Below are 57,671 nucleotides of genomic sequence, written 5' to 3'. Positions count from 1 at the left end.
AGTCGTACGTGGCCGGGTTCAGGGCCGTGCCCAGGAGCGGGGAGGTTTCGGGGTGGTCGGTGCCGCACCGGCAGACACCCCGGGAGGGCCGGTTGTGGACCGGGCCGAACGAGGGGGCGGTGAGCGTCGCGAACACCTTGGGGTGCGTGCGCACCGTGACCGGGGTGCCCTTGCTGATGTCGCCGGTGAGTCCGGCGCGGATGAGGTGGAAGGTGTCTCCGGCGTAGGTCCAGGCGCAGGAGGGGCAGCGGGAGGCGCGTCGGTTGCCGCAGGCGACACGGAGGCGTCCGCCGGGTTCGCCCTGGGTGCTGTAGGAATAGAGCACCTGCCCGGTCCGGGTGTCGCGGGTGGTGGTCATGCCTTGCAGGTGGATGGGGTCGGAGCAGCCGCCGGTGCGGCGGACCTGTTCCTGCCAGCGGTCGAAGCCGGGGGCGTTGGCGACGCGTAAGAGGTCGGCCAGGGTCACGGGGTCGACCCCGACCGAGGCAGCCGCAGGAGCGACCTCGGCCGGGGCGACGGGGAAGACGGTCACCGGCTGGCCTCTTTCGGGTAGCCGTGCCCGATGGGCGGGTAGAGGCCCCGGACCTTCAGGTCTTCCTCGGCGTAGTGGGCGTCATCGACCACGGTGAAGAACTCGGTGTAGGGGCGGACGTCGTGAGCGTCGAGGTACATGCCGATCTCCTCGGCCCGCTTCTCGTCCGCCCACTCGGCCGCGTGCAGGGCGTCGTCCGGGAAGCTCACGCGGCCACCGCCACGGAACCGGAGACCAGGGCGGACAGGCGCTCGATGTGCGCGGCGTGCCGGGCCTTGCCCCGAACGCTGATGTCCTCGGACTTGAGGGAGGCGGCCGTGTACTCCATGAGGCCGGAGCCCCCGCAGTCCACGCAGAAGAGGGAAGGCGATTCCTGCCCGGCCCAGCCGGTACCGGTGCAGGAGTCGCAGTCGTCCCAAGCGTTCTTGGACAGGAAGTGCAGGCACTCGGCCGGGTCCAGGCACTGCGTCTCGCAGCAGGCCGGGCAGGAACGGACCCTGAGCACCCGGGCCACAGCCGGACCGACCGGCTCAGGGACGGACAGGGACACGGAGACGTTCACGGACTGCGAAGCGATGGGCGATGCAGGCATGATGGAAGCTCCCTCAGGGGATAGGGAGCGGCGCACTTGCTTGGCGGTAGGGGCGCCGCTCCTGCCATGTCTGGGACCACTCCTCCTCGTACTGCCTGTCTGGAGGAGTGACGCTCTGATGGTTACCCAGGGACCTGGCGCCGTCAACCCTTCTCGTCTAACTTGTATGGAGGAGTTGGAGCAGAGGAGACAATCGTGCCTAGAGGGATGACCAAGGCGCAGGAGATCGCGAGCGACATCCGAACCCGCATCGAGTCGGGGGATCTCGCCCCTGGAGCCGTACTACCGAGCGAGTCTCAACTCATCAACGAGTACGGGTACAGCCGGGAGACGGTGCGCGCCGGCGTCCGCGCCCTGATCGAAGAAGGGCTCGTGGTAACCGGATGGGGCCAAGGGAAATTCGTCCGCGAAGAATACCCGCCGGTCCTCTGGAACTGGTCAACGCTGGAAAGCCGAAGTCGGCACGAGAATGCCGTGGAGGGGAAAACGGCAGGCGATCAATGGGCAAGCGCTATTACCGAAGAAGGAAAGACTCCCCGCCAGGAAATTAGCGTATCAATCGTCGAACCACCGAAACGCGTACGCGAACTTCTGACACTTCCGCCGGGGAGCCTGACGGTGGCACGCAAGCGAATTAGGTATGTGGACAATCGACCATACGCACTTGCGGACTCATACTTTCCCCAAGACCTGGTGAAGAACACACCATTGATGGAACCTCGGGACGTCGCGGCCCCCGGAGGCGTACTAGCTTCCGTCGGCTTGGTTCAGGTGAAGTATAGAGACGAGATTTCTGTTCGAATGCCGACGCTCAAAGAAGCATCAGACCTGAACCTTCCGACCGCGACTCCAGTGGCCGAGCACATGCGAACGGGCTACGGAGAGGACGGAACGGCCCTGCGCTGCATGGTTACCATCCTTCCCGGAGACAGGCACAAGATTCTCTATGAAGTTGACACAGACTGAGCATCTGCGCCCAGCGGGCGCGCATGACGTGGATGCCCTCCTAGCCCTCCGGCTTGAAGCTGAGAAATGGCTGCCTCTCACAGGAACTGATCAATGGTCTGATTCCGAAACAGGAGAATTGGCAATCGAAAAATGGCGCCAAAGTATCGACGACGGCAGGACTTGGGTGGTCGTTGAGGGCGGGGCCACCCTAGCTACAATCAGTCGAGGATCCGCCGATAGAGACTTTTGGCGAGAAAAAGACGAGCCGGAGAGTGGATTTTACCTCTATAAGTTGATCGTGTCTCGTGCGGCAGCAGGCAGGAGTCTGGGGGTAAGGCTAATCGATTGGGCCTCAAGTGTTGCGGAGTGTGAAGCACGCCAGTGGGTTCGGATTGACGTTTGGCGCACCAATCATCGGTTGCATGAATATTACGAGTCCCTTGGCTTTCGACACGTCCGGACTGAATCTCCAGCTCACCGGAAGTCCGGATGGATGGCGCAGCGGCCAGCCAGCGCCCGCTCTCTGCCAGGCGATCCGATCCTCACCCGCGCCCAGGCCCTGAGCCCTGGCAAGCAGCGCTAACGCGTCGAACCGTCGATTCAGCTAGGCCCGTTACGGGTTTCTCTACCTCATCAAGGCACCCGGCTGCGCTCCGCTCCGCCGGGCGCGCTTCCCGGCTCTGGCTGCGCCCGCGCTCCTGCCTTCGGCCCGCTCGGCGCTGCCGCCGCCGACGCGCGCCCGCTGTGTAGGCCCGAGGGGCATGAGACGAGAACCAAGCCCGCGGCTTCAAGACGATGCCTCCGGCGGGGGCGCTCCGGCACCGGGATGGACGGGGCGCCGTTCGCGAGTGCCGGCCGGAGCGTGGCGAGCGTCGTGGGGCTCCCATCCCGACCACCTTCGACCCAGGCAGAGCCGAGCAGTCGCGGCCCAGGGCGTCAAGGTCGTTCGTACAGTGGCGCGCTCCACCTTGACGCCCTGAACCACGCCCGCTCCACGGTGTGTGGGCCGAAGGCGGACGGGATGGGAGCTGGGGTGAGTGGTGGGTTGAGGGTGCCGCGCAATCCCTCAAAAGCAGATGCCCCCGACCAATGATCAGGGGCAAGGTCGCTCGCTGCTTGGCTTTCGCAATCTCGACCTACAGCCGCGCCTTTCAGCACGCCAGCCGGTCACCCGGCTGGGGTGACCTGATTTACCAGGCCTTCCTGCTTCACAGCCTTAGCCTTGCCCGCCGTAGCGTCCAAGGACTTACAAAGACTCCACAGGCCGTTTAATGTCTCCCCTTCGCCAGGGTGGACGCTTGCCACCCTACACACTGGGCCGTCGCTGGGCCGCCCGACGATGCTCAGGGATGACAGACGCCGACAACCACCAACAACTCCACACCAGGTCAAAGCGTTGATCGCTTACGTGAAGGCAGGTCAGGAAACTGCCGTGTCAATTCCAGCGCTACTGACGGGAGCGCCGCGCCCGGACCGGGCCGGAACGGCGTTCGAGGGGCGTGCCGCACCACCGCACGCCCCTCGAACGTCTCTCACCACCCCTTGTTGCCGCCCCGTATCGGTGCGACTCTGAGAGTCCCCCCACTTGTGAACTTGTGAATCGGCTCACGTGGCCGCTTCACGAAGGAGGTGGCTCCCCCATGCTCGTCCGAGACGCCATGAGCACGCTGGTCCTCACCATCGGCCCGGCCCACACCCTGCGCCACGCCGCCCGGCTGATGTCGGCGCGCCGGATCGGAGCCGCCGTGGTGCACGATCCCGACACCTGCGGCCTCGGCATCCTCACCGAGCGCGACATCCTCGACGCGGTCGGATCGGGTCAGGACCCCGATACGGAGACCGCCTCCGCCCACACCACCACCGAGGTGGTCTTCGCCGCCCCCACCTGGACCCTGGAGGAGGCGGCGGAGGCCATGACGCACGGCGGCTTCCGGCATCTGATCGTGCTGGACGGCGACGGACCGGTCGGCATCGTCTCGGTGCGCGACATCATCCGCTGCTGGACGCCGGCCCGGCGCCGTCCGGTGGAGCTGGCGGGCTGAGACCCGCTCCGGTCAGCCGCGCCGCTCGCGGACGGCGGCCTCCAGCCGCTTGCCGAAATCGGCGTCGGCCCGGCGGAAGTTGCCGATCGCGCGCTCGGCGATGTCGTCGCGCGAGACCTTGGCGATGAAGCCCGCGAGGTTGTCGATCAGCCGGCCCTTCTCGTCCTCGGAGTAGAGCCGGTAGAGGTTCCCGGCCTGCACGAAGTCGTCGTCCTCGGCGTGCGACGGGGCCTCGTGGGTGCCGGTGCCGCCCGTGACCGCGGTGGACTCCCACAGCGGACGGCCGGTCTGGGCCGGTCCGCCGAAGCTGTTCGGCTCGTAGTTCTTCGCTCCCGCGTGACGGCCGTCGTAGAGGTATCCGTCCCGGCTGTTGGTCCGGGCCTCGGCGGCGTGCGGGCGGTTGACCGGCAGGTGGTCGGCGTTGATGCCGACGCGGTAGCGGTGCGCGTCGCCGTACGCGAAGAGACGGCCCTGGAGCATCTTGTCCGGGGACGGGCCGATGCCGGGCACGAAGTGCGCCGGGCTGAAGACCGACTGCTCGACCTCGGCGAAGACGTTCTCGGGGTTGCGGTTGAGCTCCAGCTTCCCGATCTCGATCGGCGGGTAGTCCGCGTGCGGCCACACCTTGGTGAGGTCGAACGGGTTGAAGCGGTACGTCGCCGCCTCGGCCGCCGGCATGATCTGGACCTGCACGGTCCAGGACGGGAAGTCGCCGCGCTCGATCGCCTCGCGCAGATCCCGCTGGTGGCTGTCCGGGTCCTCGCCGGCGAGCTTGTTCGCCTCGTCCTGGGTGAGGTTCTTGATGCCCTGGTCGGTCTTGAAGTGGTACTTGACCCAGAAGACCTCGCCGGCCTCGTTGTTCCACTGGTAGGTGTGCGAGCCGTAGCCGTTCATGTGGCGCAGCGTCGCCGGAATGCCCCGGTCGCCGAAGAGCCAGGTCACCTGGTGGGTCGACTCGGGCGAGAGCCCCCAGAAGTCCCAGACGTTGTCCGCCTCCTGGGAGCCGGTGTACGGGTCGCGCTTCTGGGTGTGGATGAAGTCGGGGAACTTGATGGCGTCCTTGATGAAGAACACCGGGGTGTTGTTGCCGACGAGGTCGTAGTTGCCGTCCTCGGTGTAGAACTTCAGCGCGAAGCCGCGCGGGTCGCGCACCGCGTCGGCGGAGCCCAGGTTGCCCGCGACGGTGGAGAACCGCAGGAAGGTCTCGGTCCGCTTGCCGACCTCAGAGAGGAACCTCGCCCGGGTCCACCGCGAGACGTCGCGGGTCAGCGTGAACGTGCCGTACGCGCCGGCGCCGCGGGCGTGCACCACGCGCTCCGGGATGCGCTCCCGGTTGAAGTGGGCGAGCTTCTCCATCAGCGACTGGTCCTGGACGAGGACCGGGCCGCCGGCACCGGCGGTCTCGCTGTTCTGGTTGTCGGCCACCGGTGCGCCGGCCTCCGTGGTGAGCGGTCCCTGTGTCACGTGCGCCTCCTGCGTCGATCCCGCGCCCCGCCGGTCTCCCGCGATGCGGTCGTGGCGTGCGCGGCCTGTCCCTGCCTTCTGCGAAATCGATCCTACATTGGACTAAGTCCAAGTCAATCTGAGGTCCAAAGTCACACCAGTTCAGAACCTGGTCCACACCACTGTTAGGCTGGTGGGCATGAGTGACCTCCTTGAGCGACTGCGCGGACGCGGCTGGCGCATGACGGCGCAGCGGCGCGTCGTGGCCGAGGTCCTCGACGGGGACCATGTGCACCTGACGGCCGACGAGGTCCACGCCCGCGCCGTCGCCCGACTGCCCGAGATCTCCCGCGCCACCGTCTACAACACGCTGGGCGAGATGGTGACCCTCGGCGAGGTCGTCGAGGTCACCACCGACCGCCGGGCCAAGCGCTACGACCCGAACGCCCACCGCCCCCACCACCACCTGGTGTGCGGCCGGTGCGGCGCGATCCGGGACGTGCACCCCGCAGGCGACCCGCTGGCCGATCTGCCGGACGGCGAGCGCTTCGGCTTCACCGTCTCCGGCGTCGAGGTGACGTACCGGGGCATCTGCCCGAGCTGCGCCGCGACCGGCTGAACCACCCCGCTCACCGACGCCCCCGCCGGCCTTCCGGCGGGGGCGTCGCACGTCCGCCCGGACCTGGGGCGTGTTGCGAGAGTCCCGCCCGCTCGGCGGCGTCCGGCAAGCACGCTCGCCACCGAGCCCGCCCTACGAGCGGACGGCGCCACTTCCAGAACACGCCCTCGCGCCTCCGGCGATCCGGCGCGCACCCCCTTCCCGAATCTGACGGTCCGTCATATCGTCGTCGGCGATCACGGCCGCCCCCGGGACGGCCGGGCACCTCGACCCGTACGAGGAGAGACCTGTGGGAGACCCGCACCCGAACCCACCCCCGTCAGCCGCACCTTCCACCGCCCCCAAGCTGCGCGCCCGCGCCCTGTCCCGCTCCTTCGGACGCGGCAGCCGCGCGCTGGCCGCCCTCGGCCCCGTCGACCTCGACGTCGCACCCGGCGAGTTCACCTGCCTCGTCGGCCCCTCCGGCTGCGGCAAGTCCACCCTGCTGAGAATCGCCGCCGGACTGCTGCGCCCCAGCGCCGGCGAGCTGTCGATCCGTACGGCCTCACCGCGTCCGGCGGCGATGATCTTCCAGGACTACGGGATCCACGACTGGAAGACCGTCCTGGCCAATGTCCGCTTCGGCCTCGACGTCCAGCGTGTGCCCCGCCGCGAGGCCGACGGCCGGGCCCGCGACTGGCTGGCCCGGCTGGGACTGGCCGACTTCGCCGATGCCTACCCGGCCGAACTCTCCGGAGGGATGCGCCAGCGGGTGGCGATCGCCCGCGCGCTCGCCGTGGAGCCCGAACTGCTGCTGATGGACGAGCCCTTCGCCGCGCTCGACGCCCAGCTGCGCACGATCCTCCAGGACGAACTGCTGGAGCTCACCCAGACCACCCGCACCACCACGCTCTTCATCACCCACAGCCTGGAGGAGGCCCTGGTGCTCGGCGACCGGGTGCTGGTGATGTCCGCCCGGCCGGGGCGGATCATCGCCGAACGCCGGCCGCCGTTCGCCCGGCCGCGCACCGGTGCCGTCCGCTCCGCGCCCGAGTTCACCGCGCTCAAGAGCGAACTGTGGGAGCTGCTGCGCGGCGAGGTCACCACCGGGGCGGTGCGGGCATGAGCGCCACGGTGAAGTCCGCCCCCGGCGACGAACAGCTCCTGGTCCGCCGCCCCGGCCCCCGGGAGCTGCATCCCGTACGCACCCATCGCAGGCGCCGCACCCTGGAGGTGGCGCTCGCCATCGCCGTGCCGCTGGCGCTCGTCCTGCTCTGGCAGTTGGCCGCCGCCCGGTCCTGGATCGACGCGCGCGTCTACCCGGCGCCCTCCACCATCCTCGCGGACGGCTGGGACCGCGCGGGCGACGGCGAGCTGTGGCCCGATGTCCGGGCCACCCTCAAGCGGGTCCTCGCCGGATACGCCGTCGGGACCGTCGCCGGTTACGCCCTCGGGCTGCTGATGGGCTCGCTCGCCCTGGTCAGAGCCGCCCTGGAACCGCTGCTCGACGCCCTCTACGTGGTCCCGAAGCTGGCCCTGCTGCCGGTGTTCCTCAATATGTTCGGTCTGGGCGAGGGGCCGCAGATCGCTCTGGTCGCCGCCACTGTCTTCTTCTTCGTCTGGATCTCGACGATGGCGGCCGTCCTCGCCGTCCCGTCCGGCCACCGGGACGCGGGGCAGGTGTTCGGCGCCTCGCCCTGGCAGATGTTCCGGCACATCCTGCTGCCCGCCTCGCTCCCGGCCGTCCTGGTCGGCGCCCGTATCGCCGCCGGGGTCGCGGTCCTCGTCATCGTCGCCTCCGAGCAGATCGCGGCGGCCGACGGACTGGGGCACCTGATCTTCGACTCGCGTGCCCTGTTCCGCAACGACGTGATGTTCGTCGGCATCGTCTGCGTCGCCGTGCTCGGCGTCGTCTTCTCCGAAGTGGTGCGGATCGCGGGCCGGGTGCTCACCCCGTGGGCCCCGCGCGACCGCGGCCGCGGCCAGTCGTGAACGGCTCCACCCGCTCCCCGTACGGAGGCACTGTGCGCATACGTCCTTCCCTCGGTCGTGTGGTGAAAGTCCCGCCTGCTCGGCGGCGTCTGGCACGCACGCTCGCGGCGTTGTCGGGATCACCCCGATACATCCAGTATCGGGTCGACCCTCCGCCTTGCGATCGCACGCACCGGACGCCGCCGAGCCCGCCCTACGGGCGGACGGCGCTACTTTCACCACACGCCCTCGCCCGCACCGCGCTGCTCGTCGCGGTGTCCCTGCTCGGCGCGGCCGCCTGCGCCGCGAACGACCCCGCGGACGGTGCCGCCCCAGCCGCGTCGCCCCGCACCGTGACGCCCGTGGCCGGCTGCTCCGCCACGGGCTGGACCGATCCCGCCGACCTCTCCCCCACCCGGGCACCGGCCCGCTGCGAGAAGGGCGCGCCCGCCGCCCGGCCACTGGCGAAGAAGCGGAAGATCACCGTGGCCACCGGCACGCTGAGCGCCGAGTACGTGGCGCCCCTCCAGGTCGCGGTCGCCAAGGGCGAGTTCGCGAAGGAGGGGCTGGACGTCGAGCTGAAGGTGCTGCCCACCCCGGACGCCCTTCCGCTGCTCGCCAAGGGCGATGTGGACGCCCAGTGGGCCGCCCCCGAGGCCGCCGTGATGAACGGCATCAACGGCGGCTTCGCGATCGCCTGGGTCGCCGGCAACTTCTCCCCCGACCCGGGCTCCAGGAGCGGACTGTGGGTGCGCCTCAAGGACGGCGAGAGCGCCGCCCACGTGGACATGGCGGGACGGAAGCTCGGCACGATGATCGGCAAGGGCTCCGTGATCGCGTACGCCATGGACACCTCTCTCAAGAAGCACGGCGGCGGCCTGGACCGGATCAGCTTCCAGCAGTTGGGCTCCGCCGATGTGCTCACCGCACTGCGCAACGGCGGGGTGGACTCGGCCTGGCTGCTCGATCCGGTCTGGCGGAAGGTCGACGGCGACAAGCGGTACGCCTTCCTCGGCGGCCAGCCGCTCGGCGAACCGCTGGGGGGTCTGCTGTTCGGCCCGAACCTCCTGCACAAGGACCCGGACGCCGGCGTCGCCTTCCTCCGCGCCTACATCCGCACGGTGAACACCTACTTCGCCGGTGACTACAAGTCCAGCCCCGCCTTCGTCACCGAACTGGCCCGGCTGATGAAGATCGACGAGGCCACCCTGAAGTCCACCCCGTCCCTGCGGATGGACTGGGAGATCCGCAAGGGGACGACGGACCGGCTCCAGCGGGCGTACGCCGACGCGGGCGTCTCCGAGGGCGCGCCCGTACCGGAGGACAGGGCCGTGAACCGGTCCCTGTACGAGGAGGCGGTCGGCCACCGGCCCTGACCGGCTGCCGGCACGCGGACACGCACAGAGGGCCGGGTCCCTTTCAGGACCCGGCCCTCTGTCTTCAGTAGCGGGGACAGGATTTGAACCTGCGACCTCTGGGTTATGAGCCCAGCGAGCTACCGAGCTGCTCCACCCCGCGTCGGTGAACCCAACAGTACGTGACGCCCCGGACCAGCGCAAATTCCTTTACGTGGGCCGGTCCGGGGCCCGCACGGAGAGGGGTCCCGGACGGGCCCTCAAGCGGTCAGCTCCTGGTGCAGCGCCTCGCGCAGCCGTGCCGCGCGCTCGGCGACCTCGGCCGGGCCCAGCTCGACGGCGCGCGCGCACCACCGCTGGCCCTCGGCCAGCTCGCCCCGCCGCGCGGCCAGCAGGGCCAGTCGCAGCGCTGCCCGGCCGTGGCCGTCGGCGGCGGCCCGGCTCCACCAGAGCGCGGCCTCGCGCTCGCTGCCCTCGCGGGCGAGGAGCAGTCCGAGGTTGAAGGCTCCGTTGCGGCTGCCCGCCTCGGCGGCCTCCCGGTACCAGCGGCCGGCGCTCTCCACGTCCCCGCGCGCGGCGGCGAGCATGCCGACGCGGACCTGGGCGCGGCGGTGCCCCTGCTCGGCCGCGCGCTCGTACCACTCCTCGCACTCGCTCTTCTGCGGCATCGGCTCACCGAGGACGGGCGGGCCGGGCGGGGGCTGCCGGGCGTCGAGCAGCCCGGCCAGCCGGAAGGCGGCCTCGGCGCTGCCGCCCCCGGCCGCGCAGCGCAGATGACGCTCGGCCTCGCGCTCCTCGCCGTGGTGCAGCAGGGCCATGCCGACCTGGAGCGCGGCCTCGGTGTGCCCGGCCGCGGCGGCACGCTCGTACCAGAGCAGCGCCGTACGGTCCTCGTCGCGTCCGGCGTGCAGGATGCCGAGGTTGAAGGCGGCGTCGACGCTGCCCGCCTCGGCCGCCTTGGAGAACCAGGGTTCGGCCCCGGTCGCGTCCCCGGCCTGGAGCAGGAGCACGGCCAGCGCGTTGGCGGCCTCGCGGTGGCCGGCGTACGCGGCACGGCGGTACCACTGCTCGGCCTGGGGCGTGCGGTCCTGGGCGGCGCAGAGCAGGCCGAGGTTGTACGCGCCGTTGACGTCGCCGGCATCCATCGCCGCGCGGTACCAGCGCTCGGCGGTCTGCTGTTCGCCGCGGGCCGCGTGCAGCGCGCCGAGGGCGTTGGCGGCGTTGCCGTCGCCGTCCTGGGCGGCGCGCAGCCACCACACGGCGGCGCTCTCGGTGTCTCCCGCGTCCCGCAGCAGGAAGGCCAGCGCACAGGCGGCACGGGCCTCCCCGGCCTTGGCGGCCATCAGATACCAGCGGCCGGCCTCCTTGGGCTCGGCGCGCTGTTCGAGGATGGCGCCCAGGTGCAGGGCGGCGCGGCGGTGGCCCCGCGCGGCGGCCTGCCGGTACCACTGCTCGGCCTCCCCCACGCGTCCCGCTTCGGGCCCGGCGACCGGGCCGTCGTCGCGGCGCGCGGCGGAGCGCTCGCGGCCGCCGCGCGGTCCGAGGCCGGGGCCGAAGGCGTCGTCGGTGGCTCCGCGCTCCAGCAGCCGGGCGAGCCGGTAGGCGGCCTCGCGGTGACCCTGCTCGGCGGCAGCGCGCAGCCAGCGCTCCGCGCCCACGTCGCTACGGTGTTCCAGCAGGTCGGCGAGGGCGTACGCCCCGAGCGCGTGGCCCTGCTCGGCGGACTGGCGCAGCCAGTACTCGGCGGCCGGTTCGTCCCCGCGTTCACGGTAGTGGCGGCCCAGCGCGTGCGCGGCGGCGGCGGAACCGGCGACGGCGGCGATCCGCCACCAGCCGGCCGCCTCGTCCGGATAGCCGCGCTGGTGCAGCAGGACGCCCAGGTTGTTGGCGGCGGCGCGGTCTCCGTCGGCGGTGGCCGCGCGCAGATAGGGTTCGGCGCCGCTCAGGTCCCCGCGGCGCAGCAGCAGTGCGCCGAGCACGCTCATGGACGTGGTGTCCCCGGCGTCGGCGGCACGGCGGTGGCGCGCCTCGTTCTCGGCGCTGTCCTCGCTCGCCCCGCCGTCCGCGCGATCGGCGTCCTCCACGGCGTCGGCGGTCGGGGCGGTGGTGGCACTCTCTGTGGTCGCGGCACTCTCCGCGGTCTCGGCGGTCTCGGTGCGGTCGTCGGTCTCGGAGGCTTCGATGTGGTCGTTGTACTGCGTGGCGGCAACGGCAAACCGCGCATCCGCCACCTTTTCCGCCGGATGGACGTGCTTTTGCACAAACCGCCCTGTCTCCAACAGAGTTGCCCTGTCCCCCATAAATACCATCGTCCCACCACCTGCAACCCGCGTACACCTGGTATAGCGCGGCGCGTGAGGTCACTTCAGCGTTTTGTCGACATGCCCACAGGGAGACAAGTCAAACACGCTCGTGCCCAACTGGCGTCACATGAACCGCACTTCACGCAGACTGCACACAAAAGTCACCACGACATGACGAAGGCCCGGATCCCCTGGAGGATCCGGGCCTTCGTCATTCAGTAGCGGGGACAGGATTTGAACCTGCGACCTCTGGGTTATGAGCCCAGCGAGCTACCGAGCTGCTCCACCCCGCGTCGTTGTGTTCAAACCGTATCACGACGCGGAGGTGGAGCCTCACCGGGTTTTCAGCCGCCGCTGTCGGCGCTCGCCGAGGCGGCCGGCTTCTTCGGCGTGTCCGCGGCCCCCTGCGCACCGGCCTTGGGCTGCGCGGCGGCCGCCCTCTGCAGTGCGTCCTGGAGGTCGTCCTGGGCCTTGCCGTAGGCCGCCCAGTCCTGCTTCTTCAGGGCCGCCTCGCCCTCGGAGTAGGCCTTCTGCGCGTCGGCGATGGCCTTCTTCAGGGCGGTGTCCCCGGTGGCCGGGGGCTGCGTGGTGTCATTGGGCGGCCGCGTGGTGTCACCCGGCGGCTCGCCCGTGTCGGAGCCCTCCACCCCGAAGACCGCGTTGAGCGCCTCCCCGAGGCTGTTCTCGAAGACGATCTTCGAACCGTAGGAGGCGGCCACCTTGCGCAGCAACGGGTAGTTCTGCGTGCCACCGCGCGTGTACACCGGCTCGATGTACAGGAAGCCCCCTTCGAGCGGCACCGTGAGCAGGTTGCCGTACTCGATGTCGGAGTCGGTGCCCTTCAGGTTCCTCACGAACTCGGCGACGTCGTCGTTGCCGTTGAGCTCACTCTGTACCTGACCCGGGCCCTTCACCGTGGAGGTGACTCTGAGCAGTCTGATCGTGCCGTAGTCCTTGCTGGCGGCATCCGCGTCCACCGCCATGAACGCCCCCAGGTCGGGCCGCCCCTTCGGGGTGAACGTCGTCGTCAGCGAGAACTTCTGATCCGTCTGGTCCGGCATCTTGATGCTCAGGTAGTACGGCGGAACGGAGCCCGACTCCTTGTTGGTCGGGTCGTCCGGCACCTGCCAGGCGTCACTGCCGCTGTAGAACTGCGCGGGGCTGGTGACGTGGTAGCGGGTGAGCAGTTCGCGCTGCACCTTGAACAGGTCCTGCGGGTAGCGCAGGTGGTCCATGAGGTCCTGCGGAATGTCCGCCTTGGGCTTCACGGTGCCCGGGAAGGCCTTGCGCCAGGTCTTGAGGACCGGGTCCTCGGTGTCCCACTCGTAGAGCGTGACCTTGCCGTCGTACGCGTCGACGGTGGCCTTCACCGAGTTGCGGATGTAGTTGACCTGGTTCTGCTGGGCGACGACCGCGCGCTGGTTGGTGGTCAGCGAGTCGGCCGTGGTGTCACCGAGCGTGGTGCGCGAGGCGTACGGGTAGCCGTTGGTCGTGGTGTAGGCGTCGACCACCCACTGGATGCGGTGGTTCACCACGGCCGGGTAGGCGTCGCCGTCGATGGTCAGCCACGGGGCGACCGCCTCGACGCGCTCCTTGGGCGTGCGGTTGTAGAGGATCCGCGAACCGTCGCCGATGGCTCCCGAGTACAGGATCTGCGGCTCGCTGAAGGCCACCGCGTAGGCGGCGCGGTTGAACGCGTTGGAGAGGCTGACGCCGCTCTTGCCCTGGTAGCTGGTGGTCTTCTCGCCGTCGTCCTCGTAGTCGAGCTCCTTCTGGGGCCCGCCGACGATGGAGTACTGCTCGGTCTTCTCGCCGTAGTAGATCTCCTGCTGGTACTCGCCCAGCTCACCGGTGGTCGGCAGACCGGACTCGGTGAAGTCGGGCGAACCCGTCGGGTTCTTGCCCGTGGAGGTTCCCTTGGCGGCGATGGCGCCGTAGCCGTGGGTGTAGGTGAAGTGGTCGTTGATCCAGTTGCGCTTGGGGATGCCCTGGAGGTTGAGCTCGCGCAGACCGATGACCGTGTCCTGCTCCCGGCCGTTCTCGTCCTTGTACCGGTCGACGTCCAGCGTCTTGGGGAACTGGTAGTAGTTCCTCTTCTGCTGGAGCTGCTGGAAGGCCGGGGAGACGACGTTCGGGTCCATGACCCGGTAGCTGGCGGCGCTGTCCGCGCTCGCGCGGAGCTTCGCCTCGTCGTCGGTGGTGGACTTGCCGGAGTAGTCCGTGACCTTGGCGTCGTCGATGGCGTACGCCTGGCGCGTGGCCTCGATGTTCTTCCGGATGAACGGGGCTTCCTTGGCCTGCTCGTTCGGCTGGACCTGGAACTTCTGGACGATCGCCGGGTAGAGCCCGCCGATCAGGATCGCGGACAGGACCATCAGTCCGAAGCCGATCACCGGAAGCTGCCAGGTGCGGCGCCAGAGCGTCGCGAAGAACAGCACCGCGCAGATCGCGGCGATGCAGAACAGGATCGTCTTCGCCGGCAGGTACGCGTTGGCGTCGACGTAGCGCAGACCCGTCCAGTTGTCCGTGGCCTTGAAGTCACTGGACTTCACGGCCAGGCCGTAGCGGTCGAGCCAGTAGGCCACCGCCTTCAGCGAGACGAAGATCCCGAGCAGCACCGAGAGGTGACCGGTGGCCGCTCCCGTGGCCCGCGCGCCGGGGCTGGTGATGCGCAGCCCGCCGTACAGGTAGTGGGTCAGCGCGGCGGCGATCAGCGAGAGCACCGTGGCCGCGAAACCGAAGCCCAGCAGGAAGCGGTACCAGGGCAGGTCGAAGGCGTAGAAGGAGACGTCCAGGTGGAACTGGGGGTCCTTCTGGCCGAACGACACGCCGTTCACGTACAGCAGCCATGTGCGCCACTGGCCGGAGGCGGAGGCTCCGGCGATCAGACCGACGAGCGCGGTGATCGCGAGCAGCACCCACTTCTTGTACGGGGCGAGCGTCATCCGGTAGCGGTCCAGGCTCTGCTGCTCCAGGGACATCGCGCTCAGCGGCGGCCGGAGCCGGTGCGCCAGCCAGATGTTCACGCCGATGGCCAGGGCCATCAGGAGTCCGAAGACGAGGAACAGCCCGATCTTGGTCCACAGGGTGGTGGTGAAGACGGACGAATACGCGACCGACCTGTACCAGAGCCAGTCCGTCCAGAACCCGGCGAACATGACGAACGCCATGGCGAGAATCGCCAGGACGCCCAGTGTCATGAGCAGGGTTCGGGCGCGCCGGGACGGGCGGCCGACTCTGATCCGTGGCCCGGTCGGGCCTCCGCCGCGGTCCGGCATCTGGAAAGCCAACGTGCGCACCTCGAAGTTCGCGGTCGTGTGGAGCGGGCCCAGCGATCGTAGAGCCCACCTATGCAACTTACTGACGCTTTACCTAGTTCCCGTTCCCGGGGCGGAAGGAGGCAGGATGTTGCCCATGTCCAACGTTTCCCCCTCGGGCCCCCCGATGGCAGCCAGTCCGCTGACCGTCGCCGTGCTCGAAATCGACGAGTACATCTCCACGCTCGGCTGGGATCAGCCCGCCCGGCTGTTCGCCCTGGTCGACACCGCTCAGCTGCGGGTCCAGGAGCCGGGCCTGGCCGCCCAGCTCGGGCTCGACGGCGACACGACGAACGCTTCCGCCCTCACCCCCATCGAGCAGGAGGAGCTGCCCGCCGGTACGGCGCTGGACGAGTTCCTCGCCACGATCGCCTGGCCGGACGCGGTCGTCGGCTGTGCGATGACGGTGGAGCGGCTGATGCTGCCGCCGTCCGCCGAGGCCTCCGTGCCGGACGACCTCGACGATGCCCGGCTGACCGCGTGGGTGGCCCGCCATCCGGACCGTCAGGAGGTCCGGATGACCGTGGCGGTGCTCCGCGACGGCGCCCGTGAGTCGGCCGTGCGGCTGCGCGAGAAGGACTCGCCGAACGAGGTGCTGACCGGCGCGGGCCTGGTCCCGGGGCTGGCCGAGGCACTGGCCGCCACCTTCGAGTCCTGACCCGTCCCGTCCCCGCCGCGCGGGGGCGCGGTCAGCCCGCCGAGCAACTCGGCAGGCCGTCCGTGTCCCCGGTGCGGATCAGGTCCAGCGACTTCTTGGCGTCGTCGATGGTCTTGACCTTGACCAGGGTGAGCCCGTCGGGGGTGTCGGAGGCGGCCGCCTCGCAGTTCTCGTCGGGGGTGAGGAAGTAGCGGGCGCCCGCGTCCCGCGCGCCGACGAGCTTCATGTTGATCCCGCCGATCGGGCCGACCTTGCCCTTGTCGTCGATCGTGCCGGTGCCGGCGACGAACTTGCCGCCGGTCAGCTGTCCCGGGGTCAGTTTGTCGACGATCCCGAGGGAGAACATCAGGCCGGCACTGGGGCCGCCGACGTCGGCGAGCTTGATGTCGATCCTGAACGGGAAGGTGTGGTCGGTCCCCGCCTGGATGCCGACGATCGCCCGGTTCTCCTTGGGGGCCTTCTCCGTGGTGATGACGACCTTCTCGGTGCCCTCGGGCTCCTTGCCGGCCTTCTCGGCCGCCGCCGCGGTCTTGGCCGGGACGATGGTGAAGGTGACGTCCTGACCGGGCTGGTGGCGGGTGACGAGCTTCGCCACGTCCTCGGGCTGCTCGACGGCCGTGCCGTCGACGTTCCTGATCACATCGCCCGCGTGCAGTCTGCCCTGCGCGGGGCTGTCCTTGATGACGCTGGAGACCACGACCCGGGACTTCACCGGGATGCCGAGTTCGGTGAGGGCCGCGACCTTGGCGCTCTCCTGGGACTGGCTGAACTCCTCGGCGTTCTCCTGCGTCGACTGCTCCTCGGTCTTGCCGTTCGGGTAGAGCGTGTCGTGCGGGACCACGACGCTGTCGTGGGCCAGCCATCCGTAGACGGCCTCGACGAGGTTCATGTGGTAGTCGGCGCCCGTGACCCTGACCGTCGTCATGTTGAGGTTGCCGGAGGTCTCGTAGGTCTTGTGGCCGGTGATCTGCAGCACGGGTTCACCGTCGACGTCGCCGAGCGTGTTCACGGTCGGTCCGGGGGACATCTCCGAGTACGGAACCTTGATCAGCACGCCCGCACAGAGGAGCGCGATGAGGATCAGGGTGGAGGCGAGCATCGTCGCGGTGCGGCGTGGCATGGAACGACAGTACGGGAAGGGCCCGCCCGTGCACCGTCGGGGCCGGTCCGTACGGGAAGCGGCGGCCGCGGCCGGCGAGGGCGCGGTACTGCCGCGACGGCGGACAAACGAATCGCTGATTGGCGACTGCGTACGCCGAGGATGGCGTCAGACGTTCGATATCTGCTCGACAGGCTCGGAACCGGAGTGCGACTTCTCCATCGCCTCGCGGAACCGGGCATAACCGGCGAGTTCGGTGACATCGCCGGTCGTACGATTACGGGCAGCCCAGCTCCCCCATATCGCGGCACCGAACGCAGCGAAAAGCGGAATCAACAACCAGGCGAGTGCTGCCATCACGACCTCCCTACCCCATGAGCGACCGCAACTGAACGATCAGCAGATTAACCATCTGCAGGACCAACGCTCACGGCAGGGGGGCGGTTACGCAAATCGGGGTGGCCGCCGCCCCGCACGGCCGGCGATCAGCAGGCGCCGACCCACTCCTCGGTGCCGTCCGAGAAGCGCTGGTGCTTCCAGATGGGGACCTCGTGCTTGAGGTCGTCGATGAGTCTGCGGCAGGCCTCGAAGGCCTCCGCGCGGTGCGGGCAGGAGACCGCCACGACGACCGCGAGATCGCCCACCGCCAGTTCACCCACCCGGTGGACCGCGGCCATCGCCCGGACCGGGAAGTCGGCGGCGACCTTCTCCGCCACCCGGCGCATCTCGTCCCGGGCCGAGGGGTGGCACGAATAGCCCAGCGCCCCGACGTCCTGGCCGCCGTCGTGATTGCGCACGGTGCCGACGAAGAGCGCCATGCCGCCGGCGGCGTCGTCCCCGACGGCCCGGAAGACCTCGTCGACGGAGAGCGGGGTGTCGCGGATCTCCAGCAGCCGGATCGGGTCCTGTGCCGCGTGCTCGCCGGGATGGTCATGCGTGGGTGCCATGGAGTCCATCGTGCCGTACGCCTCGGACAACGCGGAATAGCGCTTTCGCCCGGCGGGCCGCCCTCCGCCTTGGAGCCTCCTACAGCTCCCGCGGAGGGCCCCGGCCGCTCGCGGCTCCCCCTGCGGGGAGCGCGCCTCAGATGCGCCGGCGGGCCTTGCGGGCGCGGCGCACCAGGGCCGCGGTGCCGAGCAGGGCCACGGTCGCGCCTGCGGCTCCGGCCGCGGTGGCGTCCTTGCGGCCGAGACGGCGGCCGGCGACGGTGTGGCGGCCCTCGACCTCTTCGAGGAGCGCGGCCAGCACCTCCTCGTTCGTCCAGGCCGGGCGCCAGCCCACGTCGTGCAGCCTGCTGACGCTGACCACCCAGGGATGCATGGTGTAGGCGAGGTCGCCCGCCGGGGACGGGGTCAGACCGATCCGGTGCAGCCGGGCGGCCGCGCCCAGCGCGACGGCGGAGGGCAGCTCCATGCGGCGGACGCCGCTGATCTCCTCGACCTCCTCCTGTTCGAGCCAGCCGTCGCAGCCCACGGCGAACTCCCCGTCGATCTTCTCCAGGGCGGCGTACTCCAGCGCCGTGACCAGATCGTCCACATGGCAGAACTGCCAGGTGGGACGCGATCCGGCGACGACCAGGAGGCGCGGGGACTCGAAGTAGCGGGTCAGCGCCGTGTCCGTGCCGCCGACCAGGACCGTGGGGCGGACCACGGTGACCTGGAGGCCTGGGTGGGCGCGGGGGGCGCGGCGGCCGAGCCGTTCGATCTCCAGCAGGTCGCCGACGCCGGTCGCCTCGGCGGTGGCCCGCAGCTCGGCGTCCTCGGCGAGGGGCACGTCGTTGTCGGGCAGGGCCCCGTAGACCATCGCCGAGGTGCACAGCACGACGCGGTGGACACCGGCGGCGGCCGCCGCCGTCAGCACGGTCTGGGTGCCGCGCACGTTGTAGGCGGTGCGGGCGGCGGGGTCGGTCTCCAGGTCCAGATCGAGCGCCAGGTGCACGACGACGTCGGCGCCGCGCAGCTTCTCCGCGATGGCGGGATCGCGCACGTCGAGGATGTGCCAGGTCGCGTCGGAGACCTCGCCGCGCCGCTCGTCGATGGCGACGACCTGCTTGATCTCCTCGGAGGCCGCGAGGCGGGCGGTGAGCAGCTCACCGACACCCGTCGCGGCTCCGGTGACGGCCACGACCGGGCCGCGGCTTCTGGACCGGTGGGAGGCGGACTTCTTCTCGGGCTCGTCCTCGTAGGGGGAAGTGGGCAGGTTTCGCGCTGCGCGAACCTGTGGATCTGGGGAACTCACCGGGCGTCTCCAGCGGTTGTCTTCAGTACGTACCCGAAGGACGCGTGCGTACCAGGTGGCGTCCATCCTGCCGCAGCCCGGGAGCAGGCGGAGCACTGAGGCCCCGAGCGGACTTGGTGTCTACGCTGGATGGTGATGTCGGGCAGTCGCCGTCGGTGAGAACCGACGGCCCTACGAGCCGAGGAAACCCGTGAGTGACACCCCATTCGGATTCGGCCTTCCGCCGGAGGAGCCGGACGACGGCGACAAGGGCAAGAAGAACGACCCCACCGGAGGTGGGCAGGGTTCGGGCGGTCCGGCGAACCCGTTCGGTTTCGGCCCCGGCACGGGCGGTGACAACCCCTTCGCCGCCATGTTCGGCTCGATGAATCCGAACGACCTGGGCGCGGCCTTCCAGCAGCTCGGCCAGATGCTGAGCTACGAGGGCGGTCCCGTGAACTGGGACATGGCCAAGCAGATCGCGCGCCAGACGGTCTCCCAGGGCACCTCCGACGGCACCAAGGACGCGAGCGTCGGCCCGTCGGAGCGTGCCTCCGTCGACGAGGCGCTGCGGCTGGCCGATCTCTGGCTGGACGGGGTCACCTCGATGCCCTCCGGCGCGGTGTCGACGGTGGCGTGGAGCCGTGCGGAGTGGGTGGAGGCGTCCCTGCCCGCGTGGCAGAAGCTCGTCGACCCGGTCGCCGAGCGGGTGGGCCTCGCCATGGGCGATGTGCTGCCCGAGGAGATGCAGGCGATGGCGGGGCCGCTGATCGGCATGATGCGCTCGATGGGCGGGGCCATGTTCGGCCAGCAGATCGGGCAGGCCGTCGGCGTGCTGGCGGGCGAGGTGGTCGGTTCGACGGACATCGGGCTGCCGCTCGGCCCGGCCGGCAAGGCCGCGCTGCTTCCGCTGAACGTCGAGCGCTTCGGCAAGGACCTGAGCGTGCCGCAGGACGAGGTGCGGCTGTACCTGGCCCTGCGCGAGGCGGCCCATCAGCGGCTCTTCGCCCATGTGCCGTGGCTGCGCTCGCATCTCTTCGGTGCGGTCGAGGGGTACGCGCGCGGCATCAAGGTCGACACGAGCAAGCTGGAGGACGTGGTCGGCCAGTTCGACCCCTCGCAGCCGGAGCAGTTGCAGGAGGCGCTCCAGCAGGGCATGTTCCAGCCGGAGGACACCCCCGAGCAGAAGGCCGCGCTGGCCCGTCTGGAGACGGCGCTCGCGCTGGTGGAGGGCTGGGTGGACGCGGTGGTGCACGAGGCCGCGAAGTCCCGGCTGACCTCGGCGGACGCGCTGCGCGAGACGATGCGCAGGCGTCGTGCCTCCGGCGGTCCGGCCGAGCAGACCTTCGCCACGCTGATCGGCCTCCAGCTGCGGCCGAGGCGGCTGCGGGACGCCTCGCGGCTCTGGGCCTCGCTCACGGACGCGCGCGGGCTCGACGGGCGCGACGCGCTGTGGGAGCACCCCGACATGCTGCCCACCGCCCACGACCTGGACGACCCGGACGGCTTCGTCCACCACGAACAGATGGACTTCTCCGAGCTGGACAAGATGCTCGGCGAGGCGGCGAGCGGATCGGGCGGGACCGCGGCCGGTTCCCCCGAGGACGCCCCCGGCCCGGCCGAGACCGGCGGCGAGGACCACGGCAAGGGCAAGGACGACACCGACAAGTGAGCCTGTACGACGAAGCCGTCCTCGTACTGAAGGGGTACGGGACCGGGGCGGACGCCGCCCAGGAGGAGCTGCGCCTGGCCTATCTGGACCATCTGGCGCGCCATCCCGACGGCATGTGGAAGGCCTGCGGGGCCGGGCACCTGACGGCCAGCGCCCTGGTCGTCGACCCGGAGCGCGGCAAGGTGCTGCTCACGCTGCACCGGAAGCTGAGGATGTGGCTGCAGATGGGCGGCCACTGCGAGCCCGGTGACGCCACGCCGGCCGCGGCCGCGCTGCGGGAGGCCTCGGAGGAGTCCGGTGTCCCGGGGCTGACCCTGCTCGACGGCGGTCCGGTGGTCCTGGACCGCCATCCGATCCCGGCACCGTGCCACTGGCATCTGGACGTGCAGTACGCGGCGCTGGCGCCGTCGGGTGCGACCGAGCAAATCAGTGACGAGTCGCTGGACCTGCGCTGGTTCGGCTACGACGAGGTCGCCGCCGTGGCGGACGCCTCGGTGGTCCGGCTCGTGGAACGGACGCGTGCGCTGCTGGACGGCGCCCGGTAGGACCGGCACCTCGGACACGGGTAAGGGGCGGTCTCTTGGGAGACCGCCCCTTACCGTCCACCGCCGTGCGCCCGGCTCACCCGTCGCACACGGGGGCGGGTGGTTCAGTTCCAGGCGTTGCCCTGGTTCTGCGCGTGGGCACCCTGCTGGCCCACGCCGTACTGGGCACGCAGGCCCTGTCCGATCTGGGCGCTCTGCGGAGGCAGCACCTCGCTCGGCTGCACCAGGGCGTAGCCCTGTCCGAGGAAGCTCAGCTCCCAGCCCTCGCCCGTGTTGCCGCGGCGGCGGAACACGCCCGAGGAGTGCGTCTGGGCCTGCATCTGCACCCGCAGCGAGCTGGACCAGGCGACGATCGCGTCGGCGTCGGCGTTGACGTACTTGTCCGGCGTCACCTGCATCATCAGCGGCTGGCCGGAGGTCATCAGCGCGACCTTGCCGGTGCCGGAGATGTTGAGCTGGTACTTGCCGGTGCCGGAGATGCCGTACTGGCTGTCCACCGCGATGACCTCGAAGTGCAGCGACGAGTCGAGCGCGAGGACGTAGGCGCTGTCGACGGTCAGACCGTCGTGGTCGACGTCCACCACGTGGACGTGCTGCGCGAGGTTGGCGAAGAAGACGGTGCCCTGGCCGGAGCAGCGCATCAGGTCCAGGCCCTCACCGGTGCTCGCGCGGGCCCGGCGCTGGCCGTGCGACTGGTACTCGCCGTCGAACTCCATCAGCCCCTGGTAGGCGACCATGGCCCCCTTGCGAGCGAGGACGTCGTCCTGGCCGGTGAGCGCGACCCTGAGGAGCTGCGGGTTCTGAACGGTGTACCGCTCCTGGGACTGCTGTTCCGTGTAGCCGAAAAGCGAACTCTGCATGGTGGTGTTCTCCCTCCCCGTCAGTTCCGGACGCGCAGCCGGTCGGTGCTGTCCTCGCTCGGCTGGACGACGACGATCCCCTGGCCGGAGAAGGCCATCTGGAACGCCTCGCCGCTGCCCCGCCCGATGAGGGAGGACGCCTTGAAGCTGCGCTTTCCCTTCACCTTCAGGTTCGGGGACCAGGCGACGAGGGCGTCCGGGTCGACATACGTCTCGTCCTCGCCGCGCCCGCAGTCGACGACGATCGGCGTGCCGCGCGAGGTGATGGCGACCCAGCCGCTGCCGGAGATGCACACGTTCCACAGGCCCTGGCCGGCGAACTTGGCGAGCCCCTTGACCCGCTCGACGCCCCAGGTGAGGCTCGCGTCGAAGGCGAGGACGTTGGTGCCGTTGACCGAGAGCGATTCGTTGTTGAGGTGGACGACGACGATGTCGGCGCCGTAGTCGGCGAGGTAGAGCAGTCCGTCGCCGGTGCACTTCATGAGCGGCATGCCCTCGCCGGTGATCCACTGGGAGGCGATCTGGCGGACGGCCGGCGGGTTGGGCTCGTACTGGATGAAGCCCTCGTACGCGACCATCGAACCGGTGCGCGCGAAGAGGTCCTGGCCGGTCGCCATGGCGACCTTCAGCATCGAATGGCCGTGGTTCTCCATCCGGGCCGTGACGGGGGTCGGGGCGTAGCCCGCGAGTTGCTGGTTCATGACGGGCTCCCTCAGACCTCGTAGGGCTGGACGACGATGAAGTTGCCGGGGGCACCCCGGAACTGGAGGTTCACGGTCTCGCCGCTGTGGCCGGGGTAGGCGTTGCGGCGCAGCCGGACCTGGCTGGAGATGATCACCTGGGAGGCCGAGGACCACGCCACCACGGCGTTGCAGTCGGCGAAGGTGGTCGGGGTGACGGGCAGGACCACCGGGGTGCCGTGGGTCTTGACGACGATGGTGCCGCTGCCCTGGAACTGCATGGTGAACAGGGCGCCGCCGGGGATGCCGTGGCCCTCGATCCTGCGGACCTCGTACTGGAGCGACTCGTCGAAGGCGAGGACGTTCTCCGCGGAGACGCAGATGCCGTCGCCCTGGAGCTCGATGGAGTGCAGATGCGAGGCGTCCTCGGCGAGGAAGACCTGGCCGCGGCCGGTACAGCGCATCAGCTGCATCTCCTGGCCGGTGGCGTTGCCGACGATCCGGCCCGCGAAGCCCGCGCCCTTGTAGGAGAAGTCGACCTTGCCCTGGTACATCACCATGCTGCCCTGGCGGGCCAGCACCCCGGCGCCGCCGACGGTGAGGTCGACGCGCATGAGCTTCTGGTTCTGCGGGGTCCAGCGCTGACCGGTCGGGGTCTCCTTGTACGGCTGGAGCGCGGCGACCAGTCCGGCGCCGGTCTGCGGCACCCCTTGCGGCATGCCCATCGGGGGCATCCCCTGAGGGGGCATGCCCTGCGGCGGCATGCCGAGCGGCTGCTGGCCGTACGGAGCCGGGGCCGGCTGGCCGTACGGAGCGGGGGCGGGCTGGCCGAAGGCGGCGGGCGCCTGCGGCGGGACCTGCCCGAACTGCTGCGGAGGCTGCTGTCCGTACGGGGCGGGCGGCGGCGGGGGCGGGACGCTGCCGCCCTGCGGGGCCAGGGGCGCCGCGATCGTCGGCGCCGCGTGCATCGGCTGCTGCGCGGGCGCCGGGGCGGCCGGGGCCGCGGGGGCACCGAAGGACGGAGCGGGCTGCGGGGCCTGCGGCGCGGCGGGCGCCGGGGCGGCCGGGGCACCGAACGCGGGCGGCGCCGCGGCCTGCGCGGGCGGGGCGAACCCCGGGGCGGCGGACTGCGGCTGCGGGGCGGCGGGGGCCTCCTCCTCGGCGACCTCGCCGCCGAAGTTCTTCAGGAGGGCCTCGAGACCGCCGTCGAAGCCCTGGCCGACGGCGGCGAACCGCCAGACGTCCTTGAGATAGAAGTCACCCAGCATCACCGCGCGCTCGGTGGTGAACTCCGCGCCGGTGAACGCGTACCGCACCACTTCCTCGCCGCCCGCCACGATCCGGATGTACCCGGGCCCGACCTGCGACATCTGCCCGGCGCCGTCCACCGTCGCGGTGAAGGAGAGCTTGTGGATGTTCGCCGGAATGCGGTCCAGCGTGACGCGGAAGGACTCCGTGTCACCGGCCTGGGCGCCGAGCAGCTGAATGGACTCCTCGGGCGATTTCGGCTGGTTGAAGAAGATGAAATAACGGTCGTCGGACAGCTGCTCATTGGCGTCCAGGCCGAAGCAGCTGATGTCGAAGGACAGCCCCGGGCCGGCGATCTGCACCCCTACGTACAGGTCCGTCCCCGGTGTCAGATCACTGATCTTGGCCTTGTGGCCGCGTTGGAATTCCCTGGCCATGCGTAACGACCGTCCCCCATCCGGAAGGTGAATGCGTCGCGCCAGGCTAACCGCAAACTCGGGCACCGGACCAAGCCGGTACCGACCCGGTACAGAATCGCGAACGTCACTCGCCGCGCGCGGCGGGCAGGTGGGGCAGCCGTTCGGCCGCCACGACCCCTTCCAGATAGCCCCGCGCCCGCTCGGTGCGGGGATAGGCGTCGAGCAGCCGCCAGAACCGCGGGCCGTGCCCGGGAACCAGCAGATGCGCCAGCTCGTGGACGAGGACGTAGTCGACGACGTACTCCGGCATGCCCTGCAGCCGGTGCGAGAGGCGGATGCTGCCCTCGGCGGGGGTGCACGAGCCCCAGCGGGTGTTCTGATTGGTGACCCAGCGCACCGACACGGGCCGGGCACGGCCGTCGAAGTACTGGGCGGACAGCCGCTCCGCGCGCTCGGCCAGCTCGGTGTCACCGAGGATGCGCTTGTTCTCCTGGGCGGCGAGCTTGTCGAGCATCACGCTCACCCAGCGCTGCTCCTCGGCCTCGGACATCCGGGCCGGGATCAGCACGATCGTGCGGTCGCCCTCCCGGTACGCGGAGACCGTTCTGCTGCGGCGGGTGCTCCTGCGGACCTCGACCGCGCTCGTCGCCGACGCACGGGGCTGGTGGTCGGCCGCGCTGCGCCGGTGGGTTCCGGCGCGGCGCGCGGAAGTCTCCCCGAAGCCGGGTGACGGGTCGGCGGGCACGCCTCGACGTTACCCGCTGTACGTGGGGGAAGTCCCGCCTCCGGGACGGTTCGCCCATGATCCGTCCCGAGCCTTGCACCATTTGAACGACTAATACCCCTCGCCTGTGGACAACTTTTCCCGCGCTTCCCCGGTCCGTCGCATTCTGGCAATGGATCTCGCACAGCCGCACAGACCGGGGGAAGCCGTGCATCCGATGTTGAAACCCGCATTGCGTCGCGCCTGGCGCGGCAACGGAACCGTGCAATTCGGCGTGACACCCGCGCACGCCGTGAAGGTCGGCCCGATGGACGGGGCGACGGGCTGTTTCCTGGAACTTCTCGACGGAACGCGCGGCATGCCGCTGCTGCGCGAGGAGGCCAGAGCGCTCGACCTGAGCGATCACCATGTGGACACGCTGGTGGGACGGCTGTCGGAAGCGGGGCTCGTCGACGATGTGCGGGCGGGTGGTCCGGACGCCGAGGCCCTGCGGGCACGGGCCGACGCGCTGGAGCGCCGGCGGCCCGACCTCGCCTCGCTCTCCGTCGTCCATCCCGAACCGGGCGGTGCGATGCGCCGCCTCGCCGCCCGCCGCTCCATGCGGGTCCAGGTCCGGGGCGCGGGCCGGGTCGGTGCCACGCTCGCGGCGGTGCTGTCGGGAGCCGGGGTCGGCCGGGTCGAGGTCATGGACGGCGGATGCGCGGAGCCACAGGACGTGGCGCCCGGCGGGCTGCCGCCCTCGGCGGTCGGAGAGCGCCGTGACGCGGCGGCGGGCCGGCTCGTCCGCCGCTCCTCCCCCGGACCGTCACCCCGCTCCGGGGGCCGGGGCGCCTGCCGGCGGAGCGGTGAGCCGGGGCTGTCGCTGATCGTCGTCGCTCCGCGTGACGGTTTCACGGCGTACGTCCCCGATCCGGGCACCGCCGAGCCGTGGATCGCCTCCGGCACCCCGCATCTCTATGCCGGGGTCGTGGAGGCGACCGGGTTCGTCGGTCCGCTGGTGCTGCCGGGCGGCACGGCCTGTGCGGGCTGCCTCGACCGGGGACGTCGCGAGCGGGATCCGCAGTGGCCCCGGATGGTGGCCCAGTGGCGGTCCGGCCGGCGCTCCACCGTTCAGGCCTGCGATCTCGCCCTGGCGACGGCGGTGGCGGGGCTGGCCGCGGCGCATGCCCTGGCCTTCCTCGACGGAGAGCTGCCGGGCAGCACGGGGGCACGCTGGGAGGCGGCGCTGCCGCTGTTGGACTGGCGGCGGGAACGGATCGCGGCGCACCTCGACTGTTCCTGTGGCGCGGGTGGGCACACTGAGGGGGTGCGCACCTCCGGCGCCGGCGCGGCGCACGACACAATGGCCGGGTAACCGCCGCACGCAGCGCGGCAGTCTGGGAATTGGAGGGGCACATGTCTGATCTTCCCCGGAAGGCGGTCACCCGTACCGCCAAACTGGCCGCGCTGCCCTTGGGTTTCGCCGGCCGTGCCACGTGGGGGCTGGGCAGGCGCATCGGAGGGAAGTCGGCGGAGCTGGTGGCCCGCGAGGTCCAGCAGCGCACGGCCGATCAGCTCTTCAAGGTGCTGGGCGAGTTGAAGGGCGGGGCGATGAAGCTCGGCCAGGCGCTGTCCGTCTTCGAGTCGGCGCTGCCCGAGGAGGTCGCCGGACCGTACCGGGCGGCTCTGACCAAACTCCAGGAGGCCGCGCCCCCGTTGCCGGCGGCCACGGTCCACGCGGTGCTGGAGGAACGGCTCGGGGAGGGGTGGCGGGAGCTGTTCCTGGAGTTCGACGACAGGCCGTCGGCCGCCGCCTCGATCGGCCAGGTGCACCGGGCGGTGTGGCACGACGGCCGCCACGTCGCGGTGAAGGTGCAGTATCCGGGCGCCGGGGAGGCGTTGCTCTCCGATCTGACCCAGCTGAGCCGGTTCGCCCGGCTGCTCGGCCCGCTGGTTCCGGGCATGGACATCAAGCCGCTCATCACGGAGCTGCGTGACCGGGTGTCCGAGGAGCTGGACTACGAGCAGGAGGCGCGCTCGCAGCGGGAGCACGCCGAGGAGTTCGCGGACGATCCCGATGTGGTGGTCCCCGGGGTGGTCCACCAGGGCGAGCAGGTGCTGGTCACCGAGTGGGTCGAGGGAGTGCCGCTGGCCGAGGTGATCAGCGGGGGAACCCGCGAGCAGCGGGACCGGGCCGGGCAGTTGCTCGCCCGGTTCCTGTTCTCGGGCCCGGCGCGCACCGGGCTGCTGCACGCGGACCCGCACCCGGGGAACTTCCGGCTGCTGCCTCCGGCCGGTGACGAGGGCGCGGACCCCCAGGACGGGATGGACGGCTGGCGGCTGGGGGTGCTGGACTTCGGGACGGTGGACCGGCTGCCCGGCGGACTGCCGCGGCCCATCGGGGACTCCTTGCGGCTGACGCTCGGGGGTGACGCCGTCGCGGTGTACGAGATGCTGCGCGCGGAGGGGTTCGTCAAGGACTCCATCGACCTCGATCCCGACGCGGTGCTCGACTATCTCCTTCCGATCATCGAGCCGGCCGAGGTGGAGGAGTTCACCTTCACCCGGGGGTGGATGCGCAGCCAGGCCGCGCGCATAGCGGACCCGCGCTCGCCCGCCCATCAGCTGGGCAAGCAGTTGAACCTGCCGCCCTCCTATCTGCTGATACACCGGGTGACGCTGAGCACGATCGGGGTGCTGTGCCAGTTGGGCGCCACGGTCCGGCTGCGCGACGAACTGGAGTCCTGGCTCCCGGGGTTCGTCCTGCCGGAGGACGAAACCGCCGAGGGAACCGCTGCGGAAATCGCCACCCAAACCGCCGCCGAGTCCTCCGACGAGCCCGACACCGAACCCGACACGGAGCCGGCCGTCGCGGGCACCGAACCGGAGACGAAGGCGGGGCTGGCTCCGGCCTCGGCGGACAGGGTGTGAGTGGACTCCGGCGGGGTGTCCCGGCGGGCTCCGGACGTCATCACCAGGTCGAGTCGAGGCGGCCCTCGACCGCTCTGATGTGGGCGCGGGAGCACACCTCGCAGAAGTAGCGGCGGCTGCCGTTCTCCACGGAGAAGAGCCAGGTCGGGGGCGGGGTGCCGTTCTCGGCGCGAGCGCCGCACAGCGCACACACGATGGCGTCGGGACCGGCCTCTCCGGGGTGCTGGTGCTCGTCCATCTCGCGACGATAACGCCGTCCTCGCGCTCCCGCCTCCAGAGCGGCCGGCTCCTTGGCCCCCGCTCCCGCCCGCCTCCACCGGGCATCGAGTCCCCGACGAGCGAGGGGCCTGGCGGACCGGCCCCGCGCACACGACCGCGGGGCCGGTCCGAGCGGACCGGCCCCGCGGTAGGGGTACTGCGGTGGGTGGTGGTGCGGGCCGGGGCACGGAGAGCGGCCGTGCCCCGGCGGGTACTGCGGGTGTGCGGTCCTGCTCGGGTCAGTGCATGACCGCCATGGCGAGCGCGCGGCGGGCGCGCATCGAGGCGCGCTCGGCCCGGCGCTGCATGCGGCGGGCGGCCACCAGGCGCAGGGCCTGGCGCTCCGACTCCGCTTCGCGCAGGCGGTCGTGCATATGGGCACGAGCCAGGGCTTCTGGGATGAGTTGCATCTCACGGGTCCTGTTCTGACGCGAGTCGTTCGCGCCGATGATGGTGACGTCCGGTGTCGCGGAGCCGACGGGCTCACTGGTGGGGAGAGTCATTGCTGCCTGGTTTCGGGGGTCGTGGGTGAGGGGACGGTCGATGGTTCCGATGCGCTTCAGGTGCTTGGGGGCCGGAACCCCCAGGTCGGCGGTCACGCCGCGACCGGGTTCTTGCGCGGACGGCCACGGGGCCGCTTGCGGGCGACGACGACGCCCTGGATGAAGAGCTCACCGCCCCAGACGCCCCAGGGCTCGCGGCGCTCCTTGGCGCCGGCGAGGCAGGCCTCGACGAGCGGACAGGTCCGGCAGAGGGACTTGGCGTACTCGACGTCGGCCGGCGACTCGGCGAAGAAGACCTCCGGGTCGTAGGAGCGGCAGGGGACGGGTACGCCGAGGTTCTCGATGGCGTCGTCGAGCGCGGTGAGCGCGGTGAGGGGGATCAAGGCGGAGTCCTCCGTGGAGCCGGGCGGGGGGATCGTGTCGGAAGGCGGTACGGACGGGGCGTGCGCTTCGAGTTGCACGGTGGTGGTGTCCTCGTCTGGTCGTTTCCGGCGTGTTGGCCGGGGGGCGGCTGGTACCAGGTCCTGCTTGTTCCGAGGCTCCTTCGTGCTGTCTCGTCCGTTCGGACAAAACAAAAGGGCCGCGGATCCCGAGTGGGGTTCCGCGGCCCTGAAGGCGCCGGCCTGATCGTCGATCAGACTGGATCACTCCAGGGTTCAGGCCCACGGAAGGCCCACATCGTGTGGTGGTGCGTCATCTTCTGACCGGCTTCGGCTCCCGCTTCCGCACCGACGGCGGTAAAGGCATAGGCCTGGGCCTGTCCCTTCACTACTGCTGCTGCCGGTGCCTGGGCCGGTCGCTCATTGCGCTCCCGCACGGGAAGGCTCGACAGAGACAGCGGACCGAAGGCAGGAATGCCGGACAGACCGGTGCCGCGCAGCGAGACATCCTTGGAGCAGGCGAGGCCGAGCGAGCAGGCGGAGACGACCGAGAGATCGGTCATTTTGTTGGTCTCGATGATGCTGATCACTTCAATCGCCTCCTCTCGGCGTCTCGGGGGACCGGGTGAACCGGTCCTGCGTATTCGGATAAGTACAGCACAGGATCCGGGCTTCAGAGAAGCCGCTGTTCCCGTGGTTAAGAACCTATGGTGATGACTGGGGCGGGCGCAAACTATTTTTCCGACGAGTTTTTCTCACTCCTCGCCGTCATCCTCCTCGGACCGATCGAACCCGTCTCCACCTGCGCAGATGTCCAGCACGGCGGCGCCGAACCGGCCCAGCTTCCGCGCGCCGACCCCGGAGATCCCGGCCAGCTCGCCCTCGGTGCCGGGCACGGCCTCCGCGATGGCCATCAGGGTCTTGTCGGTGAACACGCAGTAGGCGGGCTGGCCGATCTCGCCGGCGCGGACGGCGCGCCAGTCCCGCAGCCGCTCGTACAGCGCCTCGTCCATGTCGGACGGGCAGTCGTCGCAGCGCATCAGCTTCATCTCACCGGCGTCGGTCAGGGTCCTGCCGCAGACCCGGCACCGCGCGGGCCCGCGCTGCCGGCGCCGGGCCGCACCGGCCGGGCGCTCGACGCCCCCGCCGCCGACGGCTGCGGCGCGGCCGCCGGGGGCCGTCGAACCGGGGCGCAGCCCGTTCAGGAACCGGCTGGGGCGACGGCTCGCCCGGCCGCCGGGCGAGCGGGCCAGCGACCAGGACAGGCCGAGGTGGAGACGGGCCCGGGTGACGCCGACGTAGAGGAGCCGGCGCTCCTCCTCGATCTGCTCGTCCGTCCTGGCGTAGGTGATCGGCATCATGCCCTCGGTGAGCCCGACCAGGAACACGGCGTCCCACTCCAGGCCCTTGGCCGAGTGCAGGGAGGCCAGGGTGACGCCCTGGACGGTGGGGGCGTGCTGGGCCGCGGCCCGTGCGTCGAGTTCGGCGACAAGGTCGGAGAGGGTGGCTCCGGGCCTGGCCCGTTCGAAGTCCTCGGCAAGCCGGACCAGGGCGGCCAGGGACTCCCAGCGGTCACGCACCGCTCCCGATCCGGCGGGCGGCTCGGCGCTCCAGCCCAGGGCCGAGAGCACGGCGCGCACCTCGGAGGGCAGCCCCTCGGCGTCGTCCAGCAGGGAGTCGTTGGAACCGGCGCGTGCCGCGCCGCGCAGGGCCACTCCCGCCTCGCGCACCTCGGCGCGTTCGAAGAACCGCTCCGCGCCCCGGAGCTGGTAGGGCACGCCGGCGTCCGCGAGGGCCTGCTCGTAGACCTCGGACTGCGCGTTGACCCGGAAGAGCACGGCGATCTCGCCGGCCGGGACGCCGGCGGCGATCAGATCGCGGATGCGGCGGGCGGTGCCCTCGGCCTCGGCGGGCTCGTCCGCGTACTCCACGTAGGAGGGCTCGGGGCCGGGCTCGCGCTGCGAGACCAGGGCGAGGCGGTGCTCGGCGGCCCGGCCGCTGGCCTGGGAGAGCAGTCCGTTGGCCAGGTGGACGACCTGCGGGGTGGAGCGGTAGTCCCGGACGAGCTTGACGACGGTGGCCCCGGGGTGGCGGGTGCGGAAGTTCAGCAGGTGGTCCGGGGTGGCTCCGGTGAAGGAGTAGATCGTCTGGCTGGCGTCGCCGACGACGCAGAGGCTGTCCCGGTCACCGAGCCAGAGGTCCAGGAGCCGCTGCTGGAGCGGGCTGACGTCCTGGTACTCGTCGACCACGAAGTGCTGGTACTGGCGGCGGACGTGGTCGGCGATGTCGTGGCGGTCCTGGAGGACGGCGACGGTGAGGAGCAGGACGTCCTCGAAGTCGATCACCGAGCGGTCGCGCTTCAGCTGCTCGTACATCGCGTAGACCTGGGAGATCTCGGCGGGGTCGCGCGGGGCCTCGCGCTGGGACTTGGCGACGACGGCCGGGTAGTCGGCGGGGACGGTCTGGGTGACCTTGGCCCATTCGATCTCGCCGGTGACATCGCGCAGCTCGGTGCGGTCGAGGCGGATGCGGCAGCGGGTGGCGGCCTCGGCGACGAGCTGGACCTTGCGCTCCAGCAGCCGGGGCAGGTCGCCGCCGACTGCTTTCGGCCAGAAGTACTGGAGCTGGCGGAGGGCCGCGGAGTGGAACGTGCGGGCCTGGACGCCCTCCGCGCCGAGTTGGCGGAGGCGTCCGCGCATCTCCCCGGCGGCGCGGTTGGTGAACGTGACGGCCAGCACGCTGGTCGGCTGGAGGATCCCGGCCCGCACCCCGTAGGCGATGCGGTGCGTGATCGCCCGGGTCTTGCCCGTACCGGCTCCGGCCAGCACGCAGACCGGTCCCTGGAGAGCCACGGCGACCTCGCGCTGCTCGGGGTCGAGCCCGTCCAGGACGGCGTCGGCGGAGTCGGGGACCTGAGGGAAGAGGGTGGAATGCGTTGCTGATGTCACCCCGCCATGCTGCCAGGTCGTGAGGGCCGGGAGCGGGGTCTGTCCACAGGGGTGCCGTATTAGTAGGACCGGCGCGGGTCCCGGGAGGGGCGTTCCGGCACGGCGTAATCCCGGACACCCGGGGGCGGTCGCGGGAATGGTGGCCAGGTCACGTACGTTCCCCTTCCGTGCGGCAACGCGCGCCCCGGCGGTCCGGACGTGAGGGATCGGACAGTGACGGGGCGTGGCGGGGTGCCGGAACCGTATGAGACAGAGGAGCGCGAAGACATGCCGGGCACTGTGACGATGTACAGCACCACGTGGTGCGGCTACTGCCGTCGGCTCAAGGGCCAGATGGACCGCGAGGGCATCGCGTACACCGAGGTCAACATCGAGCTGGACCCGGAGTCGGCGGCCTTCGTCGAGAAGGCGAATGGCGGAAACCAGACGGTTCCGACCGTGCTCTTCCCGGACGGTTCGACCCTGACGAACCCCTCGCTGGCCCAGGTCAAGCAGAAGATCGGCGCCTGATCCGACCGTCCGGTCCGGTGCCGTCCGCGGAGCCGGACCACGACCGCCCGCCGTTTCCCGTCCGCAAGGGCGGGAAACGGCGGGCGGATGCGTTCGTGCCCGTACCGGGAGCCGGTCAGCTCGCGCGGACCGGCTTCGGGAGCGGCTTGCCGTACCAGCTCTCGATCAGGCGGGAGGCGATCGAGATGCCGAACGGGGGCAGAATCTCGCCCGATTCGAAGGCGGCGGTCAGTTCCTCGCGGGAGAACCAGCGGGCCTCCTCGATCTCCTCGCCGTCGACGTTGATCTCGAAGGTCTCGGCCCGCGCCATGAAGCCGAGCATCAGGCTGGAGGGGAAGGGCCAGGGCTGGCTGGCCAGGTACTCGACCTCGCCGACCGTGATGCCCGCCTCCTCGAACACCTCGCGGGCCACGGACTGCTCGATGGACTCACCGGGCTCGACGAATCCGGCCAGGGTGGAGAAGCGGCCCTCGGGCCAGTGCACCTGGCGGCCGAGCAGCGCGCGGTCCTGGTCGTCGGTGACGAGCATGATGACCGCCGGGTCGGTGCGGGGGTAGTGCTCGGCGCCGCAGGCGGGGCAGCGGCGGATGTGGCCGGCGGCCGCGATCACCGTGCGCTCGCCGCAGCGCGAGCAGAAGCGGTGCAGCCGCTGCCAGTTCTCCAGCGCCACCGCGTGCACCATCAGTCCGGCGTCGCGGGGGCCGAGGAGCAGTCCGGCCTCGCGCAGACCGGCCGGGCGGGCCGACTGGTCCATGCGGCCGGGCAGCGAGTCCTTCTGGAGCGCGAAGTAGCTGACCCCGTCCGCGTCCGTACCGAGGAAGTAGCGGTGGGTCTCGGTGACCGGGGCCTCGAAGGCCGGGGTCATCACGAGTTCGGTGCCGTCCTCCGTGTCGTCGATCAGCGCCTGCCCTCCGGAGACGACGAAGACCCGGGTCGTCGGGTGGCTCCACGCGGCGGCCAGCCAGGCCTCGTCGAGGCGGTGGTGCGCGGCGCGGTCGATGCCGCTCGGCGCGGTCAGGCCGATGGGACGGTCCGTGGTGGCGTTGTCGAAGGTGCTCACAGGTGCTTCCTACTCCCCCGGGATGGATCGGGTGTTCAGGATTCAGCGGAGTGCGGCCGCCAGTTCGCCCCAGAGATGGGCGGTGGTCTCCACACCCTTGAACAGGAGGTCCAGTTCGACCTTCTCGTCGGGGGCGTGCCAGCCGTCGGACGGTACGGAGATGCCCAGGAAGAGGACGGGGGCGCCGAGCACGTCCTGGAGGTCCGCCGCGGGTCCCGAGCCTCCTTCGCGGGTGAAGAGGATCTTCCGGCCGAAGGCCCGGCCCATGGCGCGGGCCACGGCCTGCAGGGCGGGGTGGTCCAGCGGTGTGAGGCAGGGCCGGGTGGCCGGGAGGAAGGTGATGGTCCGGCTGATTCCCGCGGGGACGCGGGACTCGGCCCAGGCGCGGACGGCCCGCTGGACGTGGTCGGGGTCCTGGCCGGCGACCAGCCGGAAGCTGATCTTCACGCGGGCGGCGGAGGGGATGATGGTCTTGCTGCCGGCGCCCTGGTAGCCGCCGCCGATGCCGTTGACCTCGGCGGTGGGGCGGGCCCAGATGCGCTCCAGCGTGGAGTATCCGGCCTCGCCCGACGCGGCACCGGACCGGGCGGTGCGCAGCCAGGTCGCCTCGTCGAAGGGCAGCTCGGCGAAGAGGGCGCGTTCGGTTTCGGTCAGCTCGGCCACCCCGTCGTAGAAACCGGGGACCGCGACCCGTCCGTCGGCGTCGTGGAGCGCGGCGACCAGCCGGGCGATCTCGGTGGCCGGGTTGGGGACGGCTCCGCCGAAGGATCCGGAGTGGATGTCCTGGTCCGGTCCGCGCAGCTCGATCTCGCACTCGGCGAGGCCGCGCATGCCGGTGCAGACGGTCGGCGTGGTCTCGTCCCACATGCCGGTGTCGGAGACGATCACGGCGTCCGCGGCGAGGCGGCCGGCCCGCTGCTCGACCAGGGCCCGGAAGTGCGGGGAACCGGACTCCTCCTCGCCCTCGACAAGGAGCTTGAGGTGGACGGCGGGGGTGGTGCGGCCGGTGGTGGCGAGATGGGCGCGGACGCCCAGCGTGTGGAAGAACACCTGCCCCTTGTCGTCGGCCGCGCCCCGTCCGTACATCCGTCCGTCGCGGATCACCGGCTCGAAGGGGTCGGTGCTCCAGCCGTCCTCGCGGGCGGCGGGCTGGACGTCGTGGTGTCCGTACACGAGGACCGTGGGGGCGTCCGGGTCGTCGGAGGGCCACTCGGCGAACACGGCGGGCGCGCCGTCGGTCTCCCAGACCTCGGCGACCGGGAAGCCGGTCTCCTTCAGCTTGGCGGACAGCCACTCGGCGCTGCGCCGTACGTCCCCGTCGTGCTCCGGCTGGGCGGATACGGAGGGGATGCGCAGCCACTCGGCGAGGTCGTCGAGGAAGGCCGCGCGGTGCTGCTCGGTGTACGTACGGACGGCGTTGTCCGGGGTGTCGCTCATGACCTTCAGCTTATCGGGCCGCGGGCGGTGGCTCGTCCAAGAGGATCCGCTCCAGCTCCGGCCGGCCCGGGAGCCGGGCCGGCCGGACGCACTCGCCGGTGCGGACGAAGACGAAGGTGGCGGTGACGTCGGTGAGCGGCAGACCGTGCAGTTCGGCCCAGGCCAGCCGGTAGACGGCGAGCTGGAGCGGGTCGGCGGTGAGGGTGCGGCTGGTCTTCCAGTCGACGATCTCGTACGTGTCGCCCGTGCGGTACACGGCGTCGATACGGCCCCGGATCACCCGGCCGGCCAGGGTGATCTGGAACGGGGTCTCCACGCGGTACGGGGTGCGCCGGGCGTACGGGGTGCGCTCGAAGGCCTCCTTCAGTTCGGCGAGATCGCGCTCGTCGGCGATGTCGGTGTCGTTCTCGTCGCCCCCGGGCAGTTCGTCGGGGCCGAGCAGGGGCAGCGGCAGCTCCTCGAAGCGGGACTCGACCCAGGCGTGGAAGCGGGTGCCGCGGCGGGCGGCGGGCTGCGGGGGCCGGGGCATGGGCCGGGCCAGCTCCTGCGCGAAGCCGGCCGGGTCGTCGGCCAGGCGCAGCAGCTGGGTGGCGGAGAGCGAGGCCGGTACGAGGACGTCGCGCACGGTGGCGCGGGCGCGGCGCAGCTCTCCGGCGAGGGCGTCGAGGTCACGGTCCCAGGAGGCCAGGGTGCGGGCCTCCTCCGGGGTGAGCCGGCCGTGCGCCCGCTCGGGGGCGCGGGCCGCGGGGACGTGCGGGAGGTCCGTCCGGACGGGGGCGGGAGGGGCGACCGGCCGGGGGGCGGGGGCGTCGTCGGGGCCGGGTCCCTCGTCGGGGAGGGATGCCCCGCCGGGAAGGGACGCGGTGCCGGGGACGGGGACGTTCCCGTCGTACGCCGGCACGGTGGCGGGCCGCTCCCCGTCCGGGAACGGCCCGTCGTCCGGGAACGGCTCGTCCTCGGGGAACGGTTCCTCGTCCGGGAACGGGGCCCCGTCCGCGAAGAGGCTGTCGTCCGCCCAGGGCTCCTCGGGGACGGCCTCGCCCGGAAGCGCGTCCGGGCCGCCGGACTCCAGGGCGGTGAGATGGGCCATGACCAGGTCGGCGGCGGCGCGGCGGCGGGCGAGCGCGGTGCCGTCCAGGGGCAGCGGCCAGGCGTGGTCGGCGGCGGCCCCGTCCAGGGACGGGTTCTCGGCGTCCTCGGCGGGCTCGTCCGCCCATGCCTCGATCTCGCCGTGGCCGGCGGCGCAGTGGTCGTACAGGGCGTGCAGGAAGGCGGAGGGGCCGCGCGGCTTCTTCTGGTCGGGGCCCCACCAGTGGCCGGAGCCGAGGAGCAGGCTCCGGGGACGGGTGAAGGTGACGTAGCCGAGGCGCAGCTCCTCGGTGTTCTGGTGGCCCTTCATCTCCTCCTTGAAGGCCTTGAGCCCGCGGGCGTCGAAGGTGTCCAGGGCGGGGAGGGTGGCGGTGTCGCCGCGCAGGGCGTGCGGGAGTACCTGGGGCTGGGTGGTCCAGGCCTCGCGGGCCCTGCTGCTGGGGAACTGGCCGGTGACCAGGCCGGGCACGGCCACCACGTCCCATTCCAGGCCCTTGGATTTGTGGGCGGTGAGGACCTTGACGGTGTTCTCGCCGCCGGGCAGCGCGTTGTCGAGGCCCTTCTCGTACTGGACGGCGGTGCGCAGGAAGGCGAGGAAGGCCAGCAGGGTGGCCTCGCCGTCGACGGCGGCGAAGCGGGCGGCGACGTCGAGGAAGTTGGCCAGGGTCTCGCGGCGGCGGGCTGCCAGGGCCTGCGGGGAGGCGGACAGCTCGACCTCCAGGCCGGTGGCGGCCAGCACCCGGTGCAGCACGTCCATCAGCGGGTCGGCGAGCGAGCGGCGCAGCTCGCGCAGTTCGGCGGCGAGCCGGGCGAAGCGGACGCGGGCCTCGGCGGAGAAGGGCAGCCGGTCGTCCTCGCCGCCGGAGTCGAGGAAGGTGTCCAGGGCGTCGGCCAGCGAGATGACCTCGGCCGGGTCGACGCCCTCGACGGCCTCGGCGAGCCTGCGGTCGGGGTCGGCGTCCTCGCCGTGGGCGGCCCGGTGGACGAGGAGGCGGGCGCGGCGGCCGAGGAGGGCCAGGTCGCGCGGGCCGATCCGCCAGCGGGGGCCGGTGAGCAGCCGGACCAGGGAGGCGTTGGCCCCCGGGTCCTGGAGGACCTCGCAGACGGCGACGAGGTCGGCGACCTCGGGCAGGTGGAGCAGTCCGGACAGGCCGACGACCTCGACCGGGACGTCGCGGGCGACCAGCGCGGCCTGGATCTGCGGGAAGTCCCCGGCGGTGCGGCACAGGACGGCGATCTCGCCGGGCGCGGTGCCGGTGCGCACCAGATGGGCGATCGAGTCCGCGAGCCAGGCGATCTCCTCGGCGTGGGTGGGCAGCAGGGCGCAGCGGACCAGGCCGTCGTGCTCGGCCCCGGGGGCGGGGCGCAGGGCCTCGACGCCCTCGTGCATGGCGCGCAGCGGGGCGGCGAGCCCGTTGGCGAGGTGCAGCAGGCGGCCGCCGCTGCGGCGGTTCTCGCTGAGGGAGTACCGGGCGGCAGGGGTGCCGTCGGCGTGCGGGAAGTGGCGGGGGAAGTCGTCGAGGTTGGCGACGGAGGCGCCGCGCCAGCCGTAGATGGCCTGGCAGGGGTCGCCGACGGCGGTGACGGCGTGGCCGGTGGGGACGCCGTCGGGGCCGCTGCCGAAGAGGGCGGAGAGCAGGAGCCGCTGGGCGACGGAGGTGTCCTGGTACTCGTCGAGCAGGACCACCCGGTACTCCTCGCGCAGGAGGGCGCCGACCTCGGGGCGGGTGAGGGCCAGCTCGGCGGAGAGGGCGATCTGGTCGCCGAAGTCGAGGAGGTCGCGGGCGCGCTTGGCGTCCCGGTAGCGGCGGGTGAGCGCGAGCAGCTCCCGGCGGGCCCCGGCGGTCTCCGGGATCTTCCGCAGGTCGGCGTTGGTGAGCCGGGCGCTCTCCAGGGTGTGCAGCAGCCCGGTGTCGTACGCGGCGAGCTGTTCGGGGCGTACGAGGTGTTCGGCCAGCTCGGCGTCGAGGGCCAGCACATCGCTGACGAGCGTGGGGAACGACCTGGTCAGGGCGGGGTACGGGCCGGGGGCCTCGCGCAGCACGCGGGCGGCGAGCTGGTAGCGGGTGGCGTCGGCGAGGAGGCGGGTGGTGGGTTCCAGCCCGATCCTCAGCCCGTGGTCGGTGAGCAGCTTCCCGGCGAAGGCGTGGTACGTGGAGATGCCGGGCTCGCCCGGGGGGTCGTCCGGGTCGAGGGTGTCGGGGTCGGTGACCCCGGCGGCGAGCAGGGCCCTGCGGACGCGCTCGGCCAGCTCGCCGGCCGCCTTGTTGGTGAAGGTGAGGCCGAGGACCTGCTCGGGGGCGACCTGCCCGGTCCCGACGAGCCACACCACGCGCGCCGCCATCACCGTGGTCTTGCCGGACCCGGCGCCGGCGACGATCACCTGGGGGGCGGGCGGCGCGACGATGCACGCGGTCTGCTCCGGGGTGAAGGGGATCCCCAGGAGCTCCTTGAGCTGCTCGGGATCGGTGAGGCGAGGGGACACTCCACCGAGGCTAACCGGCCCCACCGACAACCTCCGCCCCCGCTCACCGTCTACATTGACTGCCTGTCGCATCAACAGCCTTATGAGGACGGTCATATGAGCGCCGACGCACCCGCCCCGGACGCCGCGGAACTCCGGGAGCGCATCGACACGACGAAGGCGCACCCGGCACGGGTCTACGACGTCTTCCTCGGCGGCAAGGACAACTATCCGGCGGACCGGGAAGCCGCGGCCATGGCGCTGCGCGCCAATCCGCGCGGATACCTCACGGTGCGGCACAACCGGGACTTCATGCGGCGGGCGGTGACCCTGGCGACCGAGGCCGGGGTGCGGCAGTTCCTGGACGTCGGCACGGGGCTCCCCACGCAGCAGAACGTGCACCAGATCGCCCAGGCGATCGCCCCGGACGCGCGGGTGGTGTACGTGGACAACGACCCGGTCGTCCTCGTCCACGCGCAGGCCCTGCTGACCAGCGGTCCGCAGGGGCGCACCGACTACATCGAGGCGGATCTGCGCGATCCGGACACGATCCTGGAGGCGGCCCGCCGCACCCTGGACCTGGACCGGCCGGTCGCCCTGGTGCTCGCCGCGGTGCTGCACTTCATCGAGGACGACGAGGCGTACCCGATCGTCGAGCGGCTGGTCGGTGCCCTGGCGCCCGGCAGCCACCTGATCCTGAGCAATGTCAGCTCGGACCTCAACCCCGAGCAGGTCGGGCAGGTGACGAAGGCGTTCAAGGAGCGCGGTTTCGCCATGGTCCGCCGCTCGCACGCCCAGGTGGAGCGCTTCGTCACCGACAACGGCCTGGAGATGCTGGAGCCGGGTGTCGTTCCGGTGCACCGGTGGCGTCCCGAGGAGGTCGTGGACCTGCCGGAGGCCGCCGATCCCGACCCGGAGTTCGTGGCGGGTCTGGACGCGCTGGACCGTACGCGCTACCAGCGGATCAACGACGTCACGGACGCGGACGTGAGCGTGTACGGGGTGGTGGCCCGCAAGGCCTGACGGGACGGGGCCCCGGCCGCGTCCCGCGCGGTACGGGCCTCACTCCACGACGTGCCGGCCCTCCGGCCGCGCGCTGCACGAGGCGCGGAACGCGCAGTGGGTGCAGTGCTGACCGGCCGACGGGGTGAAGCGCTCGTCCAGGACGCGTCCCGCGGCGGTCGCCAACAGGTCGGAGACCCACTCGGTGTCGGGCGGCTGCTGGGACTGCACCTTGGGCGCGGTGTCGCCGCCCTCCTTCTTGGGGGCGGCCTGGCGCAGCTGGACGAGTTCGGCGCCGCCGGGCTCGGGGCGGGTGCCGTCGAAGGCCTCGTCGACGGCACCCTCCCGCACGGCGAGCTGGTAGACGGCGAGCTGCGGGTGGCGGGCCACCTCGTCCTTCGTCGGGGCCTGCTTGCCGGTCTTGAAGTCGACGACGTAGGCCCGGCCGTCGGCGTCGCGCTCGACCCGGTCCATGGAACCCCGGATGCGCACCTCGTACTCCCCCGCCTCCAGCGTCACGTCGAAGTCGTGCTCGCTGGCGACCGGGGTGCGGCCGGCGCGGTCCATGACGTGCCAGCGCAGGAAGCGTTCGAGGGCGACGCGGGCCTGCTCCTTCTCCTGCCCCGACTTCCAGGGGGCGTCGAAGGCGAGCCCGTCCCAGACCGAGTCGAGCCGTTCCAGGAGGACGGCCAGATCCGCGGGCGTACGGCCGGAGGCCACTTCGTCGGCCAGGACGTGGACGACGTTGCCGAAGCCCTGGGCGGCGGTCGCCGGGGCGTCGGCCTTCACCTCGCGGCCCAGGAACCACTGGAGCGCGCAGGTGCGGGCCAGCTGGTCCAGGGCGCTGCCGGAGAGGGTCACCGGCTGGTCCCGGTCGCGCAGCGGAACGGACGAGCGGGTCGGTTCGTGCAGCCCCCACCACCGGTACGGGTGGGCCGAGGGGACGAGCGGCTGCCCCTCGTCGTCGGCCAGCGCGGCGAGCCGGGCGAGGCGGTGGGCGGCGGCCTCGCGCAGCGCTTCGGAGGCGTCGGGGTCGACGGTGGTGGCGCGCAGTTCGGCGACGAGCGCGGCGACGGCGAGGGGGCGGCGCGGGCGGCCGGTGACGTCGCGGGGCTCGACGCCCAGCTCGGTGAGGAAACGGGAGGGCTGGTCGCCGTCGTCGGCCGGGGCCTTGACCGCCGTGACGACGAGGCGGTCGCGGGCGCGGGTCGCCGCCACGTAGAAGAGCCTGCGCTCCTCGGCGAGGAGGGCGCCCGGGGTGAGGGGTTCGGCGATGCCGTCGCGGCCGATCCGGTCGGCTTCGAGCAGCGAACCCCGGCGCCGCAGGTCGGGCCAGAGCCCTTCCTGCACCCCGGCGACGACGACGAGGCGCCATTCCAGGCCCTTGGAGCGGTGGGCGGTCATCAGGCGTACGGCGTCGGGCCGCACCGCGCGGCGGGTGAGGGTGTCGGCGGCGATGTCCTGGGCGTCGACCTCTTCGAGGAAGTTGAGCGCGCCCCGCCCCCCGGTGCGTTCCTCGGCGCGGGCCGCGGTCTCGAAGAGGGCGCACACCGCGTCGAGGTCGCGATCCGCGTTGCGCCCGGCGGCGCCCCCGCGCAGGGCCGCGCGCTCCAGCCTGGCCGGCCACGGGGTGCCCGACCACAGCTCCCACAGGGCCTCCTCGGCGGTGCCGCCGCGCTCCAGCAGCTCGCGCGCCGCGCGCAGCAGCGCGCCGAGGCGCTGGGCACCGCGGGCGTACGCCGGATCGTGGGTCACCAGCCGCTCCGGTTCGGCGAGCGCGCGGGCGAGCAGTTCGCCGGAGGGCGCGGGCAGCCGGTTGCCGGCGTCGCGCTCCTCGTCGCGCAGGGCCCGGCCCAGCCGGCGCAGATCGGCGGCGTCCATGGCGCCCAGCGGCGAGGAGAGCAGGGTCAGCGCGGTCTCGGTGTCCAGCCAGGTGGTGACGGGCGGGGCGTCGGACGCCTCCTCGGTCCTCTCGTCGACGGTCTCCCCGGCCGTCCCGGCGCCGTCGGCGGGTTCCGTGTCCCGGCCCCGTCGCAGTGCGGCCTTCGCGACCGTGCGCAGGGCGGTCAGCAGGGGGGCGACCGCAGGTTCGTGGCGCAGGGCCAGGTCGTCGCCGTCGACCTCCAGGGGGACGCCCGCCGAGGTCAGGGCGCGGCGGACGGCGGGGATCGTCCGGCCGCCGGCCCGCACCAGCACGGCCATCTCGCGCCACGGCACCCCGTCCTCCAGATGGGCCCGGCGCAGCAGATCGGCGATGTTCTCCAGTTCGGCGGAGGCGGTCGGGTAGGTGTACGTCTCCACGCCGCCGCCCTCGCGGACGGCGGCCAGCTCGCGGTGGGCGCGGACCTTCGCCGACGGCAGCCGGTTGAGGGGCATCCGCCGGGTCAGCAGCCGGGTCGCGGCCAGCACCGCCTCGCCGGAGCGGCGCGAGGTGGTGAGGACGCCGACGGGTGCGGGGGCGCCGTCGGCGCGACGGAAGCGCTCGGGGAAGTCCAGGATGCCGTTCACATCGGCGCCCCGGAACGCGTAGATCGACTGGTCCGGGTCGCCGAACGCGATCAGGTCCCGGCCCCCGCCGCCGCCCGGGGTGCTCCCCCGGTTCCCGGCGAGCGCGTGCAGCAGCCGGACCTGGGCCGGGTCGGTGTCCTGGTACTCGTCGACAAGAACGGTGTCGTAGCGGCCGGCCAGCGCCGCCGCCACCTCCGGGCGCTCGGCGAGGAGCACGGCCCGGTGGACCAGTTCCGCGTAGTCGAGCACCCCCTGGGCGTCCAGGACGTCCAGGTACTCGGCGAGGAAGGCGGCGGCGGCGCCCCAGTCGGGGCGGCCGGTGCGGCGGGCGAAGTCCGCGAGCGCGTCGGGGCCGAGGCCCAGCTCACGGCTGCGGGCGAGCACCGCGCGCACCTCGTCGGCGAAACCGCGCGTGGTCAGACAGGCGCGCAGTTCCTCGGGCCAGCGGATGCCGGAGAGCCCCTCCTTCTCCAGGTCGAGCTGGCCGGCCAGCAGCTCGCGGACGGTGACGTCCTGTTCGGGGCCGGAGAGCAGCCGCAGCGGGTCGGCGAACAGATCGGCGTCCTGATGGGCCCGGACCAGGGCGTAGCAGAAGGAGTGGAAGGTGGTGGCCTGCGGGCCGCGGAGCGCGCCGAGCCGGGCGGCCATGCGGTCGCGGAGTTCGACGGCGGCCTTGCGGCTGAAGGTGAGGATCAGCATCCGGGCCGGGTCGGCGCCCCGGTCGACGCGGGCCGCGACGGCCTCGACGAGCGTGGTGGTCTTGCCGGTGCCGGGACCGGCGAGGACCAGCAGCGGTCCGCCGGGGTGATCAACCACGGCGCGCTGCGCCGCGTCCAGGAGGGGGGGCTCCACGGAGCCCGGCCGGGTGCGCACCAGACGGTACGCGCCCGCGGTCCGGCGCCGTGTCGGACGGTGCGGACTGTGCCGGGTGGTGGAGGAGGAGCTCACGTGGGGATCGCCGGTCCTGGTGGGTCTGCGGGGCTGCTGGGCATGCCGGGGTTCGGGGTGCGACGGATGCCGCGAACTGACGACGCTACTCCGGCCGGGGCCCGGATCGGGGCGGGACAGGTGCGTGGATCGTCACGTTCCGCCGGGACGCCGGGGTGCGGGCCGCCGCCGCCCGGTGGTTCCGGCCCGTCGCGGGCGCCCGAGGAGGGGCGCGGCGCGCGTACGCCCCGTACTCCCTGTCCGTCGTACGGACCCGGCTCCGCCGGTTGGGCGTCCGGATGGCCGAAGCTGTCAGGTGTGAGCTTCCCCGCCGGCACCGGCCGGCCCCCCGGGCACGCCGTCCCACCGCGCGCGCCGCATGTCGAGGCGCGGCACGTGCCCCTGCGCCGCGCGCGGGGCCTCGCGCAGCGGGGTGTTCTCCTCGCGGTAGTGATCCAGCGCACGCAGCTCGTGGCCGGGGAGCAGCGTCCCGTCGGCGCGGACCACCCGCCACCACGGCACCGCGGCCCCGTACAGCGCCATGGCCCGGCCGACCTGGCGCGGTCCGCCGTCGCCCAGCCACTCCGCGACGTCGCCGTAGGTCATGACGCGGCCGGGCGGGATCAGCTCGGCGACGTCGAGCACGCGCTCCGCGTACTCCGGCAGCGCGTCGGCGGTCGAAGGTTCGCTCATCCGGCCCATCCTGCCGTACGCCACCGACAGTGCGGGCGGACCTCCGTCCGCGTCCTCACGAAGTGTGCGGGCGGGGGGAATGGAGCGTATGTTGCGCATCGCGCATCGGGGCATCCCACCCTGATGCCCCCCTCCGCGGGGCGACCGTGCCACCATCGTGCGGACGGTGACCGGTGATACGAGAACACGAAGACCCATCAGAGGCGACGAAGGAGCAGGGCGTGCAGCCACCGAAGGCGGCCGACGCCTCTGATGCCGAGCCGCGCCCCCAGGAGGCGGAGCGGCGGCCGGACACGGCTCCGCGGGCCCCCGCGGAGCATCCGTCCGGGTCGACGCTCGCGACCGCCGACGAGACGGGTGCCGACCGGGTCTCGGGCGACGAACCGCTGCTGCCGGCCCGGGTGCACCGCCCCTCCGATCTGCTGCGGCTGCTCGTCGGCGTGCTGGCGATCGTCGTGCTGTTCTCCGTCGCCGCGTTCGCCCACGGCACCACGACCGGTCTCGAACAGGACATCAACAAGGGCACCGGCCAGGCGCCCGACCTCCTCATCAAGCTGGCCGGTCTGGTCTCCAGCATCGCCGTGCTGCTCGTCCCGGTGGCCTTCGCCATCGAGCGGCTGGTCAAACGCGACGGGCTGCGGATCGCCGACGGGGTGCTGGCCGCCGTGCTGGCGCACGGGGTGACGCTCGCCACGGACCTCTGGGTGTCCAAGTCCGCCTCCGGCACCATCCAGGACGCGCTGACCCAGCCGCAGCCCGGCGCCGAGCTGACCGATCCGGTCCACGGCTATCTCGCCCCGGTGATCGCGTATATGACGGCCGTCGGCATGGCGAGACGGCCGCGCTGGCGGGTCGTGCTGTGGATGGTGCTGCTGCTGGACGCCTTCACCATGCTCGTGGGCGGGTACACGACACCGCTCTCCATCGTCCTGACCGTGCTCATCGGCTGGACCGTCGCGTACGGCACGCTGTACGCGGTCGGCTCGCCCAACGTCCGGCCGACCGGCCAGCATCTGATGGCCGGACTGCGCCATGTGGGGTTCCGTCCGGTCAGCGCCATACGGGCCGAGGACGCGCCGGACTTCGTCGACCAGGGCGACCGGGGGCGCCGCTATCTGGTCTCGCTGGAGGACGGACCGCCGCTGGACGTGACGGTCGTGGACCGCGAGCAGCAGGCCCAGGGCTTCTTCTACCGGGTGTGGCGCCGGCTGACCCTGCGCGGCATCACCCAGCGGCGGTCGATCCAGTCGCTGCGCCAGGCCCTGGAGCAGGAGGCGCTGCTCGCGTACGCGGCGATCGCCGCCGGGGCCAACGCCCCCAAGCTGATCGCCACCTCCGAGCTGGGCCCGGACGCCGTGATGCTGGTCTACGAGCACATCGGCGGGCGCTCCCTGGACGCGCTGGAGGACGACGAGATCACCGACGCGCTGGTGCGCGGTGCCTGGCACCAGGTGAAGGCGCTCCAGTCGCGGCGCATCGCGCACCGCAGGCTCACGGGCGACGCCGTGCTGGTGGATCGTTTTGGCACGGTCTTCGTCACCGATCTGCGCGGCGGCGAGATCGCCGCGGGCGATCTGGTCCTGCGGATGGACGTGGCGCAGCTGCTCACCACGACGGGGCTGCGGATCGGTCCCGAGCGGGCGGTGGCGGCGGCGCTGGAGGTACTGGGGCCGGACGCCGTCGCGGACTGTCTGCCGCTGCTCCAGCCGATCGCGCTCAGCCGGTCCACCCGGGCTCAGCTGCGCCGGCTGGCCCGGGAGCGTTCGCAGCGCGAGCGCGAGGCCGTGCTGGAGGCGTCGGACGCGGCGAAGCGGGCGCGGGCGCACGACGCGGAGCTGGCCAGGGGCACCGGGCGCAAGGCAGCCCGCAAGTCGCAGCGCACCGAGAAGCAGGCCGAGAAACGGGCCATGGACGACGCGCTGGACGGCGCCCGCGAGGAGGATCTGCTCTCCCGCATCCGCCAGGAGGTGCTGCTGATCCGGCCGCAGGCCCCGGTCGAGCCGGTCCGGCTGGAGCGGATCAAGCCGCGCACCCTGTTCAGCTTCATCGCCGGTGCCATCGCCGCGTACTTCCTGATCTCGCAGGTCACCGAGGCCGACTTCGGGGCCGTGGTGGAGCAGGCGGAATGGGGCTGGGTGGCGGCGGCGCTCGGTTTCTCGGCGCTCAGCTATCTGGCGGCGGCGATGAGCCTGCTGGGCTTCGTGCCCGAGCGGGTGCCGTTCGGGAAGACGGTGCTGGCCCAGGTGGCCGGTTCGTTCGTGAAGATCGTGGCACCGGCCGCGGTGGGCGGCGTGGCCCTGAACACCCGCTTCCTCCAGCGGTCGGGGGTGCGTCCGGGGCTCGCGGTGGCCAGTGTCGGCGCCTCGCAGCTGTTCGGTCTGGGCTGCCACATCGTGCTGCTGGCCGCGTTCGGCTATCTGACGGGGACGGAGAAGACGCCGTCCTCGCTCACCCCGTCCAGGACGGTGATCGCGGGTCTGCTGACGGTCGCGGTGCTGGTGCTGGTGGTGACGGCCATCCCGTTCCTGCGGAAGTTCGTGGTGACCCGGGTGCGGTCGCTGTTCGCGGGCGTCGTGCCGCGCATGCTGGACGTGGTGCAGCGACCGCAGAAGCTGCTCACCGGGATCGGCGGGATGCTGCTGCTGACCGGTGTGTTCGTGATGTGTCTGGACGCCTCGGTCCGGGCGTTCAGCGGTCCGGACACCCCGCACCTCAGCTACGCGAGCATCGCGGTGGTGTTCCTGGCCGGCAACGCGCTGGGCTCGGCGGCCCCGACACCGGGCGGCATGGGCGCGGTCGAGGGCGCGCTGACGCTGGGTCTGATCGCGGTCGGTCTGCCCAAGGAGGTCGCCGCGCCCGCCGTGCTGCTGTTCCGTCTGATGACGCTGTGGCTGCCGGTGCTCCCGGGCTGGCTGTGCTTCAACCATCTGACCCGCAAGGGCGAGCTGTAGGACCGGCCCCGGCCGGTTGACCCGCATGGACCGGCGCCCCGTGCACCCCCCGGGGCGCCGCCGCACGATGGGGTGATGAGGACCTCCCCCGCCCTGCGTGCCGCCGCCCTCGCCGCCACCGCGACCGTGCTCCTTCCGCTCACCGGCTGCTCGGACGGCGGTGACAAGGAGGGCACCGAGCTGCCGGACGGGACGGTGCGCACGGCCGAGATCGTGGCCGCGTCCACCACCCCGTCCTCGCTCTCCTCGCAGAGCCTGGCGTGGACGCCGTGCCCGGCCCCCTCGCAGGCCCAGGGCGGCGGTGCCTCGCCCTCGCCGCTGCCGGGCGGGGCCGTGTGGGAGTGCTCGTTCATGAAGGTCCCGCGCGACTACGCGCGCCCGGACGGCGACACCATCGAACTGGCCCTCGTCCGCGCCCGTGCCCTCGACGGGAAGAAGCGGATCGGCTCGCTCGTCTTCAACTTCGGCGGCCCCGGCGCCTCCGGTGTCGCCACGCTGCCCGCCTTCGGCACCACGTACGACAAGCTCCGCACCCGCTACGACCTGGTGAGCTTCGATCCGCGCGGGGTCGGCCGCAGCGCCGCGGTGGAGTGCGAGGACGACGCGCAGCTCGACAAGCGCTTCCAGGGCGACGGGACACCGGACACCCCCGCCGAGGAGAAGGCGTTCACCGAGCAGACGAAGGCGTACGCGGCGGCCTGCGAGAAGAACTCCGGCAAGGAACTGCCCTTCGTGGGCACGACGAACGCCGCCCGCGACATGGATCTGATGCGCCAGGTCCTCGGGGACGACAAGCTGCACTACTTCGGCATCTCGTACGGCACCGAACTGGGCGGCGTCTACGCGCATCTGTTTCCCGAGAAGGTCGGCCGGGCGGTCCTGGACGCGGTCGTCGACCCGACCGAGGACGCCGAGGAGTCGGCCCTCGGCCAGGCCAGGGGCTTCCAGCTCGCCCTGGACAACTTCGCGCAGGACTGTGTGGACCGGGGCGACGCCTGCAAACTGCCCGGCGCCACCCCGCAGGAGGTCGAGCAGGGGGTCGCGGTCCTCCTCGACCAGTTGGAGAAGCGGCCGATCGCGGGGCTGGGCGACCGGAAGCTGACGCAGACCCAGGCCACCACCGGCATCGCGGCCGCCCTGTACTCCAAGGAGACCTGGCCGCTGCTGGAACAGGGCCTGGACGAGGCCGACGGAGGCAACGGCGGACTGCTCCTCGCCCTCGCGGACTCCCTCAACGGCCGCTCCGAGGACGGCCACTACGACAACTCCGCCGCGGCCAACACCGCCATCAACTGCGCCGACTCCAAGCAGCGGTTCACCCTGGACGGGACGAAGGAGAGGCTTCCCGCCTTCCGCGAGGCCTCGCCGGTCTTCGGCGACTACCTCGGCTGGGGCCTGATGGGCTGCACCGACTGGCCGGTCGAGGGCGTCTGGAACCACCCGGACGTCAGCGCGCCGGGCGCGGCCCCGGTCCTCGTCATCGGCAACACCGGCGACCCGGCCACCCCGTACGCGGGCGCGCGGGCGATGGCGCGGGCGCTGGGCGACGGCGTCGGCGTGGAGATGACGTACAAGGGCGAGGGCCACGGGGCGTACAACAGCAAGAACGCCTGTGTGCAGAAGGCGGTGGGCGGCTATCTGCTGGACGGGAAGGTGCCGCCGGCCGGAACGGTGTGCGGTTAGCCGGCTCCCGGGCCGCGCCTACGATGGGGCGCACTGCCGAGCGGCAGTCACAGGGGGAGGGACGTACACGTGGTCGTACACGCACGGACCGGGGCGCTGGCCGCCGCCGCACTGCTGCTGGCGGGGGCGCTCGCGGGCTGCGGGGACGGGTCGGACGACAAGCCGGGTGAGCGGGCGGACGGCGGTGGGGCATCGTCGTCGTCCTCCCCGCCCGGGTCCCCCTCCCCCGCCGCGTCGGCCTCGCCCGCCGCGGACGCCGCGCGGCCGCTGCCCGCCTCGCTCACCGGCCAGCGGCTGGACTGGAAGCGCTGCAAGGCCCCCGAGGGCGACAGCGCCCCGGGCTCGGCATGGCGGTGCACCACGGTCCGCGTGCCGCTGGACTACGCCAGGCCCGACGGGGACACCCTCGGCATCGCGCTGATCCGCAAGGCGGCCCGGGACAAGGGGCGCCGGCTCGGCTCGATGCTGTTCAACTTCGGCGGCCCGGGCGGCTCCGGGGTGTCGATCCTGCCGCGCGCCGCCGGCGGCTACGGGACGCTGAACACCCGCTACGACCTGGTGGGCTTCGACCCGCGCGGGGTGGAGCGGAGCGCCGGGGTGCGCTGCCGGAGCGACCGCGAGCAGGACATCGCGTACCGGGACGTCGACATGACGCCGGACACGGCGGCCGAGGCGGCGGCGTTCATGAAGGACGGCGCGGACTTCGGGGCGGGGTGCGCGCGCCTCTCGGGCAAGGTCCTGCCCCATGTCACCACGACGAACGCGGCCCGCGACATGGACCTGATCCGGCAGGTGCTCGGCGACCGGAAGCTGACGTACTTCGGGATGTCGTACGGGACGGAGCTGGGCGGCACGTACGCGCACCTGTTCCCGAAGCAGGTGGGGCGGACCGTCCTCGACGCCGTCGTCGACCCGACCGCCGACAGCACGGGCCACGCCCGCAACCAGACGATCGGCTTCCAGCGGGCGCTGGACAACTATCTGAAGGACCGCGGCCAGGACCCGGCGAAGGGCACCCGGCGGATCGCCGCCCTGCTGAAGCGGATCGACGCGAAGCCGCTGCCGACCGGGACGAGCCGCACGCTCAACGAGTCGATGGCGATCACCGGGATCGTGCTGCCGCTGTACTCGAAGGAGAGCTGGCCGACGCTCACCCAGGCCCTCGACGAGGCGGAGCGCGGCCGGGGCTCGATGCTGCTGCGGCTCGCCGACTCGTACAACGGCCGGGACGACAGCGGGCGCTACGACACCCAGAACCACGCGCAGCGGGCGATCTCCTGCGCGGACAGCAAGGCCCGGCCGACGGTGGAGCAGGCGAAGGCGCTGCTGCCGGAGTTCACCCGGATCTCCCCGGTCTTCGGTCCGTTCCTGGCCTGGGACACGGCGGGCTGGTGCTCGGGCTGGCCGGTGGCGGGCGAGCACCTCACCCCGGAGGCGAGCGCCCCCGGCGCGGGTCCGGTCCTGGTCGTCGGGACGACGGGCGATCCGGCGACACCGTACGAGGGCGCCCGCAGGATGGCCGACAAGCTCGGCAAGGGCGTCGGCGTGCTGGTCACCAACAAGGGCGAGGGGCACGGCGCGTACGGCGGCAACAGCTGTGTGACCACGACGGTCGACGCGTACTTCCTGAACGGGAAGGTGCCGAAGTACGGCACGACCTGTTCGTGAGGGGCCCGGGTCCCGGACACGGCGAAGGGGCCGGCCCGCACCGTGAGGTGCGGACCGGCCCCTTCGCGTCGTTCTAGTGCCGTGACCGGCAATGTTTGCCCCGTGAGGAGCGTCGTCCAGTGCGTGCGATCGCAAGGCGGCCGGAAGTCCTTGTAGCGGAGCTACCAGGGCTTTCGGCCAACGCGGCGAGCGTGCGTGCTGGGCGGCGCGACGGGGCAAAGCTTGCCGGGAGGGGCACTAGTACACCGGCTTCTCGGGCTCGATCTGGTTGACCCAGCCGATCACGCCGCCGCCGACGTGCACCGCGTCGGCGAAGCCCGCCGACTTGAGGACCGCGAGGACCTCGGCGCTGCGGACGCCGGTCTTGCAGTTCAGGACGATGCGGCGGTCCTGCGGGAGGTCCTGGAGGGCGTTGCCCATCAGGAACTCGTTCTTCGGGATCAGCGTCGCGCCCGGGATCGAGACGATCTCGAACTCGTTCGGCTCGCGGACGTCGATGATCTCGATCTTCTCGTCGGCGTCGATCCACTCCTTGAGCTGCTTGGGAGTGATCGTGGAACCGGCCGCCGCCTCCTGGGCCTCCTCGGACACGACGCCGCAGAAGGCCTCGTAGTCGATGAGCTCGGTGACGGTGGGGTTCTCGCCGCAGACCGCGCAGTTCGGGTCCTTGCGGATCTTGACCTGGCGGTACTGCATCTCCAGGGCGTCGTAGATCATCAGCCGGCCGACCAGCGGGTCGCCGATGCCGGCGAGCAGCTTGATGGCCTCGTTGACCTGGATGGAGCCGATGGAGGCGCAGAGCACACCGAGGACACCGCCCTCGGCGCAGGACGGCACCATGCCCGGCGGGGGCGGCTCCGGGTAGAGGCAGCGGTAGCAGGGACCGTGCTCGGACCAGAAGACGGACGCCTGGCCGTCGAACCGGTAGATCGAGCCCCAGATGTACGGCTTGTTCAGCAGGACGGCCGCGTCGTTGACGAGATAGCGGGTGGCGAAGTTGTCCGTGCCGTCCACGATCAGGTCGTACTGGGAGAAGATGTCCATCACGTTGTCGGCTTCCAGCCGCTCCTCGTGAAGGACCACGTTGACCAGGGGGTTGATCCCCTGCACGGTCTCCTTGGCCGACAGGGCCTTGGACTTGCCGATGTCACCCTGGCTGTGGATGACCTGGCGCTGCAGGTTCGACTCGTCGACCTCGTCGAACTCCACGATGCCGAGCGTGCCGACACCGGCGGCGGCCATGTACATCAGGGCCGGCGAACCGAGGCCGCCGGCGCCGACACAGAGCACCTTCGCGTTCTTCAGCCGCTTCTGCCCGTCCATCCCGACGTCCGGGATGATCAGGTGGCGGGAGTACCTGCGGACCTCGTCGACGGTGAGCTCAGCAGCTGGCTCGACCAGGGGTGGCAGCGACACAGGAACCTCAACAATGCAGGTGGTCGGTTTCTACGTACTTCGACTACGTACGGTTGTTCTTGCCGTAACACTGCCACGCCCCTTCTCATTCCGAGATATGAGGTCCGATCCGCGAGACGATTTCGTCCCAGTACCTGGGCAGCGTCGCGAATGGATCGGTTTGTCCGGGTCCGCCGCCGGGTGCTCCCCCGGATCCGCGACCGGGTGCGGCGTCCGTGGTCCGGTCCGTGAAGAAGATCGTCCCGGCACCCTGCCAGCGGGCGATCCGCATCGCCTCGTCCAGGTGGGTGCGCGGCACCCCGTGGACGAAGTGGGCGAAGCGGCTCGGCGGATAGTCGGCGGTCCACTCCGCCACCTGCGACCAGCGGTAGTCGGACCAGGCGCCGCGGAAGGTGACGAGCTGGTCGGCGGCCTCCGCGTATCCGGGATACGGGTGGGTGTCGTGCCCCAGTACGAGATGGCCGGGGCGGCCGCCGCGGGCCTCCGCCAGGAAGGCGGCGAGCGTGGCGGTGAGGCGCCGCACGCCCGGCAGGCCGGGGCGGCCGGCCGGGCAGCGGTCGAGGTAGAAGCCGTCGACGCGGTACCACTCCAGATAGCAGCGGGCGTCGTCGAGCAGTTCGCCGAAGGGGCGGGTGCCGTGCCCGAGGTCGAGCCGGCCCAGCAGCCGGCCGGCCGAGGCGCGGACGGTGTCGCGTGGTCCGGCGTCGTGCTCCGCCCGCTCCCTGGCGTTGCGCAGCCGGCCCGCGGCGTCCAGGCAGTGCGGGTCGGGGCGGGTCCCCGGGCCGTTGTCGACGTCGAGGACCGCCCAGTGCAGCGGGGTGCCGGGGCGGGCCAGCTCGGCCCATTCGGCCGGGGCCAGCAGCGGATGGGCGCAGCCGGGGACGCCGAAGCCGAACCGTTCGGTGCCACCGGCCCGCGGGACGGTGCCGGTACGGGTCAGATACGGCACGCCGCCTCCATCCAGATATCGGCCAGCGACTCCTCCAGATTGATCCGGGGGCGCCAGCCGAGCCGGTCGCGCGCGGTGCGCACGTCCGCCTGCTGCCAGGCGCCGCAGCCGTCCGGGTAGGGGGAGGGCGTCGCGGAGAGGTGCTCCATGACCGATTCGGCGGAGGTGCGGGGGGCGCCGATGGGGAGCCGGGCGGGGGGCGCGTCCAGTTCGTGGAGTGCGCCCGCGTATCCGGCGACCTTGGCGAGGACGGCCGCCGCGTCGCGCAGGCGCACGGCGCGGCCGGTACCGATGTTGACGACGCCCTGGGCGGCGGAGAGCGAGGCGGCGTGCACGGCGCGCGCGACGTCGCGCACATCGACGAAGTCGCGCTGGACACCGAGCCCGCTGAGCTTCAGCTCGCCGTCGCCCGCCTGCATGGCGCGGCGCATCGCCTCGGCGAGCCGGCCGAGCGGTGAACCGGCCGGGGTGCCGGGGCCGACCGGCGAGAACACCCGCAGGACGACCGCGTCCAGGCCGGAGCCCAGGACCAGTTCGGTGGCGGCGAGCTTGCTGACGCCGTACGGGCCGCCGGGGCGCGGGATCGCGTCCTCGGCCGTGGAGGAGCCGGGCTGCGAGGGCCCGTACTCCGAGGAGCAGCCGACCTGGACCAGGCGGGCGGTGCAGCCGCTGCGCCGCATGGCCTCGCAGACGGTGGCGACGGCGACGGTGTTGTGCCGGGTCAGGTCGCGGGCGCCCCCCCGGATGGCGCCGGCGCAGTTGACGACGACTCCGGGGTGGACGGCGTCCAGGAAGCGGGTGAGCGCTCCGGGGCTGCCGCCCGCGAGGTCGAACCGCACGTCGGCGTCGTCGCCCCGGCCGAGCGCCGTGAGGTGGACGGCCGGGTCGGCGAGCAGCCGGTCGGCGACGAACCGGCCGAGGAAGCCGTTGGCTCCGAGCAGCAGCACCCTCATCGTGCGCCCCCTCGGTGCCGACGGCGGGCTGCCGGTGCGGGGTATTGGGGGGTCATGTCCGTTGTCTCCTTGGGGAAGTTGCGATGGGGAGGGAAACCCGCGGCGTCGGCTCCGCGGGGCGTCTGGGGCCGCCTCAGGGGGCGGTGTGGGCGGAGGCCCGGGACAGGGCGGCCGTGGCGGTGACCAGCAGGCCGAGTGCGGCCGCGGCGCAGGCCAGGGCCGGTACGGCACCGGTCCCCCCAGCCTCGACGAGCGCCCGCACGGGGCGGGCGACGAGGTCGAGTCCGGGCAGCTGGCCGGCCAGGATCAGGGCAGGGGCGGCGGCCTCGACGGCGCAGGCGACGCCGAGCCCGGTGGCGGCCGGCTCCGGGAAGCCGTGCACGGTGAGGAGCCGGGCCAGCAGGAGCAGGACACCGAGCGCGGCGGCCCCGACGGCCGAACCGCCCGGACCCGCCCCGAGGCCCGCCAGGTGGAGCAGGACGGCCAGCACACAGAGGAAGGCGGCGACGGCGGCGAAGAGCAGGGGGCGCACACCGGCGGCGAACTCCTCCAGCGCGCGGCTGCCGCGGAGCCTGCGGTGGGCGTGCACGGAGAAGAGGTGGGCGCACCAGGCGGCGGGGGCGAGCGCCACGGCGAGGCCGAGCAGCGGGGCCGGGGTGAGGTCCCACGGGCCCTCGGGTCCGCCGGTGAGCACCTGGTGGAGGAAGGCCTCGCCGTAGACGACGTAGCCGAGGAGCCAGCAGCAGAGGGGGCCGGTGGCACCGGTGGCCCGGCCGCGGGCACTGAGCGGACCGCTGCGCAGGGCGACGGCGAGGCAGACGAGGGCGAGGAGCGCGCCGCCCCCGCCGACGGCGAGCCTGGCTCCGCCGCCGAGGACACCGTCGGTGAGCCGCAGGGTCACGAAGGTCGCCAGGCAGGCGGCCCCGGGCAGCAGGGCCCGCAGCGACCAGGCGGCGCGCGTCTCGACGTCGCGCGCCGGTGCGCAGGGCGCCTCCGCGCTCTCCCCCGCCACACCCGGGACCCGTGCGAAGAGTTCCTCGGCGAGCGAGAACACGTCCCGGTGCCGGTAGCGGGCGGCGGTGCGGTCGGTGACGCCGTGGGCCTCCAGCCCGGCGGCGATCTCCAGCGGGTCGACGGCACGTTCGCAGAGTGCGCGATGCCGGTGCATCAGCGCCTTCACCGGGTCGACGGGGCCCCGGCCCCCGGTGGAGAGCCCGCGCGGGGCCCCGCCGCGGCCGGTCCCGGGCGCGCGGACGGCGGGAGCGTCGGGGTTCGCGTCACCCGGCGGCAGGGAGTCGGCCTCGGTCCCGGCGTCGGGACCGCCCCGTGGGGCATCGGGGCCGGCGTCGGTGTCGGTGTCGGTGTCGGTGTCGGCAGCAGTACGTACGGCTGCGGCGTCGGCGTCAGCACCCACGGCGTCGGTACGTACGGCAGCGGCCTGTACGGGATCGGGATCGAGGGCGTCGGCGGGGGCGGGCCCGAGTGTTCCGGCGCGGGCGGGCCCGGGTGTGCGCGAGGGCCGGGCCCCGTTCGTATCGTGGGGCTCGTCGGCCTCGCCCATGGCGGGGGCCTCGCCGCTCGGGTCCAGGGCGGACGCCGGGTCGGGCGCGGATCCCGCGACGCCCGACGCGGATCCCACCCCGTCCAACGTGGATCCCACCCCGTCCGGCACGGACCCCAGCCCGTCCGACGCGGATCCCACCCGGTCCGACGCGGATCCCACCCCGTCCAACGTGGATCCCACCCCGTCCGGCACGGACCCCAGCCCGTCCGACGCGGATCCCACCCCGTCCGACGCGGATCCCAGCCCGTCCGGCGCGAGGCCGCCACCGGTCCCCTTGCGGCTCCCGCTCCCTGCCCCGGCCCCGCTCCCGGGAGCCGCGGGGCCCTCGGAGCTCCCCCACGCCGGTTCCGAGAGGTCGGCCAGGTCGGCGACGAGCGTTCCGGCGGCCGTTCCGCCCGAGCGGTGTTCGCCGTTGGTGCTGGTCATCGGGGTGCCGAGTGGTTCGGGCACCTCGGTTGGGCGGCCCATCGTCGTCCCTCCGCGCTTGTCACCGGGGGCGCCGCACACACCGGGTGCGCCGGCCGGTCCCGGTCGGTCCGGACGGCCGGTCGCGGCCGTCTCCTGGTCACACATCGCCGTCCCCCGCACCGCGCGCACCGGCCCCGACGCCCTGACCGGCCCAGCTCGGGGTCCGGTCGTCCGGCTCGCGGCGGAACGGCGCGCCGTCCTCCGGCCAGAGCCCGAGGACATGGGCCTCCGGCGGCGTGGCGAAGGGGCGCGACTCCTCGTCGGCCACCGGCCCGGGGACGGCGCGCACCGGCGACCGCGCGATCAGCTCCAGGTAAATGCCGCGAAATGCCGCGAGGTTCTGTTCCACGGTGAAGAGTTCGAGTGCGCGGGCGCGCGCCGCGGCGCCCAGGCGCGCACGGCGTTCGGGGTCGCGCAGCAGCGCCAGACAGGCGTCCGCGAGCGCCCGGGGATTGCGCGGGGGCACCACCAGGCCCGTACCGCCGATCACCTCGACGACCGCGCCGACGTCCGTGGACACCGTGGCCCGGCCGCAGAACATGGCCTCGACCAGGCTGATGGGGAAGCCCTCGACCACGCTGGAGAGGACCACCACCCCGCCCGCGCCGTAGGCCTGGGCGAGGTCGGGGACCTCGGCGTCGCCGATCTCCTCGAAGGAGACCGGGCTGTCCCCGGCGGTGGGGGCGTCGGCCGCCTCGTCGGGAAAGAGCTGACCGGCCAGGGCCCGGCAGCGGGCGAGATAGCCGGCGCCCTCCGGCCCCTGCGCCGCCGCGCCGATGATCCGCAGCCGGGCGCCGGGCTCGGCCCTGCGCACCTCGGCGAAGGCGTGCAGCAGGCCGAGCAGGTCCTTGGCGGGCTCGATCCGCCCGACCCAGACCAGGGTGTCCGGTCCGCCGCCGTCCTCGCTCTCGCCGAGCGCCGCGAAACGTGCGGACTCCATCCCCGGGTAGACGGTGCGCACCTTGGCCGGATCGGCACCGCAGCGCTCCTGCCAGCGGCGGGCGTGGGTGTTGCCGGGGGTGATGAGCGCGGCCTGCCGGTAGACCTCGGCGGCGAGCCTGCCGTGGAAGTTCGCGAGGAGCGCGCGCACCGGGGCGCTCAGCGGGGCCCCGCCGGCCGCGAGGTACTGCGCCCGGAGCTGGACGGCGTACTCGGTGACCAGCAGCGGCACCCCGAAGAAGCGTTTGGCCAGCAGCCCCGGGAGTGCGGCGGCACCGCCCGAGGCCGCGTGGCAGAGGTCGACGGCGCCGAGGCTCTCGTCGTCGTACCAGTCGAGGGAGAGAGGACGCAGCACCCGGTCGAGTTCGGCGGCGAAGGCGAGGAGGTCGGGCACGGTGGCGGTCTGGACCGTGCGCCCGGTGCCGGGGGCGCGGCTCGCGGTCTCCAGGATCCGGACGGCGGTCTCGGAGCGGAGGGCGGTGGGCAGTCCACCGTGCTCGCAGGCCAGTTCGGCCAGTCCGTAGAGCCCCTCGGTGAACCGCGCGTCCGCGCGCCGCCGCGCCGCCGGGTCCGCGTCGGGGGCGGCCGGTGCCCCCTCGCGCCCGTCGCCGGTGGCGTCGGCCGCGCAGACCGCGGTGGCGAGGGAGGTGAAGTGGGTGGTGAAGCGCCGTCGTTCGCGCCGTCCGTACGTTCGTGCGCTGCCGCCGCCCAGCAGCCGGGCGAGGAACCCCCGGGGGGCGTGCAGTCCGAGGGTGTCCTCGTCGGCGGTCCAGAGGGGGGCGGTACGGACCCGGCTGACCTGCTCGGGGAGGCGGACCCAGCCCTGGGCCTCCTGCTCGGCGGTACGGCTCAGCGCGAAGAGATCGAACTCGTGCTGTGCGAGACCGCGCACCAGTCGGTCGCACCAGAGTCTGGACTCACCGGACGCATACGGATAACCACCGTCGGTGAGGAGTCCGATCCGCACGAGTACACCCCCGATCTCCCTTGTGGGCGGCCGCCGTTGGTTCGGCGACTCACAGCGGGACGACCGTAAGCGGATACGCCGGTGGTGGGGGGGGGGGGGGGGGGGGGGCCCCCCCCCCCGGGGGGGGCGGCGGGCAGTTCAAGAACCCCCCGGGGGTTGGAGGGCGGGGGTGGGGGGGGGCGCGCGCGCCGGGGGGCGCGG

46 protein-coding genes and 2 tRNA genes (1 of these 48 running past the window's edge) are annotated in these 57,671 nt (G+C 72.3%); 17 read left to right on the top strand and 31 right to left on the bottom strand.

The genetic code is table 11. The features are described from left to right. The 3 genes in view from repSA to ACFVDM_RS08415 are tightly spaced (each overlapping or abutting the next) and all read right to left on the bottom strand, a layout consistent with a single transcriptional unit that may run on beyond the window. Positions 1-532: the beginning of a replication initiator protein RepSA gene (gene repSA, locus ACFVDM_RS08425; RefSeq protein WP_383634789.1), read on the bottom strand. 911 nt of this gene lie to the left of the window's left edge; only the first 532 of its 1,443 coding nucleotides appear in the window; its start codon is at positions 530-532; the stop codon falls past the left edge of the window. Further along, positions 529-741 (bottom strand): hypothetical protein, encoded by a 213-nt coding sequence (locus tag ACFVDM_RS08420; protein WP_383634787.1) that lies wholly within the window; start codon positions 739-741, stop codon positions 529-531. Before ACFVDM_RS08420 ends, repSA begins: the two co-directional genes overlap by 4 nt. Then, positions 738-1,124 (bottom strand): hypothetical protein, encoded by a 387-nt coding sequence (locus ACFVDM_RS08415; RefSeq protein WP_383634785.1) that lies wholly within the window; start codon positions 1,122-1,124, stop codon positions 738-740. Before ACFVDM_RS08415 ends, ACFVDM_RS08420 begins: the two co-directional genes overlap by 4 nt. 207 nt (positions 1,125-1,331) lie before the next feature. Between ACFVDM_RS08415 and ACFVDM_RS08410 the strand changes: the two genes are divergently transcribed. The 3 genes from ACFVDM_RS08410 to ACFVDM_RS08400 all read left to right on the top strand — a co-directional run bounded on the left by ACFVDM_RS08410 (position 1,332) and on the right by ACFVDM_RS08400 (position 4,114). Then, a complete protein-coding gene (locus ACFVDM_RS08410) occupies positions 1,332-2,090 on the top strand; it encodes a GntR family transcriptional regulator (protein ID WP_383634783.1) in 759 nt (252 codons plus the stop codon). Next, on the top strand, positions 2,071-2,655 hold the full coding sequence (locus tag ACFVDM_RS08405; protein ID WP_383634781.1) for a GNAT family N-acetyltransferase: 585 nt from the start codon (positions 2,071-2,073) through the stop codon (positions 2,653-2,655). Before ACFVDM_RS08410 ends, ACFVDM_RS08405 begins: the two co-directional genes overlap by 20 nt. 1,057 nt (positions 2,656-3,712) lie before the next feature. Continuing rightward, the gene (locus ACFVDM_RS08400; RefSeq protein ID WP_383634779.1) at positions 3,713-4,114 is read left to right on the top strand and encodes a cyclic nucleotide-binding/CBS domain-containing protein; all 402 of its coding nucleotides are present in this window, start codon (positions 3,713-3,715) and stop codon (positions 4,112-4,114) included. 12 nt (positions 4,115-4,126) lie between these two features. On the opposite strand, the gene ACFVDM_RS08395 is transcribed toward ACFVDM_RS08400, so the two are convergent. Next, complete coding sequence (locus ACFVDM_RS08395) at positions 4,127-5,578, bottom strand: catalase (RefSeq protein WP_383634777.1); 1,452 nt, start codon at positions 5,576-5,578, stop codon at positions 4,127-4,129. A gap of 178 nt (positions 5,579-5,756) precedes the next feature. Here ACFVDM_RS08395 and ACFVDM_RS08390 point away from each other — a divergent pair, with 178 nt between their 5' ends. From ACFVDM_RS08390 to ACFVDM_RS08375, 4 genes are all read left to right on the top strand, one after another. Next, on the top strand, positions 5,757-6,176 hold the full coding sequence (locus ACFVDM_RS08390) for a Fur family transcriptional regulator (protein WP_383634775.1): 420 nt from the start codon (positions 5,757-5,759) through the stop codon (positions 6,174-6,176). A gap of 289 nt (positions 6,177-6,465) precedes the next feature. Continuing rightward, positions 6,466-7,281 (top strand): ABC transporter ATP-binding protein, encoded by an 816-nt coding sequence (locus tag ACFVDM_RS08385; RefSeq protein WP_383634773.1) that lies wholly within the window; start codon positions 6,466-6,468, stop codon positions 7,279-7,281. Continuing rightward, the gene (locus tag ACFVDM_RS08380; RefSeq protein ID WP_383634771.1) at positions 7,278-8,147 is read left to right on the top strand and encodes an ABC transporter permease; all 870 of its coding nucleotides are present in this window, start codon (positions 7,278-7,280) and stop codon (positions 8,145-8,147) included. Before ACFVDM_RS08385 ends, ACFVDM_RS08380 begins: the two co-directional genes overlap by 4 nt. 260 nt (positions 8,148-8,407) lie before the next feature. After that, positions 8,408-9,502, top strand: coding sequence for an ABC transporter substrate-binding protein (locus ACFVDM_RS08375; protein ID WP_383635417.1), 1,095 nt, complete (start codon positions 8,408-8,410; stop codon positions 9,500-9,502). Between the two features lie 68 nt (positions 9,503-9,570). Here ACFVDM_RS08375 and ACFVDM_RS08370 read toward each other — a convergent pair. The 4 genes from ACFVDM_RS08370 to ACFVDM_RS08355 form a co-directional block, all read right to left on the bottom strand. Further along, a tRNA-Met gene (locus ACFVDM_RS08370) sits at positions 9,571-9,644 on the bottom strand. 97 nt (positions 9,645-9,741) lie between these two features. Beyond that, complete coding sequence (locus tag ACFVDM_RS08365) at positions 9,742-11,790, bottom strand: sel1 repeat family protein (protein WP_383634769.1); 2,049 nt, start codon at positions 11,788-11,790, stop codon at positions 9,742-9,744. 213 nt (positions 11,791-12,003) lie between these two features. Beyond that, positions 12,004-12,077, bottom strand: a tRNA-Met gene (locus tag ACFVDM_RS08360). 51 nt (positions 12,078-12,128) lie between these two features. Continuing rightward, positions 12,129-15,062, bottom strand: coding sequence for a UPF0182 family protein (locus ACFVDM_RS08355; protein WP_383635414.1), 2,934 nt, complete (start codon positions 15,060-15,062; stop codon positions 12,129-12,131). A 127-nt stretch (positions 15,063-15,189) separates the two neighbouring features. Here ACFVDM_RS08355 and ACFVDM_RS08350 point away from each other — a divergent pair, with 127 nt between their 5' ends. Further along, entirely contained in the window at positions 15,190-15,759 is a 570-nt protein-coding gene (locus ACFVDM_RS08350) for a PPA1309 family protein (protein WP_383634767.1), read from the top strand. A gap of 31 nt (positions 15,760-15,790) precedes the next feature. Here the strand turns inward: ACFVDM_RS08350 and ACFVDM_RS08345 are convergent, their stop codons facing one another. From ACFVDM_RS08345 to ACFVDM_RS08330, 4 genes are all read right to left on the bottom strand, one after another. Next, complete coding sequence (locus ACFVDM_RS08345; protein ID WP_383634765.1) at positions 15,791-16,879, bottom strand: PDZ domain-containing protein; 1,089 nt, start codon at positions 16,877-16,879, stop codon at positions 15,791-15,793. A gap of 147 nt (positions 16,880-17,026) precedes the next feature. After that, positions 17,027-17,215 carry a hypothetical protein gene (locus tag ACFVDM_RS08340; protein ID WP_123523681.1) on the bottom strand — a complete coding sequence of 63 codons (189 nt, stop codon included), beginning with the start codon at positions 17,213-17,215 and terminating at the stop codon, positions 17,027-17,029. A gap of 128 nt (positions 17,216-17,343) precedes the next feature. Next, positions 17,344-17,805 (bottom strand): molybdenum cofactor biosynthesis protein MoaE, encoded by a 462-nt coding sequence (locus ACFVDM_RS08335; protein ID WP_383634763.1) that lies wholly within the window; start codon positions 17,803-17,805, stop codon positions 17,344-17,346. Between the two features lie 136 nt (positions 17,806-17,941). After that, on the bottom strand, positions 17,942-19,096 hold the full coding sequence (locus ACFVDM_RS08330) for an SDR family oxidoreductase (protein ID WP_383634761.1): 1,155 nt from the start codon (positions 19,094-19,096) through the stop codon (positions 17,942-17,944). A gap of 190 nt (positions 19,097-19,286) precedes the next feature. Here ACFVDM_RS08330 and ACFVDM_RS08325 point away from each other — a divergent pair, with 190 nt between their 5' ends. Together ACFVDM_RS08325 and ACFVDM_RS08320 are read left to right on the top strand one after the other, a co-directional pair. Then, complete coding sequence (locus ACFVDM_RS08325) at positions 19,287-20,747, top strand: zinc-dependent metalloprotease (protein ID WP_383634759.1); 1,461 nt, start codon at positions 19,287-19,289, stop codon at positions 20,745-20,747. Next, positions 20,744-21,292: an NUDIX hydrolase gene (locus ACFVDM_RS08320; RefSeq protein ID WP_383634758.1), complete on the top strand. Its 549-nt coding sequence runs from the start codon at positions 20,744-20,746 to the stop codon at positions 21,290-21,292. The genes ACFVDM_RS08325 and ACFVDM_RS08320 overlap by 4 nt, the downstream gene beginning before the upstream one ends. Positions 21,293-21,396: 104 nt before the next feature. Here the strand turns inward: ACFVDM_RS08320 and ACFVDM_RS08315 are convergent, their stop codons facing one another. From ACFVDM_RS08315 to ACFVDM_RS08300, 4 genes are all read right to left on the bottom strand, one after another. Continuing rightward, the gene (locus tag ACFVDM_RS08315; protein WP_383634756.1) at positions 21,397-22,152 is read right to left on the bottom strand and encodes an AIM24 family protein; all 756 of its coding nucleotides are present in this window, start codon (positions 22,150-22,152) and stop codon (positions 21,397-21,399) included. Between the two features lie 20 nt (positions 22,153-22,172). Continuing rightward, on the bottom strand, positions 22,173-22,853 hold the full coding sequence (locus tag ACFVDM_RS08310; protein WP_383634754.1) for an AIM24 family protein: 681 nt from the start codon (positions 22,851-22,853) through the stop codon (positions 22,173-22,175). Between the two features lie 11 nt (positions 22,854-22,864). Continuing rightward, positions 22,865-24,517 (bottom strand): TerD family protein, encoded by a 1,653-nt coding sequence (locus ACFVDM_RS08305; protein ID WP_383634752.1) that lies wholly within the window; start codon positions 24,515-24,517, stop codon positions 22,865-22,867. Between the two features lie 106 nt (positions 24,518-24,623). Then, positions 24,624-25,244 (bottom strand): M48 family metallopeptidase, encoded by a 621-nt coding sequence (locus ACFVDM_RS08300; RefSeq protein WP_383634750.1) that lies wholly within the window; start codon positions 25,242-25,244, stop codon positions 24,624-24,626. A gap of 187 nt (positions 25,245-25,431) precedes the next feature. Here ACFVDM_RS08300 and ACFVDM_RS08295 point away from each other — a divergent pair, with 187 nt between their 5' ends. Together ACFVDM_RS08295 and ACFVDM_RS08290 are read left to right on the top strand one after the other, a co-directional pair. Next, on the top strand, positions 25,432-26,577 hold the full coding sequence (locus ACFVDM_RS08295) for a ThiF family adenylyltransferase (protein ID WP_383634748.1): 1,146 nt from the start codon (positions 25,432-25,434) through the stop codon (positions 26,575-26,577). 41 nt (positions 26,578-26,618) lie between these two features. Then, positions 26,619-28,133, top strand: coding sequence for an ABC1 kinase family protein (locus ACFVDM_RS08290; protein ID WP_383634746.1), 1,515 nt, complete (start codon positions 26,619-26,621; stop codon positions 28,131-28,133). 40 nt (positions 28,134-28,173) lie between these two features. Here the strand turns inward: ACFVDM_RS08290 and ACFVDM_RS08285 are convergent, their stop codons facing one another. The 5 genes from ACFVDM_RS08285 to ACFVDM_RS08265 form a co-directional block, all read right to left on the bottom strand. Continuing rightward, positions 28,174-28,371 carry a hypothetical protein gene (locus ACFVDM_RS08285; RefSeq protein WP_383634744.1) on the bottom strand — a complete coding sequence of 66 codons (198 nt, stop codon included), beginning with the start codon at positions 28,369-28,371 and terminating at the stop codon, positions 28,174-28,176. 259 nt (positions 28,372-28,630) lie between these two features. Further along, entirely contained in the window at positions 28,631-28,990 is a 360-nt protein-coding gene (locus tag ACFVDM_RS08280; RefSeq protein ID WP_383634742.1) for a hypothetical protein, read from the bottom strand. Further along, a complete protein-coding gene (locus ACFVDM_RS08275; RefSeq protein WP_383634740.1) occupies positions 28,987-29,355 on the bottom strand; it encodes a WhiB family transcriptional regulator in 369 nt (122 codons plus the stop codon). Before ACFVDM_RS08275 ends, ACFVDM_RS08280 begins: the two co-directional genes overlap by 4 nt. 173 nt (positions 29,356-29,528) lie before the next feature. After that, the gene (locus ACFVDM_RS08270) at positions 29,529-29,864 is read right to left on the bottom strand and encodes a hypothetical protein (protein WP_383634738.1); all 336 of its coding nucleotides are present in this window, start codon (positions 29,862-29,864) and stop codon (positions 29,529-29,531) included. Between the two features lie 165 nt (positions 29,865-30,029). Then, positions 30,030-32,222, bottom strand: coding sequence for an ATP-dependent DNA helicase UvrD2 (locus ACFVDM_RS08265; protein WP_383634736.1), 2,193 nt, complete (start codon positions 32,220-32,222; stop codon positions 30,030-30,032). Between the two features lie 267 nt (positions 32,223-32,489). On the opposite strand from ACFVDM_RS08265, the gene ACFVDM_RS08260 reads away from it, so the two are divergent. Then, positions 32,490-32,732, top strand: a complete 243-nt coding sequence (locus ACFVDM_RS08260) for a mycoredoxin (protein ID WP_073744993.1) — start codon at positions 32,490-32,492, stop codon at positions 32,730-32,732. Positions 32,733-32,847: 115 nt separating this feature from the next. Here the strand turns inward: ACFVDM_RS08260 and nudC are convergent, their stop codons facing one another. The 3 genes from nudC to ACFVDM_RS08245 are packed head-to-tail and all read right to left on the bottom strand — an operon-like array spanning position 32,848 to position 38,803. Further along, entirely contained in the window at positions 32,848-33,792 is a 945-nt protein-coding gene (gene nudC / locus ACFVDM_RS08255; RefSeq protein WP_383634734.1) for an NAD(+) diphosphatase, read from the bottom strand. Between the two features lie 42 nt (positions 33,793-33,834). Beyond that, positions 33,835-35,229 (bottom strand): dipeptidase, encoded by a 1,395-nt coding sequence (locus ACFVDM_RS08250; RefSeq protein WP_383634732.1) that lies wholly within the window; start codon positions 35,227-35,229, stop codon positions 33,835-33,837. 10 nt (positions 35,230-35,239) lie between these two features. Beyond that, positions 35,240-38,803: a UvrD-helicase domain-containing protein gene (locus ACFVDM_RS08245; RefSeq protein WP_383634730.1), complete on the bottom strand. Its 3,564-nt coding sequence runs from the start codon at positions 38,801-38,803 to the stop codon at positions 35,240-35,242. Positions 38,804-38,899: 96 nt separating this feature from the next. On the opposite strand from ACFVDM_RS08245, the gene ACFVDM_RS08240 reads away from it, so the two are divergent. Continuing rightward, a complete protein-coding gene (locus tag ACFVDM_RS08240) occupies positions 38,900-39,805 on the top strand; it encodes an SAM-dependent methyltransferase (RefSeq protein WP_383634728.1) in 906 nt (301 codons plus the stop codon). 39 nt (positions 39,806-39,844) lie between these two features. Here ACFVDM_RS08240 and ACFVDM_RS08235 read toward each other — a convergent pair whose 3' ends face one another. Beyond that, complete coding sequence (locus ACFVDM_RS08235) at positions 39,845-43,240, bottom strand: ATP-dependent helicase (protein WP_383634726.1); 3,396 nt, start codon at positions 43,238-43,240, stop codon at positions 39,845-39,847. Positions 43,241-43,531: 291 nt separating this feature from the next. Further along, on the bottom strand, positions 43,532-43,912 hold the full coding sequence (locus tag ACFVDM_RS08230) for an MGMT family protein (RefSeq protein WP_383634724.1): 381 nt from the start codon (positions 43,910-43,912) through the stop codon (positions 43,532-43,534). 221 nt (positions 43,913-44,133) lie between these two features. On the opposite strand from ACFVDM_RS08230, the gene ACFVDM_RS08225 reads away from it, so the two are divergent. The 3 genes from ACFVDM_RS08225 to ACFVDM_RS08215 all read left to right on the top strand — a co-directional run bounded on the left by ACFVDM_RS08225 (position 44,134) and on the right by ACFVDM_RS08215 (position 50,214). Beyond that, a complete protein-coding gene (locus ACFVDM_RS08225) occupies positions 44,134-46,863 on the top strand; it encodes a lysylphosphatidylglycerol synthase domain-containing protein (protein WP_383634722.1) in 2,730 nt (909 codons plus the stop codon). Between the two features lie 75 nt (positions 46,864-46,938). After that, a complete protein-coding gene (locus ACFVDM_RS08220; RefSeq protein ID WP_383634720.1) occupies positions 46,939-48,546 on the top strand; it encodes an alpha/beta hydrolase in 1,608 nt (535 codons plus the stop codon). Positions 48,547-48,615: 69 nt separating this feature from the next. Next, positions 48,616-50,214 (top strand): alpha/beta hydrolase, encoded by a 1,599-nt coding sequence (locus ACFVDM_RS08215; protein ID WP_383634718.1) that lies wholly within the window; start codon positions 48,616-48,618, stop codon positions 50,212-50,214. Between the two features lie 237 nt (positions 50,215-50,451). Here ACFVDM_RS08215 and moeZ read toward each other — a convergent pair whose 3' ends face one another. The 5 genes from moeZ to ACFVDM_RS08190 all read right to left on the bottom strand — a co-directional run bounded on the left by moeZ (position 50,452) and on the right by ACFVDM_RS08190 (position 57,470). Continuing rightward, positions 50,452-51,630, bottom strand: a complete 1,179-nt coding sequence (gene moeZ / locus ACFVDM_RS08210) for an adenylyltransferase/sulfurtransferase MoeZ (protein ID WP_383634716.1) — start codon at positions 51,628-51,630, stop codon at positions 50,452-50,454. An 85-nt stretch (positions 51,631-51,715) separates the two neighbouring features. After that, a complete protein-coding gene (locus ACFVDM_RS08205; protein WP_383634714.1) occupies positions 51,716-52,579 on the bottom strand; it encodes a spherulation-specific family 4 protein in 864 nt (287 codons plus the stop codon). Then, positions 52,567-53,532, bottom strand: a complete 966-nt coding sequence (locus ACFVDM_RS08200; RefSeq protein WP_383634712.1) for an NAD-dependent epimerase/dehydratase family protein — start codon at positions 53,530-53,532, stop codon at positions 52,567-52,569. The genes ACFVDM_RS08205 and ACFVDM_RS08200 overlap by 13 nt, the downstream gene beginning before the upstream one ends. 133 nt (positions 53,533-53,665) lie before the next feature. Then, entirely contained in the window at positions 53,666-55,093 is a 1,428-nt protein-coding gene (locus ACFVDM_RS08195) for a hypothetical protein (protein ID WP_383635411.1), read from the bottom strand. 568 nt (positions 55,094-55,661) lie between these two features. Next, positions 55,662-57,470, bottom strand: coding sequence for a glycosyltransferase (locus tag ACFVDM_RS08190; protein WP_383634710.1), 1,809 nt, complete (start codon positions 57,468-57,470; stop codon positions 55,662-55,664). Positions 57,471-57,671: the final 201 nt, after the last annotated feature.

The sequence above is a fragment of the Streptomyces sp. NPDC057682 genome (assembly GCF_042799575.1).
Lineage (GTDB): Bacteria > Actinomycetota > Actinomycetes > Streptomycetales > Streptomycetaceae > Streptomyces.
This window is presented reverse-complemented; position numbering and strand designations above follow the sequence as displayed.

What these genes read in the sequence shown, in the direction of transcription:
- ACFVDM_RS08260 (WP_073744993.1), top strand. Translation starts at nt 32,490, where the DNA reads ATGCCGGGCACTGTGACGATGTACAGCACCACGTGGTGCGGCTACTGC.
- ACFVDM_RS08230 (WP_383634724.1), bottom strand. Translation starts at nt 43,912, where the DNA reads ATGAGCGAACCTTCGACCGCCGACGCGCTGCCGGAGTACGCGGAGCGC.
- ACFVDM_RS08405 (WP_383634781.1), top strand. Translation starts at nt 2,071, where the DNA reads ATGAAGTTGACACAGACTGAGCATCTGCGCCCAGCGGGCGCGCATGAC.
- ACFVDM_RS08335 (WP_383634763.1), bottom strand. Translation starts at nt 17,805, where the DNA reads ATGGCACCCACGCATGACCATCCCGGCGAGCACGCGGCACAGGACCCG.
- ACFVDM_RS08195 (WP_383635411.1), bottom strand. Translation starts at nt 55,093, where the DNA reads ATGGGCGAGGCCGACGAGCCCCACGATACGAACGGGGCCCGGCCCTCG.
- ACFVDM_RS08355 (WP_383635414.1), bottom strand. Translation starts at nt 15,062, where the DNA reads ATGCCGGACCGCGGCGGAGGCCCGACCGGGCCACGGATCAGAGTCGGC.
- ACFVDM_RS08340 (WP_123523681.1), bottom strand. Translation starts at nt 17,215, where the DNA reads ATGGCAGCACTCGCCTGGTTGTTGATTCCGCTTTTCGCTGCGTTCGGT.
- ACFVDM_RS08250 (WP_383634732.1), bottom strand. Translation starts at nt 35,229, where the DNA reads ATGAGCGACACCCCGGACAACGCCGTCCGTACGTACACCGAGCAGCAC.
- ACFVDM_RS08350 (WP_383634767.1), top strand. Translation starts at nt 15,190, where the DNA reads ATGTTGCCCATGTCCAACGTTTCCCCCTCGGGCCCCCCGATGGCAGCC.
- ACFVDM_RS08400 (WP_383634779.1), top strand. Translation starts at nt 3,713, where the DNA reads ATGCTCGTCCGAGACGCCATGAGCACGCTGGTCCTCACCATCGGCCCG.
- ACFVDM_RS08410 (WP_383634783.1), top strand. Translation starts at nt 1,332, where the DNA reads ATGACCAAGGCGCAGGAGATCGCGAGCGACATCCGAACCCGCATCGAG.
- ACFVDM_RS08290 (WP_383634746.1), top strand. Translation starts at nt 26,619, where the DNA reads ATGTCTGATCTTCCCCGGAAGGCGGTCACCCGTACCGCCAAACTGGCC.
- ACFVDM_RS08415 (WP_383634785.1), bottom strand. Translation starts at nt 1,124, where the DNA reads ATGCCTGCATCGCCCATCGCTTCGCAGTCCGTGAACGTCTCCGTGTCC.
- ACFVDM_RS08310 (WP_383634754.1), bottom strand. Translation starts at nt 22,853, where the DNA reads ATGAACCAGCAACTCGCGGGCTACGCCCCGACCCCCGTCACGGCCCGG.
- ACFVDM_RS08380 (WP_383634771.1), top strand. Translation starts at nt 7,278, where the DNA reads ATGAGCGCCACGGTGAAGTCCGCCCCCGGCGACGAACAGCTCCTGGTC.
- ACFVDM_RS08345 (WP_383634765.1), bottom strand. Translation starts at nt 16,879, where the DNA reads ATGCCACGCCGCACCGCGACGATGCTCGCCTCCACCCTGATCCTCATC.
- ACFVDM_RS08200 (WP_383634712.1), bottom strand. Translation starts at nt 53,532, where the DNA reads ATGAGGGTGCTGCTGCTCGGAGCCAACGGCTTCCTCGGCCGGTTCGTC.
- ACFVDM_RS08240 (WP_383634728.1), top strand. Translation starts at nt 38,900, where the DNA reads ATGAGCGCCGACGCACCCGCCCCGGACGCCGCGGAACTCCGGGAGCGC.
- ACFVDM_RS08315 (WP_383634756.1), bottom strand. Translation starts at nt 22,152, where the DNA reads ATGCAGAGTTCGCTTTTCGGCTACACGGAACAGCAGTCCCAGGAGCGG.
- ACFVDM_RS08390 (WP_383634775.1), top strand. Translation starts at nt 5,757, where the DNA reads ATGAGTGACCTCCTTGAGCGACTGCGCGGACGCGGCTGGCGCATGACG.
- ACFVDM_RS08220 (WP_383634720.1), top strand. Translation starts at nt 46,939, where the DNA reads ATGAGGACCTCCCCCGCCCTGCGTGCCGCCGCCCTCGCCGCCACCGCG.
- ACFVDM_RS08305 (WP_383634752.1), bottom strand. Translation starts at nt 24,517, where the DNA reads ATGGCCAGGGAATTCCAACGCGGCCACAAGGCCAAGATCAGTGATCTG.
- ACFVDM_RS08285 (WP_383634744.1), bottom strand. Translation starts at nt 28,371, where the DNA reads ATGGACGAGCACCAGCACCCCGGAGAGGCCGGTCCCGACGCCATCGTG.
- ACFVDM_RS08365 (WP_383634769.1), bottom strand. Translation starts at nt 11,790, where the DNA reads ATGGTATTTATGGGGGACAGGGCAACTCTGTTGGAGACAGGGCGGTTT.